Annotated in this window: 53 protein-coding genes, 1 tRNA gene and 1 pseudogene (1 of these 55 running past the window's edge); 28 read left to right on the top strand and 27 right to left on the bottom strand. The window is 42.6% G+C overall.

The window, feature by feature from the left end; all coding sequences use genetic code 11:
• From accD to leuB, 4 genes are all read right to left on the bottom strand, one after another.
• Positions 1 to 321: the 5' end (the start) of an acetyl-CoA carboxylase, carboxyltransferase subunit beta gene (gene accD, locus HXY43_RS04595; protein WP_290880526.1), read on the bottom strand. It extends 639 nt beyond the left edge of the window; the window shows 321 of its 960 coding nt (coding positions 1-321); the start codon lies at positions 319 to 321; its stop codon lies beyond the left edge, outside the window.
• A gap of 673 nt (positions 322 to 994) precedes the next feature.
• Entirely contained in the window at positions 995 to 1,927 is a 933-nt protein-coding gene (locus tag HXY43_RS04590; protein WP_290880553.1) for an A24 family peptidase, read from the bottom strand.
• A 111-nt stretch (positions 1,928 to 2,038) separates the two neighbouring features.
• Positions 2,039 to 2,326 (bottom strand): hypothetical protein, encoded by a 288-nt coding sequence (locus HXY43_RS04585; protein ID WP_290880524.1) that lies wholly within the window; start codon positions 2,324 to 2,326, stop codon positions 2,039 to 2,041.
• A gap of 92 nt (positions 2,327 to 2,418) precedes the next feature.
• Positions 2,419 to 3,504, bottom strand: coding sequence for a 3-isopropylmalate dehydrogenase (gene leuB, locus HXY43_RS04580; protein WP_290880522.1), 1,086 nt, complete (start codon positions 3,502 to 3,504; stop codon positions 2,419 to 2,421).
• 298 nt (positions 3,505 to 3,802) lie between these two features.
• Here leuB and hflX point away from each other — a divergent pair, with 298 nt between their 5' ends.
• The 4 genes from hflX (at position 3,803) to gshB (ending at position 9,324) form a co-directional block, all read left to right on the top strand.
• Positions 3,803 to 5,548 carry a GTPase HflX gene (gene hflX / locus HXY43_RS04575; RefSeq protein ID WP_290880550.1) on the top strand — a complete coding sequence of 582 codons (1,746 nt, stop codon included), beginning with the start codon at positions 3,803 to 3,805 and terminating at the stop codon, positions 5,546 to 5,548.
• A gap of 477 nt (positions 5,549 to 6,025) precedes the next feature.
• On the top strand, positions 6,026 to 6,793 hold the full coding sequence (locus HXY43_RS04570) for a PEP-CTERM sorting domain-containing protein (protein WP_290880520.1): 768 nt from the start codon (positions 6,026 to 6,028) through the stop codon (positions 6,791 to 6,793).
• Between the two features lie 1,151 nt (positions 6,794 to 7,944).
• Positions 7,945 to 8,217, top strand: a complete 273-nt coding sequence (gene grxC / locus HXY43_RS04565; protein WP_290880517.1) for a glutaredoxin 3 — start codon at positions 7,945 to 7,947, stop codon at positions 8,215 to 8,217.
• Between the two features lie 117 nt (positions 8,218 to 8,334).
• On the top strand, positions 8,335 to 9,324 hold the full coding sequence (gshB, locus tag HXY43_RS04560) for a glutathione synthase (protein WP_290880516.1): 990 nt from the start codon (positions 8,335 to 8,337) through the stop codon (positions 9,322 to 9,324).
• Positions 9,325 to 9,988: 664 nt separating this feature from the next.
• Here gshB and ftsZ read toward each other — a convergent pair.
• Together ftsZ and HXY43_RS04550 are read right to left on the bottom strand one after the other, a co-directional pair.
• Entirely contained in the window at positions 9,989 to 11,284 is a 1,296-nt protein-coding gene (gene ftsZ, locus HXY43_RS04555; protein ID WP_290880513.1) for a cell division protein FtsZ, read from the bottom strand.
• Between the two features lie 1,189 nt (positions 11,285 to 12,473).
• Complete coding sequence (locus tag HXY43_RS04550; protein WP_290880511.1) at positions 12,474 to 13,319, bottom strand: FtsQ-type POTRA domain-containing protein; 846 nt, start codon at positions 13,317 to 13,319, stop codon at positions 12,474 to 12,476.
• Between the two features lie 851 nt (positions 13,320 to 14,170).
• Here HXY43_RS04550 and HXY43_RS04545 point away from each other — a divergent pair.
• Both HXY43_RS04545 and HXY43_RS04540 read left to right on the top strand, forming a co-directional pair.
• Entirely contained in the window at positions 14,171 to 15,517 is a 1,347-nt protein-coding gene (locus HXY43_RS04545; RefSeq protein ID WP_290880509.1) for an ATP-binding protein, read from the top strand.
• A gap of 38 nt (positions 15,518 to 15,555) precedes the next feature.
• Positions 15,556 to 20,649 carry a hypothetical protein gene (locus HXY43_RS04540; RefSeq protein ID WP_290880507.1) on the top strand — a complete coding sequence of 1,698 codons (5,094 nt, stop codon included), beginning with the start codon at positions 15,556 to 15,558 and terminating at the stop codon, positions 20,647 to 20,649.
• Between the two features lie 75 nt (positions 20,650 to 20,724).
• On the opposite strand, the gene HXY43_RS04535 is transcribed toward HXY43_RS04540, so the two are convergent.
• The gene (locus tag HXY43_RS04535) at positions 20,725 to 21,048 is read right to left on the bottom strand and encodes a hypothetical protein (RefSeq protein WP_290880505.1); all 324 of its coding nucleotides are present in this window, start codon (positions 21,046 to 21,048) and stop codon (positions 20,725 to 20,727) included.
• Between the two features lie 732 nt (positions 21,049 to 21,780).
• On the opposite strand from HXY43_RS04535, the gene HXY43_RS04530 reads away from it, so the two are divergent.
• The 6 genes from HXY43_RS04530 (at position 21,781) to HXY43_RS04505 (ending at position 28,484) form a co-directional block, all read left to right on the top strand.
• Positions 21,781 to 22,611, top strand: a complete 831-nt coding sequence (locus HXY43_RS04530) for a photosystem II manganese-stabilizing polypeptide (RefSeq protein ID WP_290880502.1) — start codon at positions 21,781 to 21,783, stop codon at positions 22,609 to 22,611.
• A 517-nt stretch (positions 22,612 to 23,128) separates the two neighbouring features.
• The gene (locus HXY43_RS04525; RefSeq protein WP_026733495.1) at positions 23,129 to 23,905 is read left to right on the top strand and encodes an RNA polymerase sigma factor SigF; all 777 of its coding nucleotides are present in this window, start codon (positions 23,129 to 23,131) and stop codon (positions 23,903 to 23,905) included.
• 236 nt (positions 23,906 to 24,141) lie between these two features.
• Complete coding sequence (locus tag HXY43_RS04520) at positions 24,142 to 25,056, top strand: hypothetical protein (RefSeq protein ID WP_290880547.1); 915 nt, start codon at positions 24,142 to 24,144, stop codon at positions 25,054 to 25,056.
• 2 nt (positions 25,057 to 25,058) lie between these two features.
• The gene (locus tag HXY43_RS04515) at positions 25,059 to 25,304 is read left to right on the top strand and encodes a hypothetical protein (protein WP_026733497.1); all 246 of its coding nucleotides are present in this window, start codon (positions 25,059 to 25,061) and stop codon (positions 25,302 to 25,304) included.
• Positions 25,305 to 25,663: 359 nt separating this feature from the next.
• Positions 25,664 to 28,213, top strand: coding sequence for a hypothetical protein (locus HXY43_RS04510; RefSeq protein WP_290880499.1), 2,550 nt, complete (start codon positions 25,664 to 25,666; stop codon positions 28,211 to 28,213).
• A gap of 133 nt (positions 28,214 to 28,346) precedes the next feature.
• The gene (locus HXY43_RS04505) at positions 28,347 to 28,484 is read left to right on the top strand and encodes a hypothetical protein (RefSeq protein ID WP_026733499.1); all 138 of its coding nucleotides are present in this window, start codon (positions 28,347 to 28,349) and stop codon (positions 28,482 to 28,484) included.
• 201 nt (positions 28,485 to 28,685) lie between these two features.
• On the opposite strand, the gene HXY43_RS04500 is transcribed toward HXY43_RS04505, so the two are convergent.
• The 6 genes from HXY43_RS04500 to HXY43_RS04475 all read right to left on the bottom strand — a co-directional run bounded on the left by HXY43_RS04500 (position 28,686) and on the right by HXY43_RS04475 (position 31,082).
• The gene (locus HXY43_RS04500) at positions 28,686 to 28,805 is read right to left on the bottom strand and encodes a photosystem II reaction center protein J (protein ID WP_016861092.1); all 120 of its coding nucleotides are present in this window, start codon (positions 28,803 to 28,805) and stop codon (positions 28,686 to 28,688) included.
• A 72-nt stretch (positions 28,806 to 28,877) separates the two neighbouring features.
• Entirely contained in the window at positions 28,878 to 28,997 is a 120-nt protein-coding gene (locus tag HXY43_RS04495) for a photosystem II reaction center protein L (protein WP_015209609.1), read from the bottom strand.
• A gap of 9 nt (positions 28,998 to 29,006) precedes the next feature.
• The gene (gene psbF, locus HXY43_RS04490) at positions 29,007 to 29,144 is read right to left on the bottom strand and encodes a cytochrome b559 subunit beta (protein WP_072032401.1); all 138 of its coding nucleotides are present in this window, start codon (positions 29,142 to 29,144) and stop codon (positions 29,007 to 29,009) included.
• A 9-nt stretch (positions 29,145 to 29,153) separates the two neighbouring features.
• Positions 29,154 to 29,402, bottom strand: coding sequence for a cytochrome b559 subunit alpha (psbE, locus tag HXY43_RS04485; protein ID WP_026733500.1), 249 nt, complete (start codon positions 29,400 to 29,402; stop codon positions 29,154 to 29,156).
• 119 nt (positions 29,403 to 29,521) lie between these two features.
• Positions 29,522 to 30,532, bottom strand: coding sequence for a photosynthesis system II assembly factor Ycf48 (locus HXY43_RS04480; RefSeq protein ID WP_290880489.1), 1,011 nt, complete (start codon positions 30,530 to 30,532; stop codon positions 29,522 to 29,524).
• 214 nt (positions 30,533 to 30,746) lie between these two features.
• Entirely contained in the window at positions 30,747 to 31,082 is a 336-nt protein-coding gene (locus HXY43_RS04475) for a rubredoxin (RefSeq protein ID WP_026733502.1), read from the bottom strand.
• Between the two features lie 194 nt (positions 31,083 to 31,276).
• Between HXY43_RS04475 and ndhC the strand changes: the two genes are divergently transcribed.
• From ndhC to HXY43_RS04455, 4 genes are all read left to right on the top strand, one after another.
• On the top strand, positions 31,277 to 31,639 hold the full coding sequence (ndhC, locus tag HXY43_RS04470) for a photosynthetic/respiratory NAD(P)H-quinone oxidoreductase subunit C (RefSeq protein ID WP_026733503.1): 363 nt from the start codon (positions 31,277 to 31,279) through the stop codon (positions 31,637 to 31,639).
• Positions 31,630 to 32,376 (top strand): NADH dehydrogenase subunit K, encoded by a 747-nt coding sequence (locus tag HXY43_RS04465; RefSeq protein WP_290880485.1) that lies wholly within the window; start codon positions 31,630 to 31,632, stop codon positions 32,374 to 32,376. Before ndhC ends, HXY43_RS04465 begins: the two co-directional genes overlap by 10 nt.
• Complete coding sequence (locus HXY43_RS04460) at positions 32,369 to 32,893, top strand: NAD(P)H-quinone oxidoreductase subunit J (protein WP_290880482.1); 525 nt, start codon at positions 32,369 to 32,371, stop codon at positions 32,891 to 32,893. The genes HXY43_RS04465 and HXY43_RS04460 overlap by 8 nt, the downstream gene beginning before the upstream one ends.
• 224 nt (positions 32,894 to 33,117) lie before the next feature.
• A complete protein-coding gene (locus HXY43_RS04455; RefSeq protein WP_290880544.1) occupies positions 33,118 to 33,999 on the top strand; it encodes a hypothetical protein in 882 nt (293 codons plus the stop codon).
• 68 nt (positions 34,000 to 34,067) lie between these two features.
• On the opposite strand, the gene HXY43_RS04450 is transcribed toward HXY43_RS04455, so the two are convergent.
• From HXY43_RS04450 to nadA, 4 genes are all read right to left on the bottom strand, one after another.
• Entirely contained in the window at positions 34,068 to 34,415 is a 348-nt protein-coding gene (locus tag HXY43_RS04450) for a type II toxin-antitoxin system PemK/MazF family toxin (RefSeq protein WP_290880480.1), read from the bottom strand.
• Positions 34,412 to 34,663: a hypothetical protein gene (locus HXY43_RS04445; RefSeq protein WP_290880478.1), complete on the bottom strand. Its 252-nt coding sequence runs from the start codon at positions 34,661 to 34,663 to the stop codon at positions 34,412 to 34,414. The genes HXY43_RS04450 and HXY43_RS04445 overlap by 4 nt, the downstream gene beginning before the upstream one ends.
• Before the next feature lie 49 nt (positions 34,664 to 34,712).
• Positions 34,713 to 34,937: a hypothetical protein gene (locus HXY43_RS04440; protein ID WP_290880476.1), complete on the bottom strand. Its 225-nt coding sequence runs from the start codon at positions 34,935 to 34,937 to the stop codon at positions 34,713 to 34,715.
• Positions 34,938 to 35,016: 79 nt separating this feature from the next.
• Positions 35,017 to 35,991 carry a quinolinate synthase NadA gene (gene nadA, locus HXY43_RS04435; RefSeq protein ID WP_290880473.1) on the bottom strand — a complete coding sequence of 325 codons (975 nt, stop codon included), beginning with the start codon at positions 35,989 to 35,991 and terminating at the stop codon, positions 35,017 to 35,019.
• Positions 35,992 to 36,116: 125 nt separating this feature from the next.
• On the opposite strand from nadA, the gene HXY43_RS04430 reads away from it, so the two are divergent.
• Both HXY43_RS04430 and HXY43_RS04425 read left to right on the top strand, forming a co-directional pair.
• On the top strand, positions 36,117 to 37,076 hold the full coding sequence (locus tag HXY43_RS04430; RefSeq protein WP_290880471.1) for a TIGR04168 family protein: 960 nt from the start codon (positions 36,117 to 36,119) through the stop codon (positions 37,074 to 37,076).
• Between the two features lie 73 nt (positions 37,077 to 37,149).
• Positions 37,150 to 37,234: transfer RNA gene (locus tag HXY43_RS04425), tRNA-Ser, on the top strand.
• A 45-nt stretch (positions 37,235 to 37,279) separates the two neighbouring features.
• Here HXY43_RS04425 and HXY43_RS04420 read toward each other — a convergent pair.
• Together HXY43_RS04420 and HXY43_RS04415 are read right to left on the bottom strand one after the other, a co-directional pair.
• Entirely contained in the window at positions 37,280 to 37,654 is a 375-nt protein-coding gene (locus HXY43_RS04420) for a four helix bundle protein (RefSeq protein ID WP_290880469.1), read from the bottom strand.
• 202 nt (positions 37,655 to 37,856) lie between these two features.
• Positions 37,857 to 38,069, bottom strand: coding sequence for a helix-turn-helix transcriptional regulator (locus tag HXY43_RS04415; protein ID WP_026733515.1), 213 nt, complete (start codon positions 38,067 to 38,069; stop codon positions 37,857 to 37,859).
• 191 nt (positions 38,070 to 38,260) lie between these two features.
• Between HXY43_RS04415 and HXY43_RS04410 the strand changes: the two genes are divergently transcribed.
• A complete protein-coding gene (locus tag HXY43_RS04410; RefSeq protein WP_290880466.1) occupies positions 38,261 to 38,743 on the top strand; it encodes a hypothetical protein in 483 nt (160 codons plus the stop codon).
• An 87-nt stretch (positions 38,744 to 38,830) separates the two neighbouring features.
• On the opposite strand, the gene HXY43_RS04405 is transcribed toward HXY43_RS04410, so the two are convergent.
• Positions 38,831 to 39,739: a S1 RNA-binding domain-containing protein gene (locus HXY43_RS04405; protein WP_290880464.1), complete on the bottom strand. Its 909-nt coding sequence runs from the start codon at positions 39,737 to 39,739 to the stop codon at positions 38,831 to 38,833.
• A 76-nt stretch (positions 39,740 to 39,815) separates the two neighbouring features.
• The gene (locus HXY43_RS04400) at positions 39,816 to 40,577 is read right to left on the bottom strand and encodes a dienelactone hydrolase family protein (RefSeq protein WP_290880461.1); all 762 of its coding nucleotides are present in this window, start codon (positions 40,575 to 40,577) and stop codon (positions 39,816 to 39,818) included.
• Positions 40,578 to 40,778: 201 nt separating this feature from the next.
• On the opposite strand from HXY43_RS04400, the gene HXY43_RS04395 reads away from it, so the two are divergent.
• Entirely contained in the window at positions 40,779 to 41,762 is a 984-nt protein-coding gene (locus HXY43_RS04395; RefSeq protein WP_290880458.1) for a GntR family transcriptional regulator, read from the top strand.
• Positions 41,763 to 41,851: 89 nt separating this feature from the next.
• Positions 41,852 to 42,001, top strand: a complete 150-nt coding sequence (locus HXY43_RS04390; protein ID WP_290880451.1) for a hypothetical protein — start codon at positions 41,852 to 41,854, stop codon at positions 41,999 to 42,001.
• Here the strand turns inward: HXY43_RS04390 and HXY43_RS04385 are convergent.
• The 4 genes from HXY43_RS04385 to tig all read right to left on the bottom strand — a co-directional run bounded on the left by HXY43_RS04385 (position 41,998) and on the right by tig (position 47,151).
• Positions 41,998 to 42,921 (bottom strand): alpha/beta hydrolase, encoded by a 924-nt coding sequence (locus tag HXY43_RS04385; protein WP_290880448.1) that lies wholly within the window; start codon positions 42,919 to 42,921, stop codon positions 41,998 to 42,000. The two genes, HXY43_RS04390 and HXY43_RS04385, sit on opposite strands and share 4 nt — an antisense overlap.
• 48 nt (positions 42,922 to 42,969) lie before the next feature.
• Positions 42,970 to 44,310 (bottom strand): ATP-dependent protease ATP-binding subunit ClpX, encoded by a 1,341-nt coding sequence (gene clpX, locus HXY43_RS04380; protein WP_026733521.1) that lies wholly within the window; start codon positions 44,308 to 44,310, stop codon positions 42,970 to 42,972.
• A 9-nt stretch (positions 44,311 to 44,319) separates the two neighbouring features.
• Positions 44,320 to 45,015 carry an ATP-dependent Clp endopeptidase proteolytic subunit ClpP gene (gene clpP / locus HXY43_RS04375; RefSeq protein WP_290880445.1) on the bottom strand — a complete coding sequence of 232 codons (696 nt, stop codon included), beginning with the start codon at positions 45,013 to 45,015 and terminating at the stop codon, positions 44,320 to 44,322.
• Positions 45,016 to 45,711: 696 nt separating this feature from the next.
• Positions 45,712 to 47,151 carry a trigger factor gene (gene tig, locus HXY43_RS04370; protein WP_290880443.1) on the bottom strand — a complete coding sequence of 480 codons (1,440 nt, stop codon included), beginning with the start codon at positions 47,149 to 47,151 and terminating at the stop codon, positions 45,712 to 45,714.
• Between the two features lie 747 nt (positions 47,152 to 47,898).
• Between tig and HXY43_RS04365 the strand changes: the two genes are divergently transcribed.
• The 3 genes from HXY43_RS04365 (at position 47,899) to HXY43_RS04355 (ending at position 52,028) form a co-directional block, all read left to right on the top strand.
• Positions 47,899 to 48,942 carry an aspartate-semialdehyde dehydrogenase gene (locus tag HXY43_RS04365; RefSeq protein ID WP_290880440.1) on the top strand — a complete coding sequence of 348 codons (1,044 nt, stop codon included), beginning with the start codon at positions 47,899 to 47,901 and terminating at the stop codon, positions 48,940 to 48,942.
• 136 nt (positions 48,943 to 49,078) lie between these two features.
• The gene (gene dapA / locus HXY43_RS04360) at positions 49,079 to 49,963 is read left to right on the top strand and encodes a 4-hydroxy-tetrahydrodipicolinate synthase (protein WP_290880438.1); all 885 of its coding nucleotides are present in this window, start codon (positions 49,079 to 49,081) and stop codon (positions 49,961 to 49,963) included.
• Positions 49,964 to 50,255: 292 nt separating this feature from the next.
• The gene (locus tag HXY43_RS04355) at positions 50,256 to 52,028 is read left to right on the top strand and encodes a ribonuclease J (protein ID WP_290880435.1); all 1,773 of its coding nucleotides are present in this window, start codon (positions 50,256 to 50,258) and stop codon (positions 52,026 to 52,028) included.
• Positions 52,029 to 52,280: 252 nt separating this feature from the next.
• Here the strand turns inward: HXY43_RS04355 and HXY43_RS04350 are convergent.
• A pseudogene (locus tag HXY43_RS04350) lies at positions 52,281 to 53,012 on the bottom strand (SLC13 family permease); the annotation flags it as partial.
• Positions 53,013 to 53,420: 408 nt separating this feature from the next.
• Between HXY43_RS04350 and HXY43_RS04345 the strand changes: the two are divergent.
• Positions 53,421 to 53,798 carry a Mo-dependent nitrogenase C-terminal domain-containing protein gene (locus tag HXY43_RS04345; protein ID WP_290880542.1) on the top strand — a complete coding sequence of 126 codons (378 nt, stop codon included), beginning with the start codon at positions 53,421 to 53,423 and terminating at the stop codon, positions 53,796 to 53,798.
• 86 nt (positions 53,799 to 53,884) lie between these two features.
• On the opposite strand, the gene HXY43_RS04340 is transcribed toward HXY43_RS04345, so the two are convergent.
• Positions 53,885 to 55,735 carry a caspase family protein gene (locus tag HXY43_RS04340; protein WP_290880433.1) on the bottom strand — a complete coding sequence of 617 codons (1,851 nt, stop codon included), beginning with the start codon at positions 55,733 to 55,735 and terminating at the stop codon, positions 53,885 to 53,887.
• A 276-nt stretch (positions 55,736 to 56,011) separates the two neighbouring features.
• Between HXY43_RS04340 and HXY43_RS04335 the strand changes: the two genes are divergently transcribed.
• From HXY43_RS04335 to HXY43_RS04325, 3 genes are all read left to right on the top strand, one after another.
• Positions 56,012 to 56,491 carry a hypothetical protein gene (locus tag HXY43_RS04335; protein WP_290880430.1) on the top strand — a complete coding sequence of 160 codons (480 nt, stop codon included), beginning with the start codon at positions 56,012 to 56,014 and terminating at the stop codon, positions 56,489 to 56,491.
• A gap of 45 nt (positions 56,492 to 56,536) precedes the next feature.
• Positions 56,537 to 56,710 carry a 50S ribosomal protein L32 gene (gene rpmF, locus HXY43_RS04330; RefSeq protein ID WP_026733530.1) on the top strand — a complete coding sequence of 58 codons (174 nt, stop codon included), beginning with the start codon at positions 56,537 to 56,539 and terminating at the stop codon, positions 56,708 to 56,710.
• Positions 56,711 to 56,880: 170 nt separating this feature from the next.
• On the top strand, positions 56,881 to 57,477 hold the full coding sequence (locus HXY43_RS04325) for a sulfite oxidase-like oxidoreductase (RefSeq protein WP_290880426.1): 597 nt from the start codon (positions 56,881 to 56,883) through the stop codon (positions 57,475 to 57,477).
• Positions 57,478 to 57,671: the final 194 nt, after the last annotated feature.

The raw sequence follows: 57,671 nt of genomic DNA, 5'->3' as shown, positions 1-57,671 counted from the left end.
ATAGGCTTTGCGATCGCGAAATCCTAAGGGATCGCTGGGACGCAAATGCTCATCTATTGGTCTCCAGGTACCGGGATCTATCAGTTGGCGAATGCGCTCATCACTATCTACCCGATTATGATGTCCGCATTCAGTGCATACCATCTGATTAGCCCTAAGGTCTTTAGTATAAGTTAAGACTCCACATTTAGGACACTTATTCCACAGCCCATCTGCTATTTCGCGTTCTTGACGTTCAAGGCTAATAGATCCAGATTTTCGTCGATTTGCAAACCAGTCAAATAAAGATTTTAAACCACGTGATTCTTCGTTGTTCGCCATTTGTTTCTTATGCCAGTGGGTAGTATGTCAAAAGCAGGTTAATCCGCTTCGCGAAGTCAATAGTCCAAAGTCAAGAGTCAAAAGTAATGAGTTTGGACTCTGGACTCTTGACTTTTGACTCAATTGCCAAATTTAGTCTTTTAAACAATTCAGACCTTTTGCATGCATCTTTGGTTGCCAGCTTATCGAAAATAAGTAAACCAATTCAAGCCTCTTGTTCTTCTTGTGGGAAACTTATAAATAAAATACAATTGGTTATCTGACACGATTGGGTATGACCTAAAACCTGTTAAAGTTTTAACAATTGAGGGTATTGTAGCTTTGTGTTAATCCCGAACGGAGATTACAAAGAATTAACAGGGGTGCCAGCCCCAAAATAGAATAGGACTTCGCCCCCAACTCAATAATTCTTTTTTGTATCTTATGAACAGCTAGTAACTGCTGCATTAGTTCTGCTTGCCAACGGGTACTAGTCGTGAAGAGAGTAATTCAGGTCACAGGATAATATTAACAGAAGTTAAGTCGCACAAGGGGTAATGAAGTTTACGGTTGCGAGGTAATCGTTGGTGGTTGGTAGTTAGTGGTTAGTGGTTAGTAGTTAGTAGTTAGTGGTTCTCCAACAACCAACAAACAACAAACAACAACCAACAACCAACAACCCATAATAAATTCCTTAAGTCGCATTAAGAAATAATCGCAGATAGCTAGACAAGATGATCTCGCCACTAAACAAGGTGATTATCGATCCAAGGGCAAGAAAAGGCCCAAAAGGCATCTTTTGACCCCATTTTTGAGGCAGTACCGTAGGAAGATTTCCTTCGTTGTAGACATCCACTCTCAGAGAAGCCGTGCTACGCGTCGCGTCTATCCGACGGCTTCCCCCAAGATGGTGACTGCCGTACTGCGATCGCCAAATTGTAACGCCACCTACTAAAGCTCCCACCAAGCAAGCAACAAAAGCAGCTAAAAGCAAATACTTCCAACCCAGCCATGCTCCCATCATGGCTGCTAACTTGGCGTCACCTCCACCCATTGCTGTTTTACCAAATACTATTGAACCAACTGTAGCGATCGCATCAAACAGCCACAAACCCAACACTGCTCCTACTATCGCCATCATCAAGTGATTTGCTAATGTTGACCAGCTACTACCCTCTGGCAAAAAACCAACCATAACTTGAAATGCTATGCCCAATACCAACCCTGACTGAGTCAGTGGGTTAGGTAAAGTCATCGTATCTAAATCAATGAGTGACAGCGCTAGTAACCAACTACAAAATACCCAATATCCTACCGTCAAAATTGATACATCAAATACCCAAAAAACAAATAAAAACAACACTCCCGTTACCACTTCCACCATTGGGTAACGCAGAGAAATTTTGCCTTGGCAATAACGACAACGACCTCTTAGCCACAGCCAGCCAAAGACAGGGACATTATCGTAGGGTTTGAGTTGATTTGAGCAGTGAGGACAGTGAGAAGGGGGAAAAATAATCGACAACCCAGCCGGTAGCCGATAAACCACAACATTAATAAAACTACCAACAGATGCACCCAAAGCGAATATGATTAAATTCGCCAGAATGACAATCAACATATCCATATTGTCATTTGTCCTGTGTCCTACCCTACGGTCAGCCGCCCGGAGGGCGTCTATGTCTTTTGTCATTTGTCCTTTGTCAAAAGCTAATGACTAATGACCAATGACTAATGACTAATACATGTACGATTCAATTTGATTTAAAGGCACAAAACATTCTTGGGGTAAAAGGACTGGTTGATTAGTAAAAATTACCTTACCCCGGTGATTAACGCGGTTAATTGCCACACCAGATGGTTGACCAGCCATTTCGGGATGTACCTCACAGTACGTATAGTAAATTTGCCCAGCGGCTCTGACGACGGCAGGATCGATCAAAGGCGGCTGGTTTTTAGGGTTGGTAGGGCTGGTAGGGCTAGTATGGCTGGTAAAGTTTGCTTGTTCTTGTCGTAAAGCGTACACTACTGACTGAGTTTGGTTGCTAGGTTTGTCTTAATAGTTTATACGAAAGTTTCAGCAATGGTTGCCAAAATTTCGGTTGCTACTGTTGAAGATTATTCTTCAAGCATTTTAATCAGAGTCTCACCCATAGCGCGGCAACCTAGAAGTTGCATACCCGGAGACATTATATCTCCAGTCCGAGCGCCGCTTTGTAGAACTTGCAATACTCCTTTTTCAATAAAATCCGCTGCTGCGCCTTGGTTTAAACCGTAACGGAGCATCATTGCCGCACTTAAAACTTGGGCGAGGGGATTGGCTTTATCAAGTCCTGCAATATCAGGGGCGGAACCGTGGACGGGTTCAAACACTCCTGGACGGGAAGCACCCAAACTGGCAGAAGGCAACATTCCTATACTGCCAGTGAGCATAGCAGCAGCATCAGAAAGAATATCACCAAACAAATTACCCGTGACAATCGTATCGAACTGTTTGGGAGCGCGTAACAGCTGCATGGCAGCATTATCCACATACATATGAGTTAGTTCGACATCCGGATATTCTGCTGCCAATTTCGTCATGCGATCGCGCCACAACTGCGATACTTCCAAAACATTGGCTTTATCGATCGAACACAGCTTGCCTTGACGTTTCCGTGCTGTTTCAAACGCTACCCTACCAATGCGCTCAATTTCCGATTCGGTGTACGCCATTGTATTCACACCGCGCTTTTCCCCAGTTTCCGTTTCAAAAATTCCCTTGGGTTTGCCAAAGTAAATTCCACCGGTGAGTTCGCGCACCACCATAATATCAACGCCTTCTACAACCTCTCGTTTCAAAGTAGAAGCGTCTATTAATTGAGGCAATATTTTTGCCGGACGCAAATTGGCAAATAATTCCAAACCCGCACGCAGTCTGAGTAAACCAGCTTCTGGACGTAAATGTGATGGTAGGGAATCCCATTTGTAACCGCCAATCGCTGCTAATAATACAGCATCGCTGTTGCGACATATATCTAAAGTTGCTGCTGGTAGAGGTTCGCCAGTTGCGTCAATTGCCGCACCTCCTACCAGCACTTCTTGGAATTCAAACTGAATATCAAATTTTTTCCCTACGACCTTCAGCACATCTACCGCCACAGCCATAATTTCGGGTCCAATGCCATCGCCAGGAAGTAGGGTAATGCGGTATTGCTGTGCCATAGTTCGTTTTGACTGGGTGAGTGTTTAACCGTGCAGAAAATTTTCAGCTTCAATATAATACCGAGCAAGTGTACCTATGGAGTTTTTAATTTATTTATTCACCTTTGTTAAGAGATATATAGTAGAAGCGCCCAGAGTATTTGCAAACCCAAACCGTCAAGAGTCAAGAGAACGTCGACTTATGAGTAGGTCAGAAATTATAACGCACCCTCCATCAGTAAGACTTTTGACATAAAAACAGTATTGTAAAATAGAAAAAGTAGGATTCGAGGGACCAGTTCACTGGTCAAAAGTGCTTATCGAGACTATTTTCGGTAATCTTCAGGGTTTAAAGTCCAGCCAGCTAAAGCAACTACAGCGGCTGTATCACCAGCGCATTCCGGGCGATCGCATCACTACGCCCGAGTTTGCCCAGCGTTTGGCAGCTATTAGCACTGAAATCAATCAGCCTGTATGTGCCTACCTCAACCGTCGCGGACAAGTAATCCGCGTAGGCGTAGGCACTCCGCGTCAAACGCAAATTCCACCGTTGGAATTACCCCGTTACGGTGCAGAACGACTTAGCGGTATCCGTTGTCTTGCCACCAGCTTGAAGCCAGAACCCCCCAATGAAGGGGCTTTGACGGCTATGGCACTACAACGTCTTGATGCTCTAGTGGTGCTTAATATTACTGGGTCAGGCTTTCAAAAGCGGGGTGGTGGAGCTACAGGGTACGTCAAAGAAGCTTATTTGGCGCACCTCACATCGCAAGAGTCCCGCGCCCTAATTACTAGTCCTTCTTCGTTCAAAGCACAGGGAAGTAATTTCCAATCTCCAAGTTGGAGTGTATCACCACCCATAAGCTTGGATGTGTTGACAAAGCAAGACTTGATTGAACTGGTCGAAGGACTGGAAGAGGAGTTCCGGCGGGAATTTGTCGCCCAAGAAGTAGATACTGACCACGATCGCGTGGTAATTGTTGGGATAATGACCGACGATCTGTCATCTCAACAATTCCAAGACACTGTAGCAGAATTGGCACGGTTAGTAGATACAGCTGGCGGCGAGGTATTGCAGACACTTTGGCAAAAGCGATCGCGCATTCATCCCCAAACGGTAGTTGGGGAAGGTAAGGTGCAAGAAATCGCTCTCACAGCCCAAACCCTAGGAGCAAATCTCATCGTCTTTGACCGTGACCTTTCACCATCTCAAGTCCGCAACTTAGAGACTCAAATTGGTATCCGGGTTGTCGATCGCACCGAAGTAATTTTGGATATCTTTGCTCAACGCGCTCAGTCTCGTGCTGGTAAGTTACAAGTAGAACTGGCACAGTTAGAGTATATGCTGCCGCGACTAACTGGTAGAGGACAAGCAATGTCTCGACTTGGTGGCGGTATCGGTACTCGTGGTCCTGGTGAAACCAAATTGGAAACGGAACGACGTGCCATTCAGCGCCGTATTGCTAGATTGCAACAAGAAGTAAATCAGCTACAGGCGCATCGAGAACGCTTGCGACAGCGGCGACAACATCGGGAAATCCCCTCCATAGCTTTAGTTGGTTATACCAATGCAGGCAAGTCTACCTTATTAAATGCCCTAACTAATGCCGAGGTTTACACAGCCGACCAACTATTTGCTACCCTCGACCCCACTACGCGACGCTTGGTTGTTCCCCATGCTATAACTGGTGAATCTCAAGAGATTCTACTTACAGATACAGTAGGGTTTATCCACGAACTACCAGCATCTTTAATGGACGCCTTCCGCGCCACTTTAGAAGAAGTCACAGAAGCCGATGCTTTACTGCATTTAGTTGATTTGTCTCACCCAGCTTGGTTAAGTCACATTCGTTCAGTGAGAGAAATTTTGGCACAAATGCCAGTGACTCCCGGCCCGGCGCTGGTTGCTTTTAACAAAATTGACCAAGTGGATAGTGAAACTTTGACTCAAGCGCAGGAGGAGTTTCCCCTAGCGGTGTTTATTTCTGCAAGCAAGCGCTTGGGATTAGAAACTCTACGCCAGCGTCTTGGTCAGTTGGTTCATTACGTCAATTCTTCTCAGTAAAAATTTAGGTTTCCACACAAATAAAAATTCAAACTCTCTGAGAATCAAAATTCAGGATCAATATTAAATCCAGTTTAAATAGCCTCCTTCTTTAAAGTCCGCTGTAGCGGACTTTTTTGTTTTGTCCTTACTTATATTTTTCAGTATAAATACGGCTTATTTAAATGAAATTTATATTTATTACTGATAAATATAAAATTTACGTTGTTTATTAGGTCATAAATATCGTGTAAATATGGAATTACAAGCATTAATTTAGATATAAAAATTTAACTTTAATATTATCTTTTCTGTGAAAACACTAATTTTTAAAATTCAAGTCAAAGCCAGAACAAATATAAAGATATCAAGAAAAAACGGTAACAACTGAAGCCAAATATCAAAGTAATAAAGATAATAGTAAGCACTATAAAACAACAGGGTGCAAATATACCTGTGGAAGATTTGGTGAATAAGATAGAAAGGAAAAGTAATAAGATGTCTAAGCGTTTTTCAAAATTAGCTTTTGGAGTATCCACCGCATCTTTAGTGGGACTCTGTGTTACTAGTTTTGCTCCCGCAGCTTTAGCAAAAGCCCCAGGTAGTGGCAAACCTGATACCAAGCAACCTGACACCACTCAAACAACTAGCAATACCGGCAGCACTACTTCTAGCAGCAGCAGTTACACTGGCGGTTCAACGCAGTTAAGCTGTAATCTTACTGATGTCTTAATTGGAAATACTACTGCTACAGCTTGTAAGGGCCCCTTTGATGGTAATGACACAGGAGCAGGAAATCCTTTACTTACTGAGTTGAATAAAGGTCTGTTTGATATTGGTTCTAACGTTACTTGGTCATTAGCTGGAAAATCGGACTCGGACGAGAACAATATTTTTGGTTTTGAAGCACAAAACGACTTAAGCACTGGTACATGGAGTTTAGATAAGGCGCTGAGCAGTAATACTAGTAATGGTCTTAGTACCTTTGTGGTTAGCCTCAAGACTAGTACCAAATATAGTGCCTACCTCTTCAAAGACATTGATTTTTCTCAAACAAGTTTACAAGGAATTTTCAATACCATCGGTGTTGCTTTAAATGGAAGTGGTACACAAGGTAAAGCGTTATCTCACGCCTCATTATTCGTAGCCACTTACGCAAAGCCCAGCACTATCCAAAAAGCTAGAGTCCCAGAACCGAGTGCTTCCATAGGTCTTGGTCTAGTTGTAGGTGGGATGGTCATTGCCCGTCGTCGCAAGTCTAACTAGAACACCGATTCAGTAATCTTCAAATGAAGAGAAGGACAAGGAGGACAAGGAAGAATTTCTCCCTTGTCTCACACATATTGAATTCTACTAACTGAACCGTATTGGCTTAGAAGCACTTAGTACAACATTGCACAAATTCGTAACGAATTAAATGTGGAAAGACTCTGCGCCCCTCTGCGGTTACTCTGCGTCCCTCTGCGTTTAAAAAAGCTACGATTTTACGCAAAGCAGTACTTAGCACTTCTAAGCTAGTTTTTTAACGCTAGACTTTTCATAAATCTCCAAACCACAGGGGAATAAAGTTTGAGATGAAAAGTATTGCTGCACGATAGTTCACTACGCATCACTATGATTTTTCCTCTAAACCTGAACCGAAAAAGACCATAAGCTGTTCGACATTTAACTTGCATTATCTTGGCGGGCAAGATGCCCACCCCACAAGAATTTGAAAAAATTTAAATATGCAAATTAAATGTACTTTAGCTTACCAAAGCAAACTTAACACTAATATGACTCGGTAAATACTGAAAAACTTTTGTTTTGATTTTAAGTTTTATCAGTATCATTTCTGAGGTTATTAGTATTTAAAATCGCATATTATCGGTTTGTTACGCAACTGGATGCAATTCTATATAACTATTATGGGCTAAGCGTTTGGTTGAGTCAGCTATTAAATTTTAATGGCACGCTCACCAGCAAATGCCCTTATATAATCTTATTTAAGAGTATATTTTTTTACTAAAATCAAGATTTTCAGTTTTATTCACATCTTGTACCATTTGCAACTCTCTGGAGGCAGAGCCGGAGGCTCTCGCAATCGTAGGGCAAAGCCCTTCCCGCAGGTATGGTGCAAGACTCCCATACATCGGGGCGCACAGCAAAGGATGAAAATCTCTCTCCCCTGTTAAGCGTTCGCTATTTTCAAGCTAGACCCCCACGGGCAATAACCCACAACGGGGGAATGAAAATCTCTTACCCAATCCCCAATCCTCGATCCCCAATCACTATTTTCAAGCTAGATATCAGAATAGATACTTTGCTTGTATTAGTCTACTTAGCGCCTACTTGGAACTAGCAAAGATGGGATGAAGTACCCACAGCCAACAACAACATTCTAAAATTAAGAATTATTACATCAAGTAGAGGACGTTATGACTGCGAAAGTAGAAATTTACACTTGGATGACTTGCCCTTTTTGCATCCGTGCCAAAAACTTATTGAAGAAAAAGGGGGTTGAATTCGTTGAATACAGTATCGATGGAGATGAAGCAGCACGGGATAAAATGTCTCAAAGAGCAAATGGACGGCGCTCTTTACCGCAAATTTTCATCAACGATGTTCATGTTGGTGGTTGTGATGATGTACACGCTTTAGAGGCCCAAGGCAAGCTGGATAATTTACTAGCTTCTAGTAATAGCGTGTAGATCCAAAAGGGTTGCGATGGCGCTTTTTGTTCGGAGGCGATCGCAAATAAGCCAAATCATCAGGGGATAATCTAAATTAAATGACCTTGAAATTTGCTGGCAATTGAGGCAGAAAGCGTGAAACTGGCTTTTATTATCGATCCCATCCAAACCCTCGACCCATGTCATGATACTAGCGTTGCTCTGATGGAAGCAGCGCACATCATGGGACATGAAGTTTGGGTGACTCAAGCAAGTTTGTTAAGTGTAGTAGAAGGCAAAGCTTGGGCAATCTTAGAACGGGTGCAACTTGTACCGATAGAACTGGTGGATGGACGCTGGGTAGCGGCAAATCCTTGGTACAAGTCGAGTGAATGCAATTTCATGTGTTTGGAAACAATGGACGCCGTATTTATGCGGACAGATCCACCAGTGACAGTTTCCTACCTCTATGCCACGTACATTCTCGACTACATTGACCAAAACAAAACCCTGGTGATTAACAGCCCTAGTGGTATTCGAGCGGCAAACGAAAAAATGTATGCGCTTCAGTTTACCAAGGTAATTCCAGAAACTATTGTCTCCGCTGACAAACAGGTGATCAAACAGTTTGTAGAAACAAAAGAGACAGCAGTTCTCAAACCACTGGGTAATAAAGCTGGCGAAGGGATTTTAATTTTACAACCGAGCGATCGCAACCTTAACTCTATGATCGAACTCAGTACCCTCCAAGGTCGGGTACCTGTTATGGTACAAAGTTTTATACCAGATGCTAAAGAGGGAGACAAACGGATTATTCTACTTAATGGCGAACCAATAGGAGCTGTTAATCGCCTGTCTGCAAAGGGCGAATTTCGCAATAATATGGCAGCGGGCGGTACAGTTGCTAAAACCGAGATAACCCCTAAAGAGCATGAAATATGCTCTCAAATAGCTGCAACGCTACGTATAGATGGCTTAATTTTTGTTGGTATCGACGTTATCGGGGGCTATTTGACCGAGGTTAATGTCACTAGCCCCACTGGAATACGTGAAATAGATCGGCTTGACGGTACTCGCCTTGGTCATCAAGTGATTCAATGGGTCGAGCAGGCAAAAAATTATAAATTATCGACTATAAACTTATGAAATTTCCTAGCATTCATAATTTGATCCCTAGTTTTTTAACCTCAGCCTTGCTTGTTTACAGCTTGCCACAACAAGACCCACCGTCATAACCACCAGCTACCGGACAACCGTAGATCTAATTGTTACTGCATTCAAGTTTTAGACAACTCATGACTTTAAATCCAAAATTCACTTGTATTGTCTTGATATTAGCTTCACTCAATAGTGACAGCAGTATTTAGAGATTTAGGCTACGCCCGTATAATTTCCGGCACTTAGCAAATCTACGTAATTGCAGACAAATTGGAAGCTAAAGCACTAATAGATGATGTAATTCAGCTTGGTCAGTTGGAATAATGACTATGTACTGAAAGACTACAAAGGCGAAACAATTGTCCATATTACTACAGGCAGAAACAGACACTAGGACAAAGAAATCGACAGCGAAAAACTGCCTCTGTTTTTTGTACCAAACACGTTGGTGGATATCCGAACGAGCAGAATTTGTCCTAATTCATTTGATTTGTAGGTTGCGTGGACGAGTTTTATTAATAACTGGCTATATCGGGGATGGCAACTGAATTGCTTACCCCAAACCCCAGTGAAACAATGGAATTAGAAATGAGCAGCCAGAAAGCTGATAGTACCAAACGCCTGTAGGGGAGATTTTCCACAAGCTAATAACTTAATTGCGTGGTGGCGTCCGCCGATTTCGCAGAAAATCAGGAATATCTAAGATCGGTCCTTTTTCTTTAGGTTCCGGATTTTGTGTAGGGGGATTAGCCGCAGGAGGTTGGGGCATTTGTCGTCTTTGTGGTGAGGGTGATACTACCCGGCCTTGGGTGACGCCTGGCTGTTGCGCGGCTGGCATTTCACCAGTAAATCCAGTAGCAATGACAGTAAGCCTCACTTCTCCCTGGAGTCTGTCATCAATTACTGCCCCAAAAATAATATTGGCGTTGGGGTCAACCACTTCATAGATTGTTTCTGCTGCGGCATTCACTTCGTGCAAAGTGAGATCGCTACCACCAGTGATGTTAAAGACAACTCCTCTAGCTCCTTCAATCGAACATTCGAGTAAAGGCGAAGAAATCGCAGCGATCGCCGCTTCTCTGGCTCTGGATTTTCCAGAACCAATACCGATCCCCATTAGTGCCGATCCTGCATCTGCCATTACTGCTCGCACATCGGCAAAGTCAACGTTGATCAAGCCAGGAATAGTGATGATATCAGAAATGCCTTGTACCCCTTGCCGCAGCACATCATCTGCATAGCGAAAAGCTTCTTGCATCGGTGTTTGCTCTGGGATCACTTCCAGCAGCTTGTTGTTAGGGATAATAATCAAAGTATCCACCCTACTTTTCAGCCCTTCGATGCCCTGCTCTGCTTGACTGATGCGACGGCGTCCTTCAAAGACAAATGGACGCGTAACTACACCAACAGTGAGAGCGCCCATTTCTTTGGCTACTTCCGCCACAATCGGGGCTGCACCCGTACCAGTTCCACCCCCCATACCAGCAGTGATAAACACTAAGTCGGCACCCTCTAAAGCCGTAGCAATCTCGTCCCGTGATTCCTCAGCAGCTTTTTGACCAATGGCAGGATTGCCACCAGCTCCTAACCCTCGTGTCAGCTTCTGCCCTATTTGTAGGCGGGAGGGAGCAGCAGCTAGAGTGAGGGCTTGGGCATCGGTGTTAATTGACCAAAACTCCACCCCACTTACATCTGATGCAATCATGCGGTTAACAGCATTACTGCCGCCACCCCCCACACCAATCACCTTAATGTTGGCAACTCGACCGGGAACAATGTCGCCTATTCGGGTGTCTTCGCGCTCGATTTTCTTGCTGTCATTGTTCTGCCCGAAGCTCAGCCCTGAATTATTAAATGGGTTGGTGGAGTTAACAGCTAGTGAAAAAGCAGATTGTCCTGGAGACTGGGAGTTTCTATAGGTAAGCCCTTGGTTATTATCAAGTGTCATTGGATTCACAAAGGTAGATAAACGACTTTTTAAGGTGTTATTCACCTAAGAGTCAACTATAGTTTGACGCTGCCATAAACTGTGGCATTGTTCTTCTTGTTCTCACTACTTCCAACCTTTTCAGGATTGGAGGCAGGAAAATTTACTATGGGATAGCCATCAAGGCACCTGTTTGCACAGCTAATTCTAGAGAAGTATACCTACTATTTATCTAAAATTGACTTATATAACTTCCGCTAGACATTAATATCTTCAATATCTTCACTGCTTTTTCGCTGATTGTGCTCGGTATACCTTTGGTAATCTCAATAACCTCTTCCTTTTGCTGCTGATGATTTACTTTGGTCATTAATTTTACAACTGTAAGTGAAGTTTTTTTTCTTTACCCACTAGAATAACTAATTAAGCTTGGTATAAATTGAAAATTCATAAAGAACTTAATCACTGTTAAAAGTAATTAATTCTTGCCTTTGAATTGCCGCTACTGAGAAAATTATTGTTTCTAAATATACGCTCAACCCCGAGAATATAATTTATGTACGTAAAATACTGAGCTAATTGTATTACTTGTAAAGACGCGGCGCGTCTTGCCTGTGCTAATCATATGTTCAATAGAATTCACCATTGTAGATAATTGCAATTTAAGACACAAAATTTCTCTTGTGTTTACCTACCCTTAAACTTGAAGCAACTTAAGTTGGTACAAAGGCACACAGTCATCTTAGATTTTGTTTGCAAATCTTGAACTACTTCACTCAGCGAAACAGTAGCTTGAGATGTCTCCAACTCCTGTATTAGAAAAGGGCAAAGCAGCGTTGCTCCCAAAGTAATCTATTTATAGGGTATCAAATGCTACATTATAACTGCATGGATGAGCAGGTAATAGAACTAACCTAACTCTAGCGGGTCTGGCGTTGACTTGAGGATTAGGTAGGTAACAGGCGTTTTCCAAGTGGGACGCCTTCATCAAATTGTCTGGCATCATTGCACCCCATTGTTAGGTGTTAGGGTAATAACTACTATCTAAAGAGGGAGTTTGCAATTATACTCCCCAATTTTAATTTAGAAGTTAACGCTGATTTTTATGGAATGGATTACTGGAGAACCAAAAGTAACAAATATATTTTTCAGCATAAAACTTCTTTATTGACTAGGAGCTTTTTTCTACATCAAATACCTAAATATTTTTTCAGGGGGTTTTGGAATTAATTTCTCTGCTTTTTTGATTCATTTGTACTAAGGGATGTTCTGGATTTCTTAGATCGATGTACTCTATTTGATTGGGATTCAGTTGTGAAGGTAAATGGCGTATTTGGGCAAGTACCTGGATATGTTCGGGCAACTGAGAACTCGGTGTACCCAGATGTACTGGGCCTAGTTCTGTTTTCAAAATTAAATTCGTTGGGTCTTGCCAATCAATTTCCATCACTTTCACAGGACTTTTACTAATGGCTTGATAGAGTGGAGACCAGTAGGGACGATATAGTTCTGGTGAGCCAATCACTTTTAACTTTGGTAGCTCTACTCTGGAATTTAGCGATGTAAATTTTTCTAAAGGCATCCATACGCCATTAGCATCTAGTAGCCCTACGTTTATTGTCTTGTTGTCGTTGTCAATGTTTCTTTTCCCTCGGCGCGTTTGAGCGATCGCTACAGGTACTCTTTCTTGAACTTGGACTAATAATCCGGGAGGAAACAAACGACGACTAACACTAGCTTGTGCAATGGTAGGTTGTTGCTGCAAAGAACGGGCGATACGAGACGGTTCAACGCGCCATAAAGACTGAGGATAAGATAAGGCCAGCAATGACTTAACTTCCTTATCCGAAAGTAATTGATTGCCTGAAATCACAACATCTTTGGAATTTTTGAGAACCCAAATTGGTTGAATGCTTATCCACAACAGACCACCTGCTAAACCAGTAACAGCTAGGGTTTGCCAAATAGCCTGAATAAATTTTACCTGCCGTTTTTTCCGTAATTTATTACGGCGTCCTGCTAGAATTGTGCGGGAAATTGATACTATGCCAGCCATTCAAACCCCTTCCACACTTTCAGTCTAAATCGTTATTGCACTCCTCTCATTCACTAATTTCAGTCAAAGCTGCTGGTGAGGTAGAAACGTCATCCTTAAGAAGTCTTTTGAAGTAGTAACACTTTACAGCAGCCAAACAAAGATTGTGGTGCTTGTAACTTTTTACTATTCAAGTTTGCGGTGTTGATTTTAAATCGAATGTAGCCTTTTCGCTATGAAGTGACAGCCATCATTTCATCAAAAAGGCTACAACATGATATTGACACATTAACCGCAATATGCAGTGCTTTGAAAATAGAATTGAGGAATAAGCGGAACTGAATTATACTCCAATTTTGCGTTTGCCAAGGAATTCTCTATTACATAAACGCTTACTATTTAGACTCCTATGAAAAGGAGTGTGATGTCTATTATAGAAATTTGTATCATGTATTACATTGATGTAGTTATTGCAGAAAATAAAATTAGACATATATACTGTTGCTGGTTGGCAAAATTTAGTCATAATAATCACTATTACATGAAATAATTGCTTAATAGACTGTTATTACTACTCTGTAGTAGCTGTTACTGTTACAACACAAATTAAAACTTTTGCATTTAGTTTATTTTGCGGTTGTACCGGAAAATTTAATTACAATAATTGCCTTTAGTTATAGCAAGAGATTGCCAAAACCTCTGAAGCAGGTGTAAAAAGGACAATACAATTAACCGATCGGGGATGATAATATCCTTACTACGCTACGGACATTTGCTTGCGGCAGTATATGCACTAAGTAGTGTTTTAGCATACCTCAAAAGAGAGGTAGGGAATATTTGTATATAAGCATACAAATCAAATTTGCATCTACATGAAAACAGCACTAAATTTGCAACGCTTTTATCAAGCCTGTAACCCCAGCAAAACGCTGGTGATGGGTGATGCATCGGATCGACAATACTACATAGACTTTTCTGATGTGCGTGGCTGCAAAATCGTGGAGGAATTGCAGCGCACCATCGTCCGTATTTCTCCTAATGACCCAACCTGCCAGCTATTTACAGGTCATATAGGCTGCGGTAAGTCTACAGAATTGCAGCGCCTCAAGGCAGAACTGGAGCAGGCAGGATTCCATGTGGTTTATTTTGAATCTAGCCAAGATTTGGATATGGCAGATATTGACGTCAGCGATATTTTGCTGAGTATAGCTCGTCAAATTAGTGCTAGTTTAGAAGCCATAAATATTAAAGAGAAATCAGGTTACTTTGCCAATCTATTTAGGGAAATTGGGGATTTTTTACAAACCCCGATAGAGTTATCAGCAGAAGCAGAGTTGTCTTTGGGTATTGCTAAAATCAGCGCCAAAACCAAAGATAGTCCTCAATTGCGGAGCCAGCTGCGACAATACTTGGAACCACGTACCAATAGTATTTTGCAAGCAATCAACGAAGAGTTGTTAGACAAAGCAGTTCAACAATTAAAGCAGCGTGGTAATAAAGGATTGGTTGCGATCGTTGATAATTTGGATCGAGTAGATATGCGTCCCTTGGCATCTGGGCGATCGCTACCAGAGTATCTTTTTATTGACAGAGGTGAGCAATTACGCCGACTCAAATGTCATGTAGTTTACACAATTCCCTTGGCATTAATTTTTTCTAATGAGTACGAGACACTCAAAAATCGCCTTGGGGGTGGCATTGCTCCTAAGGTGTTGCCAATGGTACTTGTGCGCCAACGAGATGGTAACGACTACGAACCAGGAATGTCTTTGTTGCGTCAACTAGTTCTAGCAAGAGCTTTTCCCGAGGTTTCTTGGAATATCAGACCGGGATTGATCCCAGAGTTATTCGATACTCCACAAACTTTGGATCGCTTATGTCGCATTAGTGGCGGTCACATTCGTAATTTATTGGGACTGCTGTATAGTTGCCTGCAACGGCAAGATCCGCCTTTTTCTCGGGATTGTTTAGAAGCAGTAATCAAAGACTACCGCGATGACTTGCTACTAGCAATTGATGAACATGTCTGGGAATTGCTATTGGAAGTAGTTAACCAACAGAGCATCAAAGGCGAGTCTGATTACCAGATATTGCTACGCAGTATGTTTGTCTTTGAATACCGCGATCCCACAGGGCGTTGGTTTGGCATCAGTCCGGCGTTGGCAGAAACAGAAAAAATCCTTGCTTGGCAGCAAAACAAGTTAGTTCATAATTCATAATTCATAATTCATAATTATTTCTGGTTCTGTTTGGAAATATGACAGAGTTGCAATTCATAACAGCCCAGAGTGCCAGTGAAAATCAGCGTTCTCTGCAAAGGTTGATTCGGGCGATCGCACTCTCTAAAAATCAATTTGCCCTGATTTTAGTGCGATGCAATTATGGGCATTTATGCGACCAAATGTTAGAGACTCTCCGCTCTTTAACAAAGGATATATACTTGCGAGAAATTTTTCTTTGCCCATCAGCAAAGGCTCTACACGCCACGATAGTCTCAGAACTATTTCTAGATAATCCTGCCGTTGTCACAGATTGTTTACCATCTGCTGTAATGGTTTTTGGTCTGGAAACAGTTAACGCTCTGGAAGACTTACTTATTGGTATCAACCAAGCACGAGATATCTACGCCGATAGTTTTCCTTTTCCTCTGGTATTGTGGCTCAAAGATGAAGTGGCAACGCTGCTTTCTAAATTAGCACCAGATTTTAAAAGCTGGGCTGCAACCACGATCAAATTTGAAATAGCCAAAGAAGATTTAATTGCTTTAATCAAACAGCAAACGGAATCTTTATTTGCCAAAGTTTTAGCAGCAGGTGCCGAACAGTTTTTATCCAATGCTGCCCTTGATTTAGATCCAAAATCTCAGCAACGCCGCGAAATTGAGTCAGCACGTTATGATTTGCTTCGCCTTTATAACGTCAAATTGGAACCAGAATTAGAGGCCAGTCTCGAATTTGTTTTAGGACGCGATCGCTATGCTAATGATGAAATTGAAGATGCATTAGACCATTTTCAACACAGTCTGAAACTTTGGCAGCAGGAAGAGGGCAAGGGGCAAGGGGCAAAGGGCAATGAAAATGCCCAATGCCCAATGCCCAATGACGCCAGGTGCTACAACGCTTGGTACCCCCGCAACGCACTGGCTCCCCAATGCTCCCATCTCCTCAGAAAGGCTGTAGTACTCTTCCACATGGGACTGTGTTATCGCCGCATGGCTGAATTACGTCCTGCTCTTAATAGAAGATACTGGCAAGATGCGCTTTTTTGGTTTAGGCAATGTCTGGAAGTATTGGAAGCAGCACAAAGAAAAGATTTGGTTGCTAAATTTATTTTGCCAGCTTGTGAAATACTGCAACGTTTACAAGTCTGGAAAGACTTAAAAGAATTAGCTCTCAAGTCTCTAGAACTGCATCGCATCTATGGCACAAAGGCACAAGTCGCCCAAGATTACGGCTTTTTGGCTGCTGTGGCTGCTTCTGAGTCCAACTGGATAGCAGCCCATGAATTAGCCAGTTCTGCTCTTTCTATTGCCGAAGAAGATCCAGAAGTTTCGCGACAGCAAGAAAGTTCTTATCTCCTTTTGCTAGGGCGCACGCAACGGTATATAGGTGAGTCGGAAGAAGCCGTCAATAATCTGGAATGGGCGAAGGTTGTTTGTGAACCGCAGTACGAACCATCGCTTTATTTAGAGATAGTAGATGAGTTGCGATCGCTTTATTTTGTTGAGCGTCATGACTACCTAGAAGCATTTAATCTCAAGCAAGAAAAAATTCAAATCGAGCATCAGTACGGCTTTCGTGCCTTTATTGGGGCAAGTCAACTGCAACCACAACGCTACAGAATTAATCCTGCTTTACAGTCGCAAAAAAATACAGCCTTTCCTGAAGAAATTGCTCAAGAAATCGCCGCTTCTGGAAGGCAGCAAGATATTCATCGTTTGATTGAAAGAATTACTCGTGCCGACTGCAAGCTCACAGTTATTTACGGTCCTAGTGGCGTTGGTAAAAGCTCAATTCTGAAAGCTGGATTAGTACCAGCATTGAAACAAACTATTATCGGAGAACGCAATCCTTTACCGATAGTCTTGTCTGTTTATACAGATTGGTTGACTACTTTAGGGCATAGTATAAATCACGCGATCGCTCAAACAGAAATAGCGATTAATACAGACTTTTCGACTAGCATTTTATTAGAAAATTTGCAATATTTAGTCGAACGCAATTACACGATTATTTTAATATTAGACCAGTTTGAGGAATTCTTTTTTGTTAATAAGCATCCATTAGAAAGATTAGAATTTTACAAATTTTTTAGTGAATGTTTAAATCTTGCATATGTAAAGATTATTCTCTCTTTAAGAGAAGATTATTTACATTATTTATTAGAATTAGAAAGACTAAGTAATCAGAATCATGATACTGATTATGACTTGAGTGTAATTAACAGAAATATCCTTGACAAAGATATTCGCTACTATTTGGGCAAATTTTCTAAAAAAGATGCAATCGGTGTTATTCACAGTTTGACTCAAAGTTCTCATCATGAATTAAGTCATAAGTTAATTAACCAATTAGTGCATGACTTAGCAGGAGAAAGTCAAGAAGTACATCCGATTGAATTACAAATAGTCTGTGCCCAACTGCAAACAGAAAATATTACTACAATTGAAGAATATAAGCGTTGTGGCGGTTCAAAAAAACTGGTCAAGCGCTGGCTAGAAGAAGTTATCAAAGATTGTGGTCGGGAAAACGAACAGATAAGTTGGAAACTACTGTTTGAATTAACTGATGAAAAAGGTACGCGACCGCTAAAAGCGAAAGATGATTTAGTAGTGGCGTTAGCAAAAGAGGGAGATGGGGAGATAGGGAGATGGGGAGTTGGGGAGAGAAATTTACCTCATCATCCCATCAACAATTTGGAAATGATTTTAGATATATTGGTGGGCAGTGGATTAGTACTGCGAGTACGTGAAGAATCTGGCGATCGCTATCAGTTAGTTCACGATTATTTAGTAGAACCAATACGTCAAAAAAATAACTATGGTATAGTTGCCGAACTTGAAAAAGTTCGATTTGAAAAAACTAAAGCGGAAGTAGCTCAAAGGCTCAGCAAAGAGCAACTCAATTTAGTTTTACAAAAAAGACTGCGAGAAGCACGCATAGCAGGTATAGTACTGGCAATGATGTCGGCAACTATAGCAGGATTATGGTGGCAAGCCGACTTACAAAAAAGAGCAGCAGTTCGCGAAACCCTCAGGGCTGAACGCAGCGAAACTAACTTAAAAATTAGCGCCATCACTGCTGCTTCAGAAGCTTTGTTTACCTCTAATAAAGAATTTGATGCCCTGTTAGAAAGCTTGCGGGCTTGGCGGAGTCTTAAACAAGCAAAAGGAGTCCAATCGGACACTCGGATGCGGGTAGTGACAGCCTTACAACAAGCAGTTTACGGCGTCACAGAAGTTAATCGTTTAGAAGGGCATAAGGATATTGTTTGGGGCGTAGCGTTCAGTTTTGATGGTCAATTGTTGGCATCAGGTAGCCGCGATCGCACCGTGAAATTGTGGCGTTCCAACGGCGCTTTATTTCAAACCCTCAACGCCCATAGTGATGCGATCGCTGGTCTGAGTTTTAGCCCTGATGGCAAAACCCTAGCTTCTGCCAGTCTCGACAACACAGTGAAGATTTGGCATCGTAATCCAATTACAGGAAAGTTTTACTCAAAGCCTTACAAAACCCTCCAAGGGCACGCTGATTGGATTTTTAGCGTGGATTTTAGCCCAGACGGGAAGTTTTTGGCTACTGGTAGTAAAGATGCAACTGTCAGACTCTGGCGTCGGGACGGGAAATTAGTTAAAACACTACGCGGACATCAAGGTTGGGTGAACTGGGTAAACTTTAGTCCTGACGGCAAGTTTATTGCCTCAGCTAGTGATGACAAAACAGTCAAAATCTGGCGACGAGACGGGAAATTAGTCAAAACTTTGTCAGGACACCAAGAAGGAGTAACTGCTGTAGCTTTCAGTCCCGACGGTCAAATACTAGCAACAGGAGGTCGAGACAAAACAGTTAAACTTTGGCGGCGTCTGGGTAAAAGTGGTAAAGATGTCTATAAATTTCGTCTTTACAAAACCTTGGAGCAGCATACCAGTACGGTTTGGAGTTTGAGCTTCAGTCTTAATGGTCAACAGATAGCTTCCGCAGGCGATGACGATACCATACACCTGTGGAGTGTCAACGGTACTTTACTCAAAACCTTTAAAGGCCATAGCGACGCAGTTGTGAGTGTGTCTTTCAGCCCCAACCGCAAACTGCTAGCATCGGCAAGTTATGACAAAACCGTGAGACTGTGGAGTTTAGATGCTCCAAAATTGCCTGTCCTTAAAGGCCATAAGGATCGAGTTTTGAGTGTTGCTTGGAGTCGCGATGGTAAGATGTTAGCCTCTGGCAGTAACGACCATACTGTGAAACTCTGGCAACGAGAAGGCAGTAGCGGTAGAACTCGTCTTTACAAGACTTTGGCAGCACATGCAGACAAAGTGCCCAGCGTTAGTTTTAATCCCAACGGTCAGATGCTGGCTTCGGGGAGTTATGACAAAACCGTAAAACTTTGGGGACTTGACGGTCATCTCCTCAAGACCCTTCCAGGACATAGTGATAGCGTCATGAGTGTCAGTTTCAGCCCAGATGGCGAGTTGCTGGCATCAGGTAGTAAAGATCGGACAGTAAAACTTTGGAACCATGAAGGTCGCTTGCTGAAGACTTTAGTAGGGCATAGCGGTTGGGTGAATAGCGTAAATTTTAGTCCTGATGGGCAAGTTATTGCTTCTGCTAGCGATGACCAAACAGTGAAACTTTGGCAACGAAATGGTAATTTGTTAAAAACTTTCTCGCCCCATGAAAGCTGGGTTTTGGGTGTAAGTTTTAGCCCCACTGACCATTTACTCGCTTCCGCTAGCTGGGACAACACTATCAGGCTGTGGCGTTCTGATGGCACGTTGTTGAAAACTTTGTTAAAGGGTTACAGCGATAGTGTCAACTCTGTAACTTTCAGTCCCAACGGTGAAATTCTTGCCGCCGCCAGCTGGGACAGCACTGTTAAACTCTGGAGTCGCGATGGCAAATTGATTAAAACTCTGAATGGACATCACGCTCCTGTATTGAGTGTTAGCTTTAGCCCCAATGGTCAAACATTAGCATCTGCTGGTGATGACAACTCGATTATTTTATGGAATTTAGACATGAATGACTTGCTGGTGCGCGGTTGCAACTGGGTAAGTAACTATCTTCGGTACAACCGCAATGTTGATCAGCGCGATCGCGCCATTTGTAATGGTGTTACTACCCAGCGCTAAAGTTAAGAAGGTCAGAGAGGGAGATAGGGAAAAAGGGGGAAATGTAATAACAAATCTCTCACTCTCCCCCTCCCCCTACTTCCCCCACTCCTCTTCAGAAGTAGCCTCTGGTGGCAAATTTGTTAGAAACGCTTGTAGCCTCATCCTTTCTATGTAAGGCCAGCCGCCTTCTGACTCAATATCCTTCAGTAGTGAATATAGCGCCTGACGGTTATTTGGCAAACTCTCTTGAAAAGCTCCATCTCGGATCTCTCGGTGTAATTGCTCCAACTGTCGCAGTAAAGCCAAAAGAGCTATAGTATCTTCTTGACAAACTGCTACTGCATCATGTACTACCGTTGCTATGTCTTGCAGCTTACAAGATAATTTCTCTAACTCAAAAATTTTGCCGTTGTTCATGCTACCTTCTGTAAATTGAGGTCAACTCAAATTTACCGAAGATTTTTTACTTCTATACTTTACCAGCAAACCTCCTCAAGGAAAAAGTGGAAGGGCACAAAGCCTATTAGTGCTTGGCCATTAACTGCTGTGACTTCTGACTTGTTAGTAAATGTGAGAGCACTTTGATTTTGAGTTATAAAAAATCGTATGATCTGGCTGATCTCCCTATAAAAATATGGGCTGTATGTAGTGGCGGCACATACATCACACAGAACGACAAAGGCGACACTGTGAAGGTAAGCCCACTGGTCACGCTCACGGACACTTAGCAGTAACCCAAAAAAGTTGTAGTAACGGTACACACCCGCTCTCAACTGGGTAAAGCTTTCCGGAAGTCCAAGCTAGCATCCTTCTTAGAAGGAACCAGTTCACGTCGTTGCGTATCAGGGCGCACTCATCCACGCGCCCAAATTTAATCAAATGCCACCAAGGATGAAACTGCTAGTTTTGCTTGCCTTTGACAACACATCCCAATTGGATGCTTGTCCTAGGTAGCCTGTTGTTTAAACTTCAGGCTAAAAAAAGCGACTCGTTTAATTACGTTTAGCAGAGAAAAGTTGAAAACAAACACATCCGTGCGGGGTTTCTCTCCGTTTTGGAAAGTGTGTGGATGAACGGCGGCTTCCGCCAATCAAAACTTCGGTGCAGTTTTACGACTTAAGATATTAATTTTTGACATTGAGGTTGACCATGAGGTTTCGCGCTGTAATTGTTGCACTCTTAGCTTTGTGCTTAGGGTTATTAACTGCTTGTGGTGAGGGCCCAGTTGCTGGTTCAGATATACTCACCTACGACCAAATTAAAGGCACTGGCTTGGCTAACAAATGCCCCCAACTGGCAGAAACAAGTCGCGGTTCTATTCCCATTGATGCTAGCCAATCCTACGTCATCAAAGAACTTTGCTTAGAACCGACCCAATTCTTTGTGAAAGAAGAACCTGCTAATAAACGGCAAAAGGCAGAATATGTTGCTGGCAAATTATTGACTCGTAAAACCTACTCTCTCGATCAGATTCAAGGCGATCTGAAGATCAATCCAGATGGTAGCTTAACTTTTGTGGAAAAAGATGGATTTGACTTCCAAGCTTCTACCGTGCAATTGCCTGGTGGTGAACGAGTACCTTTCTTGTTCACCATCAAAGGTTTAGTTGCTCAGTCACAACCTGGCATGACTAGCATTAATACCTCAACCGATTTTGAAGGTGCTTTTAGAGTTCCTTCCTATCGTGGTGCGACTTTCCTCGATCCTAAAGGTCGTGGTGTCGCCACTGGTTATGACAATGCTGTGGCTCTCCCGGCTCAATCCGATGATGAAGAACTCACCCGCGCTAACGTCAAGCGTACTGATATTCTCAATGGCAAGATTTCTCTGTCTGTAGCCAAAGTAGATAGTGCTACTGGTGAAATTGCGGGTACTTTTGAGAGCGAACAGCCCTCTGACACTGATTTAGGTGCTGGCGAGCCTAAAGATGTCAAAATTCGTGGTATCTTCTACGCTCGGGTTGAACCAGCTCGTGCTTAAATTCTCTTGAAAAGAGAAATTTACACGATAGGGCAAAAAATCTGATCGCCCATTAGGATAAACCAGGCTTAGCCTGGTTTATTTTTGCTTTGAATATGCATGCTGATAGAATTGGAAATTTTCCAACAGTTAGAGCAAAATATTATATTGATTTCAGATTATTTTTTAAGTATTTACCCTGAAAAATACTTACTATTGATTTTATTGTATCTTCCTGAATTTCGGTTTATATCTATACACTTCGCCAGGCTTAGCATTACATAAATTAAGTACAATCTCGGTTTTGGTTTAGGTAAAAAATTTTATATGTTTTGTATGTAGTTTTCAACAACTGCAAATCATAACTAAAGTTCATTAAAAAATACTCATTTCACAAATTTGAATCGTGGCAGATATTTTCATCAAAAAATTTTGATCTGCCACAGAGGTTGCTTTTGCGTACGGACACGTATGCACTATTGCGGTTTTGTTTGAAAGCAAATGCTTGACTGTTTGTTCGACTAAAAAACACGGTGCTATGCCAACCACAGTCACCAATGAATTGAAGCATGAAATTTTGCAGTTGTTGCGAGAATATCAGCAATCTCACTCGGCAAATGTTCGCAATCAACTAGTGAAACTCAATTTTGGACTGGTGAGAAAAGAAGCTCATTACTGGATAAATCAATGCCATGAAAGCTATGAGGATTTACTCCAAGTAGGCTGTTTAGGTTTAATCCGGGCAATTGAAAGATTTGAAATTTCTAAGGGTCATGCCTTCAGTTCCTTTGCCATTCCCTACATCAGAGGTGAAATTCAACACTACCTCAGAGATAAAGGTGTTACTGTACGAATTCCTCGCCGCTACTTAGCGCTGCAACAGCAGGCAATAGGAGTTTCCCGTTCTTTACGGGAAAAATACAACCGCCAACCAACAGACTCGGAATTAGCGGCAGCACTGGAAATTTCCCCAGATGAATGGCAGGAAATTAAATTAGCATGGATCAATCGTGCTCCTTTGAGTTTAGATGTACCAGTGCAAGATGGAGAAGAAGGTTCTACTAGCTTAGGAGAGTTAGTTCCCGATCACCGCTATCGCAGTTTTCAACTGGCACAAGAAGATCAAATTCGTTTGCAACAAGCACTCTTTCAACTGGAAAAACGCACTCGTGAAGTATTAGAGTTTGTGTTTTTGCAGGATTTAACACAGAAACAAGTAGCAGAACTACTAGGTATTAGTGTTGTCACTGTTTCCCGTAGAGTTAAGAAAGGGCTGGACTTATTAAAGCAATCAATGGGCGTGTTAGAAGAATAACCGTAAAACCTAGTAAAGGGGTATGGACGTTTAAGTGGATTTTTTTAAAAATCCAAACTCCAATTTGATAATTATTTCCCCCTTATACCCTTAAACCTGATGATTTGGCAATGTTAAAAATAACCCTAAAAATGCGGAAAAGTAGGTTATAACGGTATCAGATTTCACCCTTGATCCAAAGTTCAAGTATGTTGATTTCGATACGCAAATTTACTGATGGCTTTAGAGAAAGGCTAATGGGCATAAATTCAAAAATATTAGTTGTCGTCATTTTGGCTTTGGCGATCGCTTCCTGCACTTCGGAAGGCGAACAGCAATCTGGTAATCCGACACCACCTATTAACACACCCGCAAAAACAACAAAACCAACAGCACAAACGTTTAATAACCCTGTTGTGCCTGGAAAACAAGCCTTACAAGTTGCTTCTACAACTCCTAGCTTGATTCAATCAACAAATGCGACAGAAAGAGTAAATATTGCAGCAAAGTCAAAAGGGCGGAGTGACCCATTTGCCGACATTGTCGGGCAATATCCTCTGGGAGTGTCGAATACTACTATCGGCATCAGACCTGTTCCCAAATTACCACCTCTACCAGTTACTACATCTAGAGGTACATTGATAGGAGCAGGAACGCCTCAAAGACGTAGTGCAGTCATCAGTGCCAGGTTGAATCAACCAAACAACAATATCAATAAAAGAGCGATCGCTTCAGCACGGTTATCAAAATTCAATCGTCTTCCTACTTTGACTCCGGTTCTGCCTAGAGTGTTGCCCCAGGTAGTACCCAATCAAACCCTTGCATCCGTATTACCACCACCCCCACAACCGGAGTTAGCAAAAGCAGTTTTTGTAAGTGGCGTAGTTGTGGTTGGTAATGAACCCCAAGCAATTATCAAAGTACCAAATGAGCCAACAAGCCGTTATGTACAGTCAGGACAAAGACTGGCAAACGGAGTGCTAATTAAACGTATTGAAATGAATGAAGGTTCAGAACCGATCGTAATTCTGGAACAATATGGTATTGAAGTTACCAGAATGGTTGGAGAAGCACCTGCCAACAGCTCGCCAGCAGCAACAACCGCTGCTATCGAAAATCCTGTTTCAGCAGCATCACCAGCCCAAAGTCCTGTTCCTGTTGGATCTTCGTAAAAATGGAGACAAAAGAAAAAATTGAATTTCCTGGTTTACCTTTAGCTGTATATCGCGAGATAGCAGCTCATTTGCAGCAAGTAGAAGGAGTGGAAGTGAGTTTAATTCCCCAGTCCTCTCCACAATTTGATTACAACCAAAGCCAAATAAGTGGCTTGTGGATTTCATTAGCTGCTAACTCTAGTTCTCTTAGTCGGCAACGGGTAGAGCAAATTTTGGCTTACTATCGCACTCGCTATAGTGTTTGACGTATAGAGAGTTATATAAAGTAGCCCTTTGGTGGTGCAATCCCAAACAATAAGTTTTCGTTGAATCAGGAAAAACAGGCAATGAAAGCAGATTTTTCACCTATCTTGAAAGGGCTGTTCTATAAAGTTACGTATTGACAAGTTGATACTAAAATTATTTGGTGGTTAAAAATTTGCAAGCAAGTAGCAGTAAATTCAGGTAAAATTTAACAGCAACTGGGTGCAACCATTGCCGATTTTGCCAGTGTTTTCACATAAACAACATTTGGGGTGATGCAATTATAATTTGCTGAAGTAAACTGGCAAGCAAGGTAAAGCAATTATTACAAGTGCGGCTCTATGGTTAGGCATCACTGACAATGGAACACTGGCAATTTCTAATCCAAAAACAGGGCGATCGCTCTTGGCAGCCCTTGGAATCGCCAAACATAGCAATATTAGAAGGTAAGTATAGAGTTGTAGCTCGCTCCAACCTTGTAAACACGGATGTGGAGGTACGGATAACTCACTCCTCAATTTTGGAATTACCACCAAAGCGGCGCATTCACAAGCGATCGCGTCGTACTAATGCAGAAGGCTTAATGGCAGTAATTCCCTTTACCTACCTCAAGCCAGGAATGTGGGAGTTGCAATGTTTTGGTGATTTGATGTCGGATCTTCTCGGGAAATCCTGGCAGTATAGTGTCCAACTCCAAGTTTTACCCCAGGAAAGAGATTGGGAGATGGGGAGAATGGGAGATAGGGAGAGTAAGCATACTATTACTGAAGCTAGCTTGGTAACAACTGCCTTAGTAGAATCCGCAATTGTGAAGCAAAATAATGGTTCTGCTACTGTTCTTGTCACTGAAAAAGAAGAAGATGCAATTATCAATCAGCCTGTTAGCCCAGTTTGGTTAACAGCAGAGACAGCTGAGCAGATTTTACAACACTTGGTAGATTTAGCTTTACCCTCTTCAGAATCCCTTCTAGAAAATGAAAAAGTAAAAGTAGAGGATACTCAGCCAGTTATCCCAGAACTACCATTGCTGCTGACTCTAGATGAAGAAAACTATATAACCCATTGGGGACAAACTCTGAGTATTAATGGGTGTGTGCAACCCAGAGAAACAACTCATTTACCAAGGCTATATACTGGAGAACTGCGAATAGAATTGCGCTCACCTCAAGGCTTGGAAATATTAACCCAGGTACAGCAAAGCTTACTAGAAAAGATACTACCGTTTTCCATAAAATACCCAATTGAGATTCCCGCTGACTGTGAGTCACAGCTAATTCTGGGTGATATCAGTTTGTATGGCACACTAACGACTGCTGGAGAAGCCATACTGTTAGCCAGCCAATCTTTTACAATCACAGCTGATATTACACAACTACTGGCAATTAGCGCTGCTGCAAATGAGAATAAACGTGAAGAATTAGACTTACAGGATAACTCTAACGAACCACCAACGCCAGAGCCATTCGTAAAGCTGGATTTAGAACTGTTCAATATCGTCAAATCCAAAAAAATAGCTCAGTCTTTGCTAGTCCATCCTACTTCTAAAAGCCTACCACCGCTACTTAGCTTTTCTCATAAATCTGCTGAGCGTTCGCCGCAACTGCCTAAGCTTCCTCAACTCAACAATCAGATTAATACTGCTGCCGTTGCTTCAGAACCTTCGACACATTTACAGCATTCGGATCAAGAAAATACTCGCATTACTGTTGAGCTAGCAACAATGGACACCACTGCTATTGTTGTTTCAGAAACTCCAACAAAGTTGCAGCGTTTGCACAAAGAGGTTTCTTTCGCCATTGTGAAGCGAAGGGCAAGAACAGGTACTACTTTTCCATTCTTGAGACGGCTAAAAGCTTCGCCTAGCGATCGCCCAGAAGTCAACGCTGAGGCGCTAAAGGCATTGGACTTGCATATACCTGAAAACTCCCAACCCACAGACTTAAAAACAGTGGCTAATGACGATGCACCTGAATTAGTAACAACAGATAAAGCACAATATTCAGATGACTCTTTTGATGACTCTGTAGCAGTAGTTGTCCCGCGTAGCTTGGAATTATCAACAGCCCAAACTTCCTATACATCCCCTTTGATCAGGAAGTGGATGCACAATCATGGATACTCTTTGCCCGAACCTATCGACGTTGAATATGAGGACTACGATACCTACGTTCCAGCTAGCGAAGGGGTATCTGAAGAACAGGAACCGCTAATTATTAGTACTGAGACTGCGAGTTCAATTGCTAATTTATCGTTAATCCCAGATTGGGAGACGGAACCAAAGGAAGACAACGAAGACAGTGAAGATAACCAAGACAACGAAGGCAAGGAGAGTTCTCCCCTTCTCTCACTCCTCCCCTCTCCCACTCCTCCTATTGCCTCTCCTTCCAATGAGTTGCTATCTGTTCAGCAGACAAAGACACTGCCAGCTTGGCTAGCAAAAGAAATTGTTGTAGATGATACTGATAGCCAAGAAGAAGCGAGTGCACACAGCAGTAACTCCTCCCAGCAAGAATCATTCTCTTCGGCGCTCGCACCAGAAATCATCGAAGCTTTGCCAACTCCACAACTGTATGTACCTGAAGGTGAACTGATCTCTGGCAAGTCTGTGAAGGTAAGGGCGCTTTTGGATGGCATACGCCCTGATATTGCCATCAAATTATGGGTTGAAGATTGTCAAACACGCCGATTATTGGACGGGCCGCGTTTGTTCACAAATCTACTGCCAAACTCTACGGGAGGATTAGAAGCGATCGCTAAAATTCACATTCCTCTTGGCTGTTTAGAAATTCGCTTAGAGGCGATCGCTGTAGATATGGAAACCCAACAGGAAAGTCACAAAGTCACTGTTGTGAGGACTGTGATTCCAGAGGATTTAGCAAATTTGCAACTAGATGAAATGCTGGGTATTTAACGAAGCAGGAAATGTTAAACAGTCGTTTACAAACAGTCTTCCAGTGTTAAAAATCTTTAGAATTTAGAAAATAAGGCAGAATTTGCAGTAAGCTCATCTTGAATTGTAGTGTGATTTAAAAGGAATATTTACTATGGATGCTTCACTTTTGGCTGCTTCATACTCTGCTTCATTTTTGTCTCCTATCCTCGTTTACACAATTGGTTGGATTCTGCCAATTGCGACATTCGCGTTTATGCTAATTTACATTGAGCGCGAAGATATTGCTTAAATTTAGTTATTTGTTGGTGGTTAGTGGTTAGTAGATAGTAGTAAAAAGCAATCAAAAAGCGACTACTAACCACTAACTACTAACTACTAACAATTAAAATTAATACCGCCTATCTCTTAAGAGATGGGCGGTTTTTTTAATTCTGATTTCTAAACTGCATGCTAGAAAATTCAGACTATTGATATTAGGCTCATGCCAATATTAGACAGAAGAACCTAAACCGGCGTAGGCTCCATAAAAGAAAATACCTACAACAGTAATCACACCTAATCCCGCGATTGTAGCAACAATCCACAGAGGAATTCTCCCACTTCCAGACACAGTTTTTTCTCCTCCCTAAACACAAAATCAACCTATGTTAATTAAACAAGAATTAATACCAGTGCTTCCAGTTTAGTTAAAGAAGTAACTGGAAAACAGAATCCCTAGAACAAAAACTAGTAGTAGTCCCAGGTACAGTGAAGTCCGGTTAAGTTCAACCGGCTGATTATTGGGATTGGGGCTTCTTTCCATTATTTTCTCCTAGCGTTGAATAAACTGCATGGCGGCGATCGCGCCCAAAAAGAACACGGTTGGCACAGCTAGGGTGTGAACTGCCAGCCATCTTACGGTAAAAATTGGATATTGTACTGGTTGGTTAACGTTATTGCTGCTAGTCATAATTTCAAACTACTTGGCAATTAATTCTTCAACTTGTTGTTTTGCTTCAAAACGGTTATTCACAATTGGCAATTCTTGCCGCGCTTGTGGGTAATACTCGTTAGGGCGAGGTGTGCCAAACACATCATATGCCAAACCTGTGCTGACAAATAACCAACCCGCAATAAACAATGCTGGGATGGTGATGCTGTGAATCACCCAATAACGAACGCTGGTGATAATATCAGAAAATGGACGTTCTCCAGTACTACCTGACATTTATATCCTTACCTCCATCGTTGTTGTTAATGAATTTATTATCCTACAAACTTAAGAAACAGTTACATCTTGCAACTTCTTTCTCAGAAATAGGAAGGATTGCTTAAACTTTTGTTACATTAACCTGCATCAGATTTGGAAGCTGCTGCAATATTTGGTTGATACTTTAGCAAATAGCCGCGATCGCCAATTACAAATCCCTGTTCTGGTGAAAAGAAAACTATTTTGTAAAAATTAGCAGGAACTTCTTCTACATCACGGTCTTTTTCCCAAGTTTTGCCACCATCAGGACTTCGCAGCAAGTTACCACTACCGCCGCTTACCCAAATTTCCTCAGGCGTGCGATACGCTAAATCAAGCAAACCCCAACTTGTAGACAGTTCAGGGTATTGGGCTTCTAGCCATTCCTCTGGTTTGGCTGGTTCGCTAAACTGTACCACGCCTCCCCGCGCTAGCATCCACAATTGCCCATTGTCGGCAAAGCCCATATTTTCCACTCGTCGGGAACTATTGCGGTTGTGGGGTACCCAAGCATTTTGACCCGGTTCCCAAGTCGAGTAAAAGTTACCTTTAGCGGAAACGGCAACATATTTGCCATCAGCAGAACGTTTCATGTTACGTACCACACCGACAGCTTCTTCTACCTGGGCTTTCCAGTTTTGACCCCCATCTGTAGTTTTATATATTGCTCCCACATCAGTAGCCATCTCAGCTGATTTTGCTCCTAGTGCCAGGATATTAACCGGATTGCCAGGAAGCTTTTCGCTTAAGGGAACCCGCAACCAAGAACGACCTTCATCAGTACTGTGCAGTAGCAGAGAAGGTTCGCCAACAATCCATCCTTCCTCTCCTGCAAAACTGATAGAGTTAAAGCGGTATTTATCGTTATCTAATTGCAGTTTTATGGGCTGCCAAGTTTCGCCACCATCTTTAGTTTCTAAAAGAGTAGCGTTGCTGCCTACGAGATAACCATGCTGAGGATTGCCAGTAAAAGCAATATCCAACAATTTTGCATCTGTACCTATAGAAATTACTTCCCAAGGGTTGTAGCTAGTCGAAGGAACTTTACTACAACCGACACACATGATGACAACAGCAAACAGGGCAATTATTCGTTGCCAAATTTTCATTCTTGAACGCATTTCTATCTATTAGTTTTTTGTAAATTTGTTTATGGTTACTTACTTTAGGGATTTCCAAGAAATAAATGATCCCGGATTGTGGGGAGGGCATCCTGCCCGCCTCTGGCCCCTGACACCCATCCCACAAGAAAATTTGGGATGTTTTTTTATTTGGAAGTCCCTTAGGTGAGGCATAGCCCCACCTAATACTTAAGAGCGCGTCTTATTGTAAGCCATAAAGACTGAGAAAGAACAAGAAAGCAAGGGCTAAACCACCAAAAATCAGAAGATTCTTCTGAGTAGGGGTCAAGCTATTGACACCGAAGCCATAACCGAGATTTTCTTGGAAGCCAGAAGCCTTACCCGCAGGACCAATATTGGTGAAAGCGTTCTTCTTTGCACTACAAACCGGACAGCGCCAAGTTAGTGGCAGTTCTGCGAAAGCCGTGCCTGGAGAAATGTCATGTTTTTCGTCCCCCTTGTTGGGTTCGTAGACGTAACCACAGGAACGACACTCATAGCGGTCTAAAACTGGATTTTCAACAGTTTGTTCGCTCATGGCTGTAGCATGGGTGAGGGTCGAAGCTTAAATATACGTTAAAAATTATGACATAATTGTTAGGTTTTTCTATCACAAGCAAAAACGAATCAAATAACCCCTGGCTATATTTTCTAAAACTCGGAAATATCAAATGGATATAATGTAAAAGAAAGTAACAGAGTTGTTTTCACCTATAGCGGTAGATATCTATTGTGTTTGTCCTCAGCGGTTACGAGTACCTTCTAGGCTTCTTAATCATCTGTAGCCTAGTGCCTGCCTTAGCTCTAGCAGCATCCAAACTCCTGCGACCTGGTGGCCGCAGCCCAGAACGGCGCACCACTTACGAATCCGGCATGGAACCCATCGGTGGAGCCTGGATTCAATTTAATATCCGCTACTACATGTTTGCGCTGGTATTTGTGGTATTTGATGTGGAGACAGTGTTTTTGTATCCTTGGGCAGTTGCTTTCCACCGTCTGGGTTTATTGGCATTCATAGAAGCGCTAATTTTTATTGCAATTCTTGTAGTTGCCCTAGTTTACGCATGGCGTAAAGGAGCTTTGGAATGGTCTTAGATGCTAATTTAACAGCGAAAGATTTGGAACAGCAGCAAAAAGAGCGCATCCTCAGCCCGATTGGTCGTCCGACAGTTACTCAAGAACTGTCGGAAAACGTGATTTTGACCACGGTTGATGACCTCTACAACTGGGCACGTCTTTCCAGTCTTTGGCCTTTATTGTTTGGTACTGCTTGCTGCTTCATCGAGTTTGCAGCAATGATTGGCTCCCGATTTGACTTTGACCGCTTTGGATTAATCCCCCGTTCCAGCCCTCGGCAAGCTGACTTAATTATTACAGCAGGTACAATCACCATGAAGATGGCACCCCAACTGGTGCGTCTTTATGAACAGATGCCTGAACCTAAGTACGTGATCGCAATGGGAGCTTGTACGATTACTGGCGGAATGTTCAGCATGGATTCCCCAACAGCGGTGCGCGGAGTCGATAAACTAATTCCAGTGGATGTGTATTTGCCCGGTTGTCCGCCACGTCCGGAAGCGATTATGGATGCGATTATTAAGTTGCGGAAGAAAATCGCTAATGATTCGATGCAAGAGCGGAGTGTAATCAAGCAAACACACCGCTACTACAGCACGACTCACAGTATGAAATCAGTGCCACAAATCCATACTGGTAAATATATGCTTTCCGATACTCGCGTTACGCCGCCGAAAGAATTGACGGAAGCGATGGGTTTACCAGTACCACCTGCTCTGTTGACAGCGAAGAAGGAGGAGGTAAACCGTGGCTGAAGAATCAAAACCAGTACCAGCAGAAGAACAGTCAATAGTACAAGCAGGTAAAACTTCCCAGTGGTTAACGGAAAATGGTTTTGCCAATGAGTCTTTACAACCTGATGTGAATGGGGTAGAGATAATTAAGGTAGAGCCGGATTTCCTACTACCAATTTGTACTGCTTTGTATGCCTACGGGTTTAATTATCTCCAGTGTCAATGCGGTATTGATTTGGGACCTGGACAGGATTTGGTCAGCATGTATCACTTGATTAAAGTCAGTGATAATGTTGATAAGCCAGAGGAAGTACGTATCAAAGTTTTCTTGCCACGAGAAAATCCCAGAGTACCTTCAGTGTACTGGATTTGGAAAACTGCTGACTGGCAAGAGCGCGAGTCTTACGATATGTTCGGGATTGTTTACGAAGGACACCCAAATTTGAAGCGGATTTTGATGCCGGAAGATTGGGTAGGTTGGCCTTTACGTAAGGATTACGTGTCGCCTGATTTCTACGAGTTGCAAGACGCTTATTAGAGTTAATGGCACCTCACCTCCATTGCCCCCCTCTCCGCAGGCAGAGAGGGGGGTGGTTTTTTGGAGGACTGCTACAACAGATAAAAAAATTACATTTGCAAGGCGATATTTTTACTCATACAATCGAGAACAGGCTTGGTTATATTTAACACAAGCCTAAATATGTTTAATTGATTAGTCGGTTAATAATTCAGGCTGAAAGAGCGATCGCCAAACCACAAATGATGGTAAACAAAATAAATGATATCGCTTGGCAGGCACGTCAGGGTAGCGTTGCTGCGATTATTCAAGTATTGAATGAAAAATTAGCAAATTCAGGCGTCAGAACCAGAGCTGTTTTTGACGGTGGTGTATTGCAGCTTCTCTGTGAAGCTTCCACGGTAGATAAACTAGAGCAATCAACTCTAGTAAAGCAAATCCAGCAAATTCTTGAGTCAATCGCACCTCGTAATATCCGTAGAGTCAATATCAATAGCCGAATTGTACGAGAACAACAATTGTTATGGTTAGAAGAAATTACCCGCGACCCTGAGAATCAATTACTATGGTCTGAGGAAATCATCTTAGAAATACCTAATTATTTTCAGGAATTAATTAAAAAATTTCGAGATCAAAAATCTGAATCAGCAAAGCTAATTTTACCCAAGTTCCAATCTTCTCGTCCTAAAGCAATTACTAACCATAAGCTCAAAAACTCAGCCTGGGGAAGATTATCACTTGCTTTGAGTTTATGCTTATTTTTGCTTTTGCTAGGCTGGCTTGTTTATGCTGTAGTGAATGGCAAACTGAAAAATATAGCCGTTTCTGGAATATCAAATTCTCAAGCCTCAACAACAGAATCTTTTATCCAAAGTGCTTCTACACAAACAGAAGACGCCTTTACACAAGCAGTACGAATTGCTAACCAAGCTTCTGCTGATGGTAAAACAGCTAAAACTTCAACTCAGTGGTTAGAAATAGCTGCTGACTGGCAAAGGGCTTCAGATTTAATGAGTCAGGTATCACCTAGCCACAGTCGTTATCAAGAAGCGCAAATCCGGACTAAGTTGTATAGAGAGTATAGTGAGACAGCGCAGGAAGAGGCGGAGAAAATAAAAAAGTCTTAAAGTTCCACCAGAAGCTTTACCAGAGGAACTAATCAATCGAGTTTAACTGAAAATTGAGGAGTCTTCGGTCATAAACCCAAACAGTAGCGAACAGCAGCTTCAACTTCAAGCATCTTGTTGTCAGAAATCTTGCCACTTAAGTCAGCAGAAAAGCGATTTTGATCTAAAGAACGAATTTGAAAACACAAGAAAACTGTTTCCATAGGTAATCCACTGTCACTTGCAGAGACTCGTACATTAGTTGGATAATCCCGCTTGATATTTGTTCCTTTTGTACCTACAACTACAATCACGACTAAAGGAAGTTGGTTTATGGCGTCTATAGATAATACCAAAACGGGTCGTGTTCCTGCCTGTTCTCGACCCTGGATTGGATTAAGATTGACAAAATAAATTTGTCCTCGCTCAATACTCACAGTTTTTCTAAACCATCCATTTCGGTAACAATAAATTCCTGGTTGATGGAGGCTATTTCTGTTTGTATATCTAAATCACTAGCCATTGCAGCTAATTGTTCGTTCATATCTTTGGCATCAATAAATTTATCTGCTGTCTGTTTCCTTTCTTGCACTTGTCTTTTGATACGCTCTAGGAGCCATTCTTGTTCTTCTAAAGACAAAGCACGGATTGAACGCTCAATTTCCAGTAAATGCGATGATATCATAACCGTATTACTTTGTTGCGTTTCACTTCAGTTCTACTTAAGCTACAGGCTAACCTTGAGCTATAAATTGGTCAATTTTGCTAATGATTGCTGCGAATGCCTCTTCTTTAGTTGCAAGCCATTCTCCTAGTATAAAATGTTGAGCATTAGCCTGACTATTAGCTTGAATAAGCTGCGGAAGATTGAAATAAAGCCCTTGTGTTGCTTGAGCGCTCCAATCCTCATCAATTGAATCTAAGGAGACCACAATAGTCCATCCCCGATAATGAGCCATGTGATTATCTTTAAAAGGCCCGGTATATCCTGATTTATTGTAGAGACACGAAAACCGCATCTCTACAAACCGAACTTAACTAAACACTCATCTCCAACATCCGCTGAATCGGACGCAATGCCGCCAGCCGTATCTCCTCAGACATGGTAATTTCCGGCGCACGATTTTTCATCGCCAAATACAGCTTTTCTAAGGTATTCAACCGCATAAACGGACACTCATTGCAATTGCAGTTATTTATTGGCGGTGCGGGAATAAAGCGCTTGTTAGGTGCTGCTTTTTGCATTTGGTGAATAATTCCCGGTTCCGTAGCAACAATAAATTCTTGAGTCGGGCTTTGTTGACAATACTTGAGTAAAGCTGCTGTAGAACCGATGAAACTAGCGTGACGCAATACCGTAGGTTCGCATTCTGGGTGAGCGATCGCCTCTGCTTCTGGATGTGCAATTTTTAACTGCACAATTTTCTTTTCGGAAAAGGTTTCATGGACGATACAGCTACCTTGCCACAGCACCATATCTCGCTCTGTCTGTTCGATCACGTACCGCCCTAAATTGCGATCTGGGGCAAAAATAATCGGCACATCTTTGGGTATCTGCTGCACAATTTTGACAGCATTGGAGCTAGTACAGATAATATCGCTCATCGCCTTAATTTCGGCTGAGCAATTTATGTAAGAAACCACTAGGTGTCCTGGATGAGCAGCTTTAAAAGCTGCAAAAGCCTCTGGAGGACAGGTGTCTGCTAAAGAACAACCAGCATTCAAATCTGGTAACAGCACCATTTTATCGGGATTGAGAATCTTTGCCGTTTCTGCCATGAAGTGAACGCCAGCAAAGACGATTACATCAGCATTGGTGTCAGCCGCTGCTTTAGAAAGTTGTAGTGAATCCCCAATAAAGTCTGCAATATCCTGAATATCTGGCTCTTGATAGTAATGGGCCAGGATAACTGCATTCAGTTCTTTTTTTAGGCTCTCAATAGCTGCAAATAAATCTAGTGGTAATGCACCCGGTTGGGTTTTATCCCGTTGAATAAGTGTAGTTGTAAACACAGTTAGGCGTAGCTTAATTTTGCAAATAATTGTCTTGTCTAAGCAATTATAGTAGTTTTTACCAAAAATGGGGGGAGGGTGATACTCCCTCTTGAAAGTTGTGCCAAAATCCTGATGAGTTGCCTATGCTGGAGACATATGGCAAGGAAAATCGCATGATCGGTCAGACAACTAATTCAAAAACCTTGAAAATCGCTGTAGTTGGAGATATTCACGACCAATGGGAAGTGGAAGATGGCAATGCACTCAAGCATCTTGGTGTTGACTTAGTGCTGTTTGTTGGGGATTTTGGCAACGAATCGGTAGAAGTGGTAAGAGCGATCGCATCCCTTGACATTCCCAAAGCAGCGGTAATGGGAAACCACGATGCGTGGTACACTGCCACAGAATGGGGACGCAAAAAGTGTCCCTACGACCGCTCCAAAGAAGACTGGGTGCAGGAACAGCTGGATTTATTAGGTGAAGCCCATGTAGGCTATGGGAAGCTGGATATTCCTGCTTTCAATTTGACTGTAGTAGGAGGCCGTCCCTTTAGCTGGGGTGGCCCGGAGTGGAGATTTGCCGACATCTGCAAAGAACGGTATGGTGTGACCGATCTTGATGAGTCAGCTGTGCGGATTTTTGCAGCAGTCAAGAGTGCTGCTTATGAGACGATTATTTTTGTTGGTCATAATGGGCCTTCGGGGTTAGGCGATCGCCCAGAAGATCCCTGTGGCAAAGATTGGCATCCTATTGGTGGTGACTTCGGCGATCCTGATTTAGCCGAGGCGATATCTCTAACTCTCATAGCTGGTAAAACTGTTCCTCTGGTGACGTTTGGTCATATGCACCACACATTACGACACACCAAAAAAGTGCTGCGAAAGCGAGTATTTAGAAGTCCAGAAGGGATAGTTTACTTGAATGCAGCAAGTGTACCGAGAATCGTGGATAGTGATGGTCAAAAATTGCGGAATTTCTCGATTGTTCTGCTAGAAGATGGTGTAGTTTCCCAAGCCTCTAGTGTCTGGATTGGCAATGACTATGATGTTGCGTCTGAGGAAATTTTGTATCAAAAATCCCGTTCAGTAGTGCAAACTGCATGAATCTGAGTTATAATTGTTTACTGGTCAGCTTTTGTAGCTGACAGCTGACGAATAAAGTTCGCCAGCTTTTTTTGGAGAGGTGGCAGAGTGGTCGAATGCGCTCGACTTGAAATCGAGTGATGTGAAAGCATCCGTGGGTTCGAATCCCACCCTCTCCGTTGAGGAATTAAAAATGAAAAATGAAAAATTAAAAATTGAGGAAATTAAGAATTGGGTGTGTGGCGTTGGTCACTATTTTTGCTAGAGACTATAATGGCACCCAAAATTCTTGTCAGTTCTTCGGCTTCGGTTTGGAGTTGGCTAATCCTTTCTTGGGGTACTATTTCGGACGCAACGAGTAATCTTAGCCAATACCGAGTTTCACGTGATTTTTTGAGCGCAATCATCATCTTACCGATAAAATCTGCTTTACTTTGTGCAGCTTGCGCCTCTTCTACATTAGCTCCGATAGATGTTCCTGACCTTAACAATTGTTGAGCAAGAGTTCGCGCTACTCCTGGTTTGTCATCGAGAAATTGACACAATTTGACTATGCGAATTGAAAAAGTAAAAGTGCGATCGCAAATATCTTTTTTCACAAGTAAAAATTGAAAGCAAAAAGAGATGTTGATGCAAGTGATGTATCAAAATTGTCTGAGATTTTTCAAACACACCCCTACATCATAAACAGAATACATCAATTAAAGAAATTTTACAGTTCTTCTACTTATATGAAGTTTACAGCAGAGTAATGATTGTTTATAAGCGCGATCGCATTTACTACCGTTTTTACTTTTGCAGCTATTCTTCTACTACTTCAACCAAGTCTTCAATCATCACGTCTAACGCACGTGCCATCTTCAGAATCGAGGTAAAATCTACCATTGCCAGCCCTGGCGATCGCGCGTAGGCTCTCACTGAACTGTAGGCTACTCCCGAATGGTCAGAGACATCCTTTAGCGTCCAACCTTTTTCATCCGCAAATTCCCTAATTCGCAGCCTAATCAGCCCCATCTCAATCTTGACAAAAGATAAAATTGTATCGTTTAATTATTACACTTTAAAAAACGATCTCCCTCCGGCGTAGGAAACTGAAGGGCGATCGCATTCACATTCAATAAAATCCCTTAAAACAAATACACCTATCTCTTGAAGGCTATTAGCCAAAGCATCTGGATGTATTCATCCTACGAGGATTTTTCTATATGTTATCATTACCTAAACCAAAAGCGCTTGTCATCCGGGAGTCAAAAATTGTCCATAAATCGCGCATCATCCATGCACTAGCGCGATTTGTTACCGAAGAAGCTGTGTGCTTGATGTTTAACATCCAGCTAGAAGATATTTATGTTGTAGAATGTTGGCGCTACATGGTTTATGTTCATGCCAAGGGTGTGAGTAAGTTTGTTAGCTATGCAGATTTTCCACCAATTGTGGGAGTCAAGCCACCCACACCAACAGAAATGCTCAAATGGCGCAAGCGCTGGCGAAAGCAGTCAATTGCTGCATATAGGAAGCAAGCTCCCAAATGGTGGGCAGAGTTTTTTGCTTATGAATTTTGGCAAGCTTTCTCAGAGCCTACGCTGCACAGTTGGGCTGAGTTGGTAGAGTTAATTAAATTTGCATTTAATGAAGAAACGTTGCAGACACTCCAAGAAGAGTTGTTGTCAGGATTGGTTAGTAGTTAGTGGATAGTGGATAGTGGATAGTAGTTAGTGGATAGTGGTTAGTGGTTAACAACCAACTACTAACTACTAACTACTAACTACTAACTGCTAACTCTGTTCTAAAAGCTTTTTCCTAGCTCGTTCTGCACGCGCTTCAGCAGAAGCCATGACTTCTTGCATATTTTCTAGGACTTCACCAGGGAAATTTTCTAGAATTCTGGTTGAAAGAGCAACTCGACTTTTTCCTTCATCTAAATCAATAATTACAGCTTTAATTGATTGACCAACTTGAAATACCTTTTCGAGATTGTCAATAAACTTCTGAGTTACTTGCTTGATATGAAGTAGGGCGCTAACGCCATCTAAATCTACAAATACACCAAAAGGTTTGATACCTGTTACTTTTCCTTCTACTAACTGACCAAGTTCCAAATTACTGAAGCTAGCAGAACGAGTTGCTAAACGCTGGGAAAGTATGAGTTTTTTGTTATTGCGATCAACTTCCAAAAAACTAACGGTTAGAGTTTGTCCTTTAAGTGATTCTAAGTTCTCACGCTCCAGCAGGTGCGATCGCGGAATAAATCCCCGCAATCCCTGAATCTCGACGGTAACGCCGCCTTTGTTCACATTCAATACCCGCACTTCCACTGTTTGGGAATTTTCCTGCATTTGCGCTAGTCGTTCCCAAATATGTTTAATTTCTAGCTGTCGCCGCGAAAGGGTTACTTGACCTTCTGCATCTTGTTCGCGGATAATCAAAAACTCTAGTTCCTCATTCAGCGGCAGCACCTCAGATAAATCTATTACTGTTCTCAAAGCAGCCTCTTCGCGCGGAAGGAAAGCAGACGCTTTGCCACCAATATCTACATAGGCTCCATCTGGATCTAACTGGAAGACTTTTCCGTGTACTACCTGTCCCTTCTGAAACTGGTAGTCATGTTGTTCCAGCGCTTTGGCAAAATCGTCGAGTGAAAAAGAAGAATTGGCTTTTTGAGAAAGTTTAGTTTCAGAATTCATGACTTGTGAAAACAAATTGCTAATTAGTCCATTGTCAATAATCCATAGTCCAAAGCTATTGACTATTGACTTTTGACTAGTTGTTATCTACATGTTGTAGTTGTTGTGCAAACAGCTGTTTTACTTGCTCCCAAGCATCGGCCGCAGCTTTAGGATTATAGCTAGCACGTTGGTCACAGAAAAATCCGTGGTCAGCTCCATCGTAGCGAAACACGCGATGAGGAATATTATATTTTTCTAACTCAGCCTCAATTTGGTCTACTTGTTCAACGGGAATGCTGGCGTCTTCCATGCCAAAGAAAGCGTAGAGGGTGCCTGGAATTTCTTTTGTGCGAGTGATAGTGGGTTCGCCGCCTCCAGGTGTAGCAGTAGTAATACGTGCACCATAAAAAGAAGCAGTAGCTTTGATATCTGGTAGAGTAGCTGCAAGATATGCTACATGACCGCCAAAGCAAAAACCTATGCAACCAAAACCATCTTTTTTCACTTCTGGCAAGGTTTTTAGATAGTCAATCGCTGTTTGAATATCGCTCAAAAGTTCCGATGCTTTGCTTTGTCCCCAAGCGTAGTTTCTCCCAATTTCTATCGCTTCTGGTGTATATCCTGTTTCAAAACCAGGAGCCAGACGTTGAAACAGTGCAGGTGCGATCGCTATATAACCTTCTTTGGCAATTCGTTCTGTGACATCGCGGATATGAGAGTTTACTCCAAAAATCTCCTGCAAAACTACAATTCCTGGGTAAGAACCTGGTTCTGTTGGCTTGGCGAGATATGCAGCTATGTCTAAATCACCTTGCGAAAGGTTAACTGTTGTGGTATAGATTGCTAGCTCTGTCATAATCGTTTTTACCAGTACTATGTAATTATTTAGATCTACCTATGCAAATGTTTCTAGGTTATCTCAAATCAAATTATTAATAACTTATGATGAATGCACCAGAAATTTTCCTCAGAGGATTTGAATGTATAAATAAAATATTTGACAAGTAGCATTTGCAACTGGTCGCAGGTTGCTACTAGTACCTTTGGAGGCTTGGTGATGATTCAGTTCCGTATTCAGCCAGACAGTGAAATTCCCGCATCTACCCAGCTGTTTAATCAAATTAGGTTTGCGATCGCATCTCGGCAATATCCACCTGGTTACAAATTGCCGAGTACACGGGCGCTGGCAATGCAGACTGGACTGCATCGAAACACTATTAGCAAAGTTTACCGCCAACTGGAGGAAGACGGGCTGGTAGAAAGTCTTGCTGGTTCAGGGATTTATGTCCGCGCCCAAGGCCATGAGGGTGGTAGTAGGCTGCAATCGCCGATTCTTAAAGAACATCCCCAAGCATACAAAATTGTCCAGCAAGCACTGGATGAGTTGCTTTCTCAAGGCTGTTCGCTCAATCAAGCACGAGAAATATTTTTGGCGGAAATTGACTGGCGCTTGCGTTGTAGTGCAAGGGTGTTAGTGACGGTTCCATCTGCTGATATCGGTGCTGGGGAACTAATGGTTTACGAATTGGAACAAACTCTGAAAATACCAGTACAGCTAGTCACGATGGAAGAATTAACTGCTGTGCTTGATAAAACTACCTCTGCTACAGTTGTCACCAGTCGATATTTTATTGGCGATGTAGAAGTAATCGCAGCGCCAAAATCGGTACGCGTCATTCCCCTTGATATCTACGACTACGCCAAAGAAGTAGACCTTCTCAAAAGCCTAGCAAAAGATAGCTGTGTTGGCATAGTTAGTCTTAGTTCTGGCATTGTACGCGCCGCAGAAGTTATCCTCCACGGTTTGCGAGGGGATGAACTACTTGTGATGACTGCACAACCAAAAGATAGTTACAAGCTTCACGCCATCGTCAAGCGGGCACAGCTAATTATCAGCGATCAGGCAAGTTTTACAGCCGTACAAACAGCAGTGCAAATGTTGCAAGAAGACATTATTCGTCCACCCAAGCTAGTTCGCTGCGAGAATTATATTGGTACCACATCGATTAACTTGTTGAAAAGAGAACTAGGTTTGGCTTAATTGTTCTTTGTTGGTTGTTGGTGGATGGTTGGAACAAACACCAAACAACAAACACCAAACAACCAACAACAAATAAATAACCAAAAATCATGACTGTTGAAATGCAACCCTCTATTGATCTAGTGGAAGCGATCAAGCAGCGCCGTGCTGCTAGAGCATTCAAACAATATGGCGGACGTTTCGGTATTGAGCAAGTTTGCTTTGGCGAAAGCTACGGCGAATCTTTCCGACTGAGTTAACTCGCTTGTACTTCTGGCGCAGGAATTTGCAAAAACTCTCGTACCCTCTGCAAGTAAGTTGGTGCGTCTTCCAACATTGGGAAATGAGCGGTATTGGGAATCACGACAAATTCAATATTGTCGTTTAATGCAGCTGCTTGGCGTCCCATATCGGCAGGAATAATCTTGTCATATTCTCCTGACACTAGTAACGAAGGTACTTTCAGTTGAGCGAATTCCTGTGGCATCAATTCAGCAGCCGCTTTGCTAACCGAAGTAAATATTGTGCCTAAAGCAGCATCGTAATCTGCAAGGAGAAAATCTTGTAAGAAAGCGCGACGTTCTTCTGCTGGTATGGGGCGATGCAGAAATCGCGCTATAAACAGCCTATCTACAAATGGTATTTTCTCTAACCACCTGGGACGGAATTTGACAACGTAGCCACCAAATTTATAAAAGGACTCAAATGCTTTTTCGTCGTACTCAAAAACGCCGCTACAGGTTAAAATAGCTTTTTCTACTCGCTCGGGGTAGCGGTTGAGAAACAAAGTACCAATGGAAGCGCCCATCGAATGAGCATGGATATAAGCGCGTTGAATTTGCATTGCATCTAGCAATGCAGCTAAGTCATGGGTGTATTCTTCTAGTTCGTAAGTTAATTCACCAACTGCCTCAGATTCTTCCTGTGGTGAATGGGACTCAATGACAGCTTCACTTGCTTTGGTAACAGCAGTTGGCTTCCCACGGGAACGCCCGAACCCCCGTAAATCATAAAGCAAGCAATCAAATTGTTCTAATAAAGCTGCGGCTGTACTTCGCCAATACCGACCTGAACCAGCCCAACCGTGGATAAAAACCATCGCTGGCTTTGCTTGAGAACCGGATGGTTTTTGTATCCACTCATAATAATGGTCAACGCCACGAACACTAATGTAAGACATCTCCAAGGGGAGGTGGTGAGAAGTAAGGAGAGTAAAGGAGAGCCAGATTTATGCTGACTCTGGCTTGGGTAGGGAAGAAGGATGCATCAGCAGTTCGGCTGTGGAACGCTTTTCCACCATTTCCCGCGTGACTGTACAGCGAGTTACGTCTTTACGAGATGGTAACTCGTACATTACATCCAGCATCAGTTCTTCGACAATGCCTCGCAATGCCCTCGCACCAGTTTTACGGCGGTAGGCTTCTTGGGCGATCGCTCGCAAAGCTTCTGGTTTAAACTCTAGCTGGACGTTGTCCATCTTCAGTAGCTTCTGATACTGCTTCACCAAGGCGCTACGCGGTTGGGTCAATATCGCCATGAGTGCTTCTTCATCCAGCGGATCTACTACCGCCACCATTGGCACGCGCCCAATAAATTCGGGAATCATACCAAATTTTACTAGGTCATCCGGTTCCAAATGGCGGAGAGTATCTGCTGCACGCTTTTCCTTCGATTGACCTTCTCCCGGTTGTACAAAGCCTATTGACTTTTTGCCAGTTCTCTGCTCTACTACTTTTTCTAGCCCAACGAAGGCACCACCACAGATGAACAGGATATTGCTGGTATCAATCTGGATGCAGTCTTGATAGGGGTGCTTGCGCCCACCCTGAGGGGGTACGTTGGCGATCGTCCCTTCTAGCATTTTCAGCAAAGCTTGCTGCACGCCTTCACCAGAAACATCCCGCGTAATCGAGGGGTTTTCACTCTTACGAGCGATTTTGTCGATTTCGTCGATGTAGATAATTCCTCGCTGCGCTTCTTCCACATCCAAGTCTGCTACTTGCAGCAGTCGCAACAAGATATTTTCTACATCTTCACCTACATAGCCAGCTTCCGTCAGGGTGGTGGCATCGGCAACGGCAAAGGGCACATCTAGAATTTTTGCCAAAGTTTGTGCGAGGAGGGTTTTGCCGCAACCTGTAGGGCCAATCAACAGAATATTCGACTTTTGCAGTTCGACGGCGTCTTCGGTTGACCCTTTGCCATTGTTTTTAGACTGAACGATCGCCAGTCGCTTGTAGTGGTTATAAACCGCTACTGACAGCACTTTTTTGGCTTCGTCTTGCCCGATGACGTGTTCGTCTAGATACTTTTTAATCTCTCGCGGTTTGGGGATTTGATTTAACGAGAGACTGGTGGAGCGAGCGCGGCGCTTCTGAGGAGGTTCTGACCGTTGTGTTGGTTGCGACGCAGTACTATTCGTGTCGAGCAACTCTTCATCTAGGATTTCATTACACAAGTCAACGCATTCATCGCAGATATAGACTCCCGGCCCAGCGATTAATTTACGCACCTGCTCTTGAGACTTGCCACAAAACGAACATTTTAAATGGGAGTCGTACTTAGACATACCAGCCTCTTATTTCAGAATGGTGACGTTTTCCCCTGCTGCGGGAAGATTTTGCCTGTAGATGACCCGATCGATCAATCCATAGTTTTTGGCCTCTTCAGCCGACATGAAAAAGTCCCGGTCAGTATCGGCCTCTATTCTTTCTAATGGTTGACCAGTATGCTGTGCTAGTAACTGATTCAACTTCGCTTTGATGTAAAGAATTTCTCTTGCTTGAATTTCTATGTCAATTGCTTGCCCCTGGGCACCACCTAGTGGTTGGTGAATCATGATTCGGGAATCAGGCAAAGACATGCGCTTACCAGCAGTTCCTGCTGCTAGCAAAAACGCCCCCATGCTTGCGGCTAATCCATAACAAATGGTAACGACATCAGGACGAATTTGTTGGATTGTATCATATATTGCCATGCCTGCATATACTGAGCCGCCAGGGGAATTAATGTAAAGCTGAATATCTTTTTCGGAATCTTCAGCGTCTAGGAACAGCAACTGAGCAACGATAGAGTTAGCAATTGTATCGTCTATTGGCGTTCCCAAAAAAATAATTCGCTCTCGCAGCAGGCGGGAGTAGATATCAAAAGCCCGTTCTCCCATGCCAGATTGCTCTACCACCATCGGCACGATGTTGATCGGGCCGTTTTGGGCGCGAATTTCAAATTGACTCAAACTACTGATTGGGTAATTTCCCGACTGCGATACAAGCATACGGATAAATTTCTGACGTTCAATGTAACAGTAGGCAAGACAGCAAAGGCTGCCTGAGATAGCGATTGAATTTTTATTGTAGGTATGTGTTAACCATTATGCCTCATCTAAATTCTTCTCGTGTAAACACAGTATCAAGCCAAGGTGCTCAAGTGCGATGATGTTTATAAGATAAACGTGGGAAATGCAAAATTCACCAACTAAAGGTAGATTTTCAATCAAAATTCCCCTGTAACGTCTTTTAAGTTAGGATATAGCACTCTCAGGGTAATTTCTTCGCCTTTACATTTGTTAGCATTCTGATCAAAAGTCTCGTCTATCCATCAAGTAGGTTAGTCTTAGCAATTGAAACGGCAAGCAGACAAGGCAAAACACACAAAAGCTTGTACGGCGTTTACATCTCTCCAGCTAAATGGGGTCTGCGAATTCTTAATAAATTTCGTTGTCAGTCCAGCCTATCTCCCCAAATAATACCAATTCCCTTTAACTGTGAAACATAGGGAGTAGGGAGTACTTACAAAGGGGGGCTATAGAGAATCATCTGTCTCAAACATTTAGAGAAATGGTATAAATTAATGTTTGGGAAAACCATGCCTAAAGCTGTAGTTGGAGTCATCCTGCGGTGGCAAGCTAGGAAATGCGAACCAAGAATTCTTATAAGGGCAGGTTTGCAAACCTGCCCCTACTTTTGAATATCTATTGTGCTTCTGCTGAGGCTGTCTCCTCTGTTGGAGACTCACCATCTGTGGTGGTTTGTTCCTGAGTTTTGGGTGTAGTTTCTTGAGCAACTTCCTCTTGAGTACTCAACGAACCTTCGGGCACTAGTTCAACCGTTGCATGTTCCAAGAGCCAATCAATGGTTTTTTCAGTCAACAGTTCGTCTTTGACAACTTCTTGCAACCTATCCTCGTCAACGTCTTGTCCAGAGTACTGTTCCATGAGTTCTTTGACTCTGGCTGCGATTTCTTCATCACTCACTTGAATGGATTCGCGTTTGCCGATTTCTTCAAGGGCAAGCGATCGCTTCAGGCGATCGATTGCTTCATCGCGAGAACGCTGCCGTAATTGCGGAATTATATCAGCAGTAAAAAATTTCTTGACATCCAACCCTTGCTGTGACAATCGAATAGCTGTTTGTGTCAGCATGTTATCGACTTCCCGCTCAATCATCGTTTCTGGCAAGTCAATTTCCACATGCTTGAGCAGTTCTTTCAACAAGGCTTCCTGCTTGTTGTCTTTGGTTTTCTGTTCAGCTTCTTTTTGAAATCTATCTTCTAAAGAAGTACGCAATTCCGCCAAAGTTTGGTGTTCGCTGACTTCTTGAGCAAAGTCATCATTCAATTCTGGCAGTTCTTTTTCCTTGAGTTCTTTCAGCGTTACCGTAAAAATAGCTGGTTTTCCAGCTAAATCTTCATTGGGATAGGGATCGGGAAAAGTTGCGGAAATTTCCTTGGTTTCTGCGGGATTCATCCCCACAATCCCCGTGACAAAACCGGGAATAAATTTATCTTCCTGTAACTCTACTTGAAAATCAGTTGCCTCCCCACCAGGAATGGCTTGGGGTTCTGTCGCTTCGTCTTCGCCTTCAGCTTTTGCTAGCACACCTTTAAAATCAACTACGGCAATATCGCCTAACTGTGCTGCCCGTCCTTCTACCGGAATTAACGTCGCCATTTGCTGACGTTCATTTTCCAAGACTTGATCCACTCGTTGTGGGTCGTACTTAATTTCTTCAGCTTTGATTGCCAACCCCGTATACTGGTTGAGAGTTACTTCTGGTGGCACATCGACGCTCGCAGAAAAAGTCAAGGGTTTACCTGGTTCATAATTATTAATCAAGTCATCAAACGATGAGCGTAATTGCGGTTGCCCAATCGCCTTGATGTCTTCTTGTTTTACAGCTTCTGTGATGCCATCCTGAATGAGTTCTTCCACCGCTGCTGCCTTAATGCGAGTTATCCCTAGGCGCTGTAGCAATATCTGCCGTGGCACTTTGCCTTTGCGAAACCCAGGAATATTGGCAGAACGAGTTAGGTTTTGAATGACTTGTTCGTAAGTTTGCTTGGTCTTTTCCGGCGTAATCTCTATTTCCAGACCGATTTGACTGGAGGGGAGTTTTTCCTGGGTAACTTTCATGCTTAATCTCTATTGCTTTCTGCTACTATTTTTTTACTTCTTGCTTGTACAACAGACGCGATCTGTCGCTTCTGGTGGGTTTTTCCTGGTAGGGACGGGAATATACCCACAAAACTTCATCAGCTTTTCGGATGGGTGTTCGTGAACAGAGATCCAGTTTACTGCCAATACGAAAGCTCTTGACACTTTAGCGCAAATAAGTTTATGTATCTAACCTCCTCATTGGTTTTTTCCAACAGAACTGACTGCGTGATATCCTGGTTCTCAACCAGTCGTTTTAATTTGCAATTGCTCTTGCACTATATAAGCTCAGTTGCTTGATGGAGGGGAGCAGATTTGTTATTGCTTCGCTCCTCCTGTCTGAGTAAACCATTTCGTTTGTTGCCTTGCTGGCTTTAATCCATTTGGATCATAGTACATCCATTCTTCTAAGAGCCTTTCTCTATTGATGACCCCCTTTTGTTCAGTTCAGATGTCACTGCCAGTCTTTTGTCGCCATCTGGCGATTTGCTGTATAATATATAATCTATAAATTTGCCAAGAAATTAATAGTTAATTGTTGTAAACTGCGAGATCAATTTTTTAATACCAAAAGAATAAATGTATTAAGTTAAAAATAAACTTTATTAATGAAAATATTAAAATCTGCAAATTTATTGAAAACCTGCTTTTGCCATTTGCATATGCATCAATCGTGAATTTTGATCAAAAATTATTTGCACAAAAACCTTGAAGGAGGAAGCTAGTTTGTCTAATTCCTATCGTGTAGCTATTTTGGGAGCGACTGGTGCCGTTGGCAGGGAGTTGCTGGAATTATTAGAAATTCGAAATTTTCCAATATCAGATTTAAAGTTGCTAGCCTCAGAACGCAGTGCCGGACAAAGACTGCCGTTTAAAGGGGAAAATTTCTTGGTAGAGTCAGTTAGTGATGCGATGTTTGAAAATGTGGATCTAGTACTGGCAAGTGCAGGAGGTTCCACATCTAAAACTTGGGCATCAATAGCAACAGAAAAAGGAGCAGTGGTAATTGATAACTCCAGTGCTTTTCGGATGAATCCGGAAGTTCCTTTAGTAGTTCCAGAGGTGAATCCCCAAGCCGCAGCAAATCACAAAGGTATCATTGCCAATCCCAACTGCACTACAATTTTGATGACAGTAGCAGTTTGGCCGTTGCACCAAATTAAACCTGTAAAACGCATTGTTGCCGCAACCTATCAATCTGCAAGTGGTGCGGGTGCGAAAGCAATGGAAGAAGTAAAAACCCAAGCCAGAGCTATTCTAGAAGGCAAGCAACCAACTGCTGAAGTATTTCCTTACACCTTGGCATTTAATTTGTTTCCGCATAATTCCCCATTAAACGATTGGGGATACTGCGAAGAAGAAATGAAAATGGTCAACGAAACGCGGAAAATTTTTGGCGATCAACAGATAAGAATTTCTGCAACTTGTGTACGGGTTCCCGTACTCCGCGCTCACTCAGAAGCAATTAATCTAGAATTTGATACACCGTTTAGTCCCGAAGAAGCCAGAGAAATTTTAAGGAAATCTCCTGGAGTGAAATTGGTAGAAGATTGGCAGAAAAATTATTTTCCTATGCCAATGGAAGCAACAGGTCGGGATGAAGTTTTAGTAGGCAGAATTCGTCAGGATATTTCTCATCCTTGCGGTTTAGAACTGTGGTTATGTGGCGATCAAATCCGCAAAGGTGCTGCATTGAATGCTGTACAAATTGCCGAATTATTAGTAGAAAAAAATCTTTTGAAACCAAAGGCGTCATTGGTTGGTGGATAGTAGTTAGTGGTTAGTAGAACAATTTCCTACTAACTACTATCTACTAACACATTACCCTTGAAACTAATTTACAAATAGGTTATTACAATATAGAACCACCAAAACACAAAAAACAAAAAATTAGGAGTGAAAAAGGGTGGTAAATTTTGGTAGAGTTTTAACTGCAATGATTACGCCGTTTAAAGAAGACGGTAGTGTCAATTATGATGTAGCAGCAAAACTAGCTGCACATCTAGCAAACAACGGTACGGATACAGTGTTGGTTTGTGGGACGACAGGAGAATCTCCTACCTTAAGCTGGGAGGAAGAATATCAGTTATTTTCTGTCGTGTTAGAAGCGGTGGCAGGCAAAGCACTTGTGATGGCAGGATGCGGTTCCAATTCCACCAAAGAAGCGATCGCCGCCACTCAAAAAGCAGCTAAAATAGGAGTACATGGTGCTTTACAAGTTGTTCCGTACTATAACAAGCCACCCCAGGAAGGACTTTACCAACATTTTCAAGCCATCGCCCAAGCTTCTGGTGACTTTCCCATATTGTTATACAACGTGCCGGGTCGTACAGGTCAAAACCTCAGTCCCGAGACTGTTGCCCGGTTAGCTGAAATTAAAAACATTGTTGGTATCAAAGAAGCAAGTGGAAATTTAGATCAAGCGAGTGAAATTCGTCGCTTGACACCACAAGAATTTCAGATTTACTCTGGAGATGATTCTTTAACCTTGCCATTATTAGCAGTTGGGGCCAAAGGTGTAGTTAGTGTTGCTTCTCATCTGGTGGGTAACGAACTACAACAGATGATTCAAGCCTTTAGTTCAGGTGAAATTTCAGTCGCTACCGACATTCATCTGCGGCTTTTCCCATTATTTAAAGCTTTGTTTGTGACAACGAACCCAATTCCAGTCAAGAAAGCATTACAGCATCAAGGCTGGCAGGTTGGTTCAACTCGTCCGCCGCTATGTGAAGCTGACGCAAAAGTCACTCAACACTTAGAGGTGGTGATGAAAGAACTTCATTTACTTTAGTTAGGAACTAGAAGATAGGACACTTTTGTAGTCAAACACAGCTAAACATACATAAGAAAAATTCTAAGTAATTTTGACAATGTAACAGGTAAGTACCCTGTGCTACGACAAAGAAATTACTAATAAGTTCTTGTTGTGTAAATTTTATTTTATTGAACATATCGAAACAATAGAAAATCTCATAAAAGCTGGACTACTTTCTCAAAGATCTTTATAGACAGAAATTTTCAACTGTCTTAACAGATCTCTCAAATTTCAAAAATTTAACGACAAACAACAATCTCAGGAGAAAATGGCTAAAAACGAAATTAATTCCGCCCTAAAAATTATTCCGTTGGGCGGCTTGCATGAAATTGGTAAAAATACTTGTGTATTTGAGTATGAAGATGAAATTATCTTGCTAGATGCAGGATTGGCATTTCCTACGGATGGAATGCATGGAGTCAACATTGTCCTTCCGGACATGACTTATGTGCGGGAAAATCGCCATAAAATTAAAGGTATGATTGTCACCCACGGTCACGAAGACCATATCGGTGGGATTGCTTTTCACCTCAAGCAATTTGAAATTCCCGTGATTTACGGGCCTAGGCTAGCAATGGCAATGCTAGAGGGCAAATTAGAAGAGGCGGGAGTGCGCGATCGCACAGAATTAAGAAGTGTCCTTCCCCGCGATGTGGTGCGAATTGGCAAACACTTCTTTGTGGAATATATTCGCAACACTCACTCCATCGCCGATAGTTTCACCGTCGCCATCCATACCCCACTCGGCGTAATTATCCACACCGGAGATTTTAAATTTGACCATACCCCTGTAGATGGCGAACATTTTGACTTACAACGCCTAGCCGAACACGGTGAAAAAGGCATTTTGTGCTTGATGAGTGATTCGACAAACTCAGAAGTACCCGGATTCACACCTTCAGAACGTTCAGTTTATCCCAATATGGAACGGGTTTTTACTCAAGCCTCTGGGCGACTGTTCGTAACCACCTTTGCTTCTAGCGTGCATCGTATCAATATTATTTTGCAGTTAGCGCAAAAGTATAATCGTGTTGTCTCGGTTGTTGGGCGTTCGATGCTGAATTTGATTGCCCATGCCCGCAATCTCGGTTATATCAAGTGTAATGACGACTTACTTCAGCCGTTGCACGCTATCCGGAATTTGCCAGATGAAAACGTGCTGATTTTGACAACTGGTTCCCAAGGCGAACCGATGTCAGCCCTGACGCGCATTGCCAACAAAGAACACCCCCATATCAGAATTCGCCAAGGAGATACAGTAGTATTCTCAGCTAACCCGATTCCTGGGAATACCATTGCTGTGGTCAACGTCATCGATAAATTGATGATGCAAGGTGCGAATGTCGTCTATGGTCGAGACAAAGGCATCCACGTCTCAGGCCACGGCTGCCAGGAAGACCAAAAGCTGATGTTGGCGTTGACTCGACCCAAGTTTTTCTTGCCTGTTCACGGCGAACATCGGATGCTAGTTAAGCACTCCCAGACAGCCCAGAGTATGGGTATTCCGGCTGAGAACATGGTAATTATACAGAATGGCGATGTTATAGAATTGACAGAAGAATCAATTCGCGTCGCAGGGAAAGTACCATCTGGTCTGGAACTGGTAGATACTTCCGGTTCTGGTATGGTCAGTGCCAAAGTTTTGCAAGAACGGCAAAAGATGGCAGAGGAAGGCATTGTCACCATTGCAGCAGCAATTGATTGGAGTGGCAAGCTGATGGCTAAACCAGAAATTCACCTGCGGGGTGTAGTAACGAGCATTGAGCGATCGCTCCTGCAAAAGTGGGTACAACAGCGGATAGAAGAAATTCTGGGTGTGCGCTGGTCAGAATTTGCCCAAGGTTTTGAGAGCGACCAACCAGAGGTAGACTGGGGTGGATTGCAAGAAGTGCTAGAGCGGGAAATGGCGCGTTCAATCCGTCGCGAATTGCAATGTCAGCCAACCGTGACATTGTTGATGCAAATTCCTGATGAGCCACCTGTGAAAGTTTCTGACGGCAGAAGGCGGCGTACTCGTACGGCTGCTCAGGTAGCATCTTAGGGAATTAGAAATATGAATAGTAGTGGCGTGACCAGACTAATTTAGTGCATAAATATAAATCTTGTGGTGTGGACATCCTGTCCGGACCGGACGGGCTAGAAGCCCATCCCACAAGAAAGCTATAATGCAACATTTTAGCCTTGCCACGCCAGTAGGGTGTGTTAGCGCCAGCTAACGCACCAGAATATTGAATTGCGGTGCGTTACGGACTGTCGTCCTAACGCACCCTACTTTTTTGCAGGAAGAATAAAAAGGTAAACCAACAGTAAAGGTAATTAACAATCCGGTGGTTATTGTTAAGGTTTTGTAAAACAGGGGTTTGAAGATAGGCTGGTTGCCGGTGGGCAAATGTTCGCAAGGCACAATTGAGCGTACATTTGGATAAAGCAAGCACAGTAGAATTACCTGAATTGCTAAGCCTGTTACTGCAATTGGAGCCATTGCCCGCATAAAATTCAGGTATCGGATGCCTGAGAAGGAGCCAATCAGGATGTTTTGAGGATTACCGCTCAAAGTGGCAACAGAACCAATATTAGTTGCTCCTGCGATCGCCAATAAATAAGGTATGGGATTCAATCTCAAGGCTTGAGTCAGGCTCAAGGTCAATGGTGTAAAAATTAGCGCCAAGGTGTCATTGAGAAAAAAGGCGGAAAGAATGCCACTGCCAAAGGTTAACGCCACTAATAAGCCCAAGGGGCTACGAGTAAAACGCAAAAGCAGCGACAGCGCTTGCGGGAAAAACCCTGCATAGGAGAGGTTGGCGTTAACCACCATCATGCTTAACAAAAATACAATCGTGGTGGCATCAATCGCATCCCATGCCTCCTGTAAATTTAGTACACCCAGAGCAATCAAAAAAGCAGACCCTACTAAGGCGATCGTGGCACGGTTCATGCGTAAACCAGGCAGATAGCCCAATGCCAAACCCAGATAGGTCAGTCCCAAAACTCCATAGATGGCAAATTTGTAAATATTTGGTAACATCTTTAGTTGGTCATTCGTCGTTGTTTAGCCAGAAATCACAAAAGATAAAGAATGACCTCTAAGTAGAAAGTATTAAATTTAACTAATACTGTGCCCACTAGCAACCTTAGTTATAAATTTTCTGCAAAAAAAGTTTGTAAATGTTACATTAATATCTGTCCAAAGGCAGATGTCTTTATTAAAATTTAAACTACGTCAAGTTATGAACAAGATACTACTATCACACTTCCGATTCCAGGGAAATTGCGATTAACTTGACGTATTAATTAAGTAGGTTCTGATCAAAGTGGCTACTTAAAGACAAGACAGCATCTCTGTCAGGACAAGAATCTTCCGGGAAATGCCGTTGTTGGGTTGTATATCTTCACCGGAGTGGTGAAGACCCTCAAAGAAAAAGAGGAGTAAATGATGAAGGTATTCGATAATACCACAAAAAAGATTTTTTTTGCTAGCTGGGTATCGCTAAATCCAACCGAAGCTAGTCACGCTAATGTCATTCAGCTGGGTCGTCCAGTATCCAAGCTTCATATTGATATTCTCCAGCCTTTGCGTCACTGGCTAGACCGCGTTCAAGTCCGCGATCGCCAACTAGCACACCGATTGTGCCAATACATTCCTGCTCAGTGTCCCTTTGAGCGCGATCTAAAGTTATTTGGTAAAACCTTGTTGCACATACCCCCAATGTGCAAGCTCAACCCCTTGTACGAAGAAGTAGTGAGCTTGCGTTTCCGAGCGCTGTGCTATCTAGCCGATGAATGCGGTGAGGATGTATCGCAGTATTGTTAGTAGATAGTAGATAGTAGTTAGTAGATAATAGGTAATCGCTAACTACTAACCACTAACCACTAACTACTAACCACTAACCACTAACTCTATTGACTTTGCCACTTTTGGAGTTCTTGCTGAGCTTTGTTGTATGCAGATGTCCCTTCTGGAACTAAAGCAGCTGTTTGTATTGCTGCTTTGAATTGTCCTCTAGAGGCACGACGCATAGCAAGCTTTAAAATTGTTTCACTCCATTGATTCATCGATTTTTGAGCTTCCTCAAAGCCTGGTTCTCCTGGTGAAACTTTTTTAGCAACTTCGATAGCGCGGTTATAGGTAGACGCCTGTCTTGGTTGAATTAAAGCATTAGCAGCATCTAAAAGAGTTTTGTTAGCCATATACTGCTTTGCTTGTAGCCGCCACTGGTTGATAGCCGTTTGTGCTTGTGAATAAATTGCCTGATCTGGGCTAATTAACTCGGCAGCAGCTATTGCTTTAGCATATTTTCTTTGGTTGGCACGACTTTGAGCTAGATTTAAGATCATGCTGCTCCAAATCTGAATGTTTGTTTGTGCTTGTTCGTATTGTGGTTCACCAGGTTTAACATTTCGGGCTTTAGCGATCGCTACGCTGAGATCGCTAGCCTGGTTTGGTCTGAGGGACATTTTCGCCAAGTCCGATATGGCTTGGTCACGCTTAATTGACTGAGAATCAAGGGCTGTTGGCGAGATTGCTTGACTTTTTTGTAAAGATGGTAGAATTGGTGGTAAATTCTCAATTATCTTAGTGTTACGAGTAGTATTAGTAACACTACTACGAGTCATTTCTTTAGGTGATACAGGAAGTATCTCTGTTTCGACATCATCATTAGCTGTTTTGGATGAAGTTGAGAACACCTCCACAGTTGTTTTAAAACCTGCTTGGTTGCGGAAATAAACTACTCCAAACAAGCCCAGAACTATTGTCGTACCTGCACCCCATAACATTAATGGTTTCCAAAATGAGGAGGTGTTTGCTGTCGCCGCCCCTTTGTTTTCCGAGTTATTTGTTATAGCTGCGGTGGGGAGTGGGGAGTTGGAACCCGCCCACGGCGCAGCCTCCCCTACTCCTCCTCCTCCTGTACCCCACCTAATCGTGTCTGTTATGATTCTGTCAGCATTAGGGTCTAGTGAAGGCGTTGAAAGGGCAGCAGCGAAAATTTCTTCAGAAGCAATTGTGGCTGTATCTTCTATTGACGGCAAGATTCCTTGCTGCCTAGAGGGAATAACAGTAACAGGATTTTGTGTAGGACGCCAGTAGTGTTGACATAGTTCTGGTGTGCGGAGGCTCAGGTATCTTTCTAGATCCTCTAAAGTGTTACCATTGCCAGACCGTAAAGCTTCTAATACTGCTGCTGTAAAAAATCCGTGACCGAGTTCGCTACTTTCGTGGGAAAATTGTTCCGGTTGACAAGACAGAATTGTGGGAATTTGGAATTCTTGAGCTAGTTCAACTGTTTCTTGCCCAACGAGAGCATTTGCTTGGGTTGCAAAAGCACGGTTGATATCAAGCAATAATAATGCATCAAGTCCAGCAATTTGCAGACTTTGCATCAGTGCTCTTAATTCTATGCCAGTTTCCTCTATGCGTTCGGGGTTTCCTTCTTGTGGCATTAAGTAATCTTGTCCATTGTGGTTGACGCCATAACCGCTAAAGAAAAACCACAGTCGGTCTTGAGGTTGCCAACATGCTGCTGCTAAATCTTCCAGTAAAAGCAGAATGTTTTCTTTTGTAGGGTAAGTTGATCTGTCACCAAGAGGTGGTGAAGTGTCTGTCATTAACAGACACTGTTGCTGCAAAAAACCTGCTTCTACTACTAAAAAATCCTTTAACGCCTCGGCATCGGCTTGAGCACACCCTAAAGGTTGAAAGAACTGATATTGATTTATGCCAATGGCGATCGCCCAGTTATTTGCCATCGCGCTTTCTGCCGGTTATTTTTTGCTTACTTGAAATCGCGGTTGGCTTTGCTGAAAAAACAAAGCTAACCTATGTCTTATGGCCCAGGTGGTCATCATCTCATTCATAGATGAAATGTAATTTTTATTACTTGCTTAACCAAGAAAATACGTTCATAGGATTTAACTTCATTTTTCATAGTGAGGAGTATATAGGTCATGAGGAGTTGCTGTCATCAATCATCAAGCAGATTTTCTTGGGTAAATCAAAATTTTCTCAAGAGTTTCATTCAACTTATGCCATCAAAGGCCAATAAGATCCGGATAGGTCATGCAGTAGTTTTGCTGGGTGCAGCAGTTCCTATGTGGCTTTTGTGTGAAGCGATCGCACCCCAGACTGTGCAAGCTTACACCGCCAGAGTTGACCTCGCTATTGACCGCCTGCCAGAAGAAAACTACGAAACCCTAATGCAAAGAGCAGAAGCAGCAGCAAGAGCAGCGGCTCAACGCAGTTTTGACCAAGATATCTTGGTGACAGATGTTTCCATCTATATTTCCGTACAAAATCAGGGAGCGATCGCACCAGTTTTAGAGTTAGCAGTTAGTCGGCAACAATGGCGCAATCGTCCCGATCCGCGACGTTGGGCAAAATATTTCAAAACAGCGCGATCGCTTCTATATTTTGGAGAAAATTTCAAAACCCCCACTACTACCCAACCACCAGCTAACAACCAACAACAAACAACCACCAACCAACAACCAACACAGACGCGTTAATGGCTTAGAATAATAAGGTTGTCAAAAATTGCGTTATCCGCTACTATGGCTGTTCCAAAGAAGAAAACATCTAAATCTAAACGCGATAAACGTAGAGCTACCTGGAGGCACAAAGCCGCTGTTGAAGCCCAAAAAGCTCTTTCTCTCGGCAAGTCGATTTTGACTGGACGTTCTACATTTGTTTACCCAACTGCTGAAGAAGAGGAAGAAGAGGAATAATAATTCCAGAGTCCATAGTCAAGAGTCCAGAGTCAATAGTCCATAGTCAAGAGTTTTTAACTAGTGACTATTGACAATTGACCATTGACTATTCATTACCTATGACCGATTACCGAAAAGCATATAAAAACTAAAGTGTCTTTTTAAGAAGACTTATTTTTCTGGTGACTATGCTAGGAAAATTTTTTCAAAAGCCGACGCAGGAAGAGGGCGATCGCGTTCCACCCGGTCAACATTTGGCTAAGGGCTTTCCTGTTTTAACTTATGGTGCAACTCCCCAAGTCAGCACAAGTGAATGGGAATTTCGCGTCTGGGGTTTGGTACAACCCAAGACTTTTAGTTGGTCAGACTTCATGGCTTTACCTCAGCACGAATTTACTGCTGACTTTCACTGTGTAACCCGCTGGTCTAAACTCGATGTCAAGTGGACTGGGATTAAAGTGACAGACTTTATGAAACTAATTGAAGTCGATCCGAAAGCAGCCCACGTTATGGAACACTGCTACGGCGGCTACACTACCAATATTTCAATGGAAGATTTTCTTAGAGAAGAAAATTTCTTTGCCTTTAAATTATTTGGTGAACCGTTACCCGCAGAACATGGCGGGCCAATGCGGCTGGTGGTTCCCCACCTTTATGCTTGGAAAAGTGCCAAGTGGATTAACGGCCTGGAGTTTCTTCAGCGCGAAGAACTTGGTTTTTGGGAACGCAATGGCTACCATCGCCGGGGCGAACCTTGGGCGGAGGAACGTTATAGCAGTTTTTAAGTTTTCCCCAATAGCAAGTATGTAGTAGGGTGAGCTTTGCTAGCCCTTTGGTGGTGTAATCCTAAACAATAAGTCTTCTTCGTGTCTTGGTGTCTTTGTGGTGAAAAAATAAATTTTATTTAACCACCAAGACACTAAGACACCAAGTCGAATCAGGAAAAATCAGGTAATGAAAGCATATTTTTCACCCACCT

It is taken from the genome of Fischerella sp. (genome assembly GCF_013388695.1).
Classification (GTDB): domain Bacteria; phylum Cyanobacteriota; class Cyanobacteriia; order Cyanobacteriales; family Nostocaceae; genus PCC9605.
The sequence above is the reverse complement of the archived record's forward strand: the minus strand, read 5'-3'. Positions and strand labels throughout refer to the sequence as shown.

Coding starts and splice junctions, on each gene's coding strand:
- HXY43_RS04325 (WP_290880426.1), top strand. CDS start 56,881: ATGCTAGGAAAATTTTTTCAAAAGCCGACGCAGGAAGAGGGCGATCGC.
- HXY43_RS04355 (WP_290880435.1), top strand. CDS start 50,256: ATGGCTAAAAACGAAATTAATTCCGCCCTAAAAATTATTCCGTTGGGC.
- HXY43_RS04515 (WP_026733497.1), top strand. CDS start 25,059: ATGGAGACAAAAGAAAAAATTGAATTTCCTGGTTTACCTTTAGCTGTA.
- HXY43_RS04440 (WP_290880476.1), bottom strand. CDS start 34,937: ATGGCTCATTATCGGGGATGGACTATTGTGGTCTCCTTAGATTCAATT.
- HXY43_RS04530 (WP_290880502.1), top strand. CDS start 21,781: ATGAGGTTTCGCGCTGTAATTGTTGCACTCTTAGCTTTGTGCTTAGGG.
- clpP (WP_290880445.1), bottom strand. CDS start 45,015: ATGCTTGTATCGCAGTCGGGAAATTACCCAATCAGTAGTTTGAGTCAA.
- HXY43_RS04505 (WP_026733499.1), top strand. CDS start 28,347: ATGGATGCTTCACTTTTGGCTGCTTCATACTCTGCTTCATTTTTGTCT.
- HXY43_RS04525 (WP_026733495.1), top strand. CDS start 23,129: ATGCCAACCACAGTCACCAATGAATTGAAGCATGAAATTTTGCAGTTG.
- HXY43_RS04480 (WP_290880489.1), bottom strand. CDS start 30,532: ATGAAAATTTGGCAACGAATAATTGCCCTGTTTGCTGTTGTCATCATG.
- HXY43_RS04520 (WP_290880547.1), top strand. CDS start 24,142: ATGGGCATAAATTCAAAAATATTAGTTGTCGTCATTTTGGCTTTGGCG.
- leuB (WP_290880522.1), bottom strand. CDS start 3,504: ATGGCACAGCAATACCGCATTACCCTACTTCCTGGCGATGGCATTGGA.
- HXY43_RS04405 (WP_290880464.1), bottom strand. CDS start 39,739: ATGAATTCTGAAACTAAACTTTCTCAAAAAGCCAATTCTTCTTTTTCA.
- rpmF (WP_026733530.1), top strand. CDS start 56,537: ATGGCTGTTCCAAAGAAGAAAACATCTAAATCTAAACGCGATAAACGT.
- HXY43_RS04545 (WP_290880509.1), top strand. CDS start 14,171: ATGAAAACAGCACTAAATTTGCAACGCTTTTATCAAGCCTGTAACCCC.
- psbE (WP_026733500.1), bottom strand. CDS start 29,402: ATGTCAGGTAGTACTGGAGAACGTCCATTTTCTGATATTATCACCAGC.
- ftsZ (WP_290880513.1), bottom strand. CDS start 11,284: ATGACACTTGATAATAACCAAGGGCTTACCTATAGAAACTCCCAGTCT.
- grxC (WP_290880517.1), top strand. CDS start 7,945: ATGACTGCGAAAGTAGAAATTTACACTTGGATGACTTGCCCTTTTTGC.
- HXY43_RS04495 (WP_015209609.1), bottom strand. CDS start 28,997: ATGGAAAGAAGCCCCAATCCCAATAATCAGCCGGTTGAACTTAACCGG.
- HXY43_RS04445 (WP_290880478.1), bottom strand. CDS start 34,663: ATGATATCATCGCATTTACTGGAAATTGAGCGTTCAATCCGTGCTTTG.
- HXY43_RS04385 (WP_290880448.1), bottom strand. CDS start 42,921: ATGTCTTACATTAGTGTTCGTGGCGTTGACCATTATTATGAGTGGATA.
- HXY43_RS04550 (WP_290880511.1), bottom strand. CDS start 13,319: ATGGCTGGCATAGTATCAATTTCCCGCACAATTCTAGCAGGACGCCGT.
- clpX (WP_026733521.1), bottom strand. CDS start 44,310: ATGTCTAAGTACGACTCCCATTTAAAATGTTCGTTTTGTGGCAAGTCT.
- HXY43_RS04340 (WP_290880433.1), bottom strand. CDS start 55,735: ATGGCAAATAACTGGGCGATCGCCATTGGCATAAATCAATATCAGTTC.
- HXY43_RS04535 (WP_290880505.1), bottom strand. CDS start 21,048: ATGAACAACGGCAAAATTTTTGAGTTAGAGAAATTATCTTGTAAGCTG.
- HXY43_RS04590 (WP_290880553.1), bottom strand. CDS start 1,927: ATGGATATGTTGATTGTCATTCTGGCGAATTTAATCATATTCGCTTTG.
- HXY43_RS04410 (WP_290880466.1), top strand. CDS start 38,261: ATGTTATCATTACCTAAACCAAAAGCGCTTGTCATCCGGGAGTCAAAA.
- HXY43_RS04475 (WP_026733502.1), bottom strand. CDS start 31,082: ATGAGCGAACAAACTGTTGAAAATCCAGTTTTAGACCGCTATGAGTGT.
- tig (WP_290880443.1), bottom strand. CDS start 47,151: ATGAAAGTTACCCAGGAAAAACTCCCCTCCAGTCAAATCGGTCTGGAA.
- HXY43_RS04570 (WP_290880520.1), top strand. CDS start 6,026: ATGTCTAAGCGTTTTTCAAAATTAGCTTTTGGAGTATCCACCGCATCT.
- HXY43_RS04415 (WP_026733515.1), bottom strand. CDS start 38,069: ATGGGGCTGATTAGGCTGCGAATTAGGGAATTTGCGGATGAAAAAGGT.
- HXY43_RS04430 (WP_290880471.1), top strand. CDS start 36,117: ATGCTGGAGACATATGGCAAGGAAAATCGCATGATCGGTCAGACAACT.
- psbF (WP_072032401.1), bottom strand. CDS start 29,144: ATGACTAGCAGCAATAACGTTAACCAACCAGTACAATATCCAATTTTT.
- HXY43_RS04510 (WP_290880499.1), top strand. CDS start 25,664: ATGGAACACTGGCAATTTCTAATCCAAAAACAGGGCGATCGCTCTTGG.
- HXY43_RS04455 (WP_290880544.1), top strand. CDS start 33,118: ATGGTAAACAAAATAAATGATATCGCTTGGCAGGCACGTCAGGGTAGC.
- HXY43_RS04540 (WP_290880507.1), top strand. CDS start 15,556: ATGACAGAGTTGCAATTCATAACAGCCCAGAGTGCCAGTGAAAATCAG.
- HXY43_RS04400 (WP_290880461.1), bottom strand. CDS start 40,577: ATGACAGAGCTAGCAATCTATACCACAACAGTTAACCTTTCGCAAGGT.
- HXY43_RS04345 (WP_290880542.1), top strand. CDS start 53,421: ATGAAGGTATTCGATAATACCACAAAAAAGATTTTTTTTGCTAGCTGG.
- HXY43_RS04335 (WP_290880430.1), top strand. CDS start 56,012: ATGCCATCAAAGGCCAATAAGATCCGGATAGGTCATGCAGTAGTTTTG.
- HXY43_RS04465 (WP_290880485.1), top strand. CDS start 31,630: ATGGTCTTAGATGCTAATTTAACAGCGAAAGATTTGGAACAGCAGCAA.
- HXY43_RS04390 (WP_290880451.1), top strand. CDS start 41,852: ATGACTGTTGAAATGCAACCCTCTATTGATCTAGTGGAAGCGATCAAG.
- HXY43_RS04395 (WP_290880458.1), top strand. CDS start 40,779: ATGATTCAGTTCCGTATTCAGCCAGACAGTGAAATTCCCGCATCTACC.